Origin of the sequence: Acinetobacter sp. YH12137 (assembly GCF_013418535.1) — a bacterium.
In the GTDB taxonomy this organism is placed as follows: domain Bacteria; phylum Pseudomonadota; class Gammaproteobacteria; order Pseudomonadales; family Moraxellaceae; genus Acinetobacter.
Window position 1 is genome coordinate 57672 of record NZ_VPBW01000003.1, and the last position, 57671, is coordinate 115342.

53 protein-coding genes, 2 tRNA genes and 1 pseudogene (2 of these 56 cut by a window edge) are annotated in these 57671 nt (G+C 42.4%); 40 read left to right on the plus strand and 16 right to left on the minus strand.

Going from position 1 to position 57671, the window contains the following annotated elements:
• On the plus strand, positions 1–358 hold the 3' portion of the coding sequence (ettA, locus tag FTU72_RS02470; protein WP_005233568.1) for an energy-dependent translational throttle protein EttA. The gene continues 1304 nt to the left of window position 1, outside the view; the window shows 358 of its 1662 coding nt (coding positions 1305–1662); the start codon falls outside the window, past its left edge; it ends in the stop codon at positions 356–358.
• A gap of 43 nt (positions 359–401) precedes the next feature.
• Here ettA and FTU72_RS02475 read toward each other — a convergent pair whose 3' ends face one another.
• The 7 genes from FTU72_RS02475 to tnpA all read right to left on the minus strand — a co-directional run bounded on the left by FTU72_RS02475 (position 402) and on the right by tnpA (position 4686).
• On the minus strand, positions 402–812 hold the full coding sequence (locus tag FTU72_RS02475; protein ID WP_159122703.1) for an SEL1-like repeat protein: 411 nt from the start codon (positions 810–812) through the stop codon (positions 402–404).
• Positions 813–1130: 318 nt separating this feature from the next.
• Positions 1131–1472, minus strand: a complete 342-nt coding sequence (locus tag FTU72_RS02480) for a hypothetical protein (RefSeq protein WP_004787163.1) — start codon at positions 1470–1472, stop codon at positions 1131–1133.
• Between the two features lie 143 nt (positions 1473–1615).
• A tRNA-Glu gene (locus FTU72_RS02485) sits at positions 1616–1691 on the minus strand.
• A 36-nt stretch (positions 1692–1727) separates the two neighbouring features.
• Positions 1728–1803, minus strand: a tRNA-Ala gene (locus tag FTU72_RS02490).
• Positions 1804–1860: 57 nt separating this feature from the next.
• On the minus strand, positions 1861–3369 hold the full coding sequence (gene gltX, locus FTU72_RS02495; protein WP_159122702.1) for a glutamate--tRNA ligase: 1509 nt from the start codon (positions 3367–3369) through the stop codon (positions 1861–1863).
• 139 nt (positions 3370–3508) lie between these two features.
• A complete protein-coding gene (locus FTU72_RS02500) occupies positions 3509–3814 on the minus strand; it encodes a hypothetical protein (protein WP_159122701.1) in 306 nt (101 codons plus the stop codon).
• Positions 3815–4287: 473 nt separating this feature from the next.
• Entirely contained in the window at positions 4288–4686 is a 399-nt protein-coding gene (gene tnpA / locus FTU72_RS02505; protein ID WP_004970281.1) for an IS200/IS605 family transposase, read from the minus strand.
• Between the two features lie 59 nt (positions 4687–4745).
• Here tnpA and FTU72_RS02510 point away from each other — a divergent pair, with 59 nt between their 5' ends.
• The 10 genes and pseudogenes from FTU72_RS02510 to FTU72_RS02555 all read left to right on the plus strand — a co-directional run bounded on the left by FTU72_RS02510 (position 4746) and on the right by FTU72_RS02555 (position 15766).
• On the plus strand, positions 4746–6053 hold the full coding sequence (locus FTU72_RS02510) for an RNA-guided endonuclease TnpB family protein (RefSeq protein WP_131260640.1): 1308 nt from the start codon (positions 4746–4748) through the stop codon (positions 6051–6053).
• 59 nt (positions 6054–6112) lie between these two features.
• Positions 6113–6319: pseudogene (locus tag FTU72_RS02515) on the plus strand (sulfate ABC transporter substrate-binding protein); the annotation flags it as partial.
• Between the two features lie 242 nt (positions 6320–6561).
• The gene (locus tag FTU72_RS02520; RefSeq protein WP_159122700.1) at positions 6562–7581 is read left to right on the plus strand and encodes a sulfate ABC transporter substrate-binding protein; all 1020 of its coding nucleotides are present in this window, start codon (positions 6562–6564) and stop codon (positions 7579–7581) included.
• Positions 7582–7771: 190 nt separating this feature from the next.
• Positions 7772–8683: a 16S rRNA (cytosine(1402)-N(4))-methyltransferase RsmH gene (gene rsmH, locus FTU72_RS02525; protein WP_034702209.1), complete on the plus strand. Its 912-nt coding sequence runs from the start codon at positions 7772–7774 to the stop codon at positions 8681–8683.
• A 10-nt stretch (positions 8684–8693) separates the two neighbouring features.
• Positions 8694–9026: a cell division protein FtsL gene (gene ftsL, locus FTU72_RS02530; RefSeq protein ID WP_159122699.1), complete on the plus strand. Its 333-nt coding sequence runs from the start codon at positions 8694–8696 to the stop codon at positions 9024–9026.
• 15 nt (positions 9027–9041) lie between these two features.
• Positions 9042–10865: a penicillin-binding protein PBP3 gene (gene ftsI / locus FTU72_RS02535; RefSeq protein WP_159122698.1), complete on the plus strand. Its 1824-nt coding sequence runs from the start codon at positions 9042–9044 to the stop codon at positions 10863–10865.
• 11 nt (positions 10866–10876) lie between these two features.
• Positions 10877–12373, plus strand: a complete 1497-nt coding sequence (locus tag FTU72_RS02540) for a UDP-N-acetylmuramoyl-L-alanyl-D-glutamate--2,6-diaminopimelate ligase (RefSeq protein WP_180052421.1) — start codon at positions 10877–10879, stop codon at positions 12371–12373.
• Between the two features lie 8 nt (positions 12374–12381).
• Positions 12382–13785: a UDP-N-acetylmuramoyl-tripeptide--D-alanyl-D-alanine ligase gene (gene murF / locus FTU72_RS02545; protein ID WP_180052420.1), complete on the plus strand. Its 1404-nt coding sequence runs from the start codon at positions 12382–12384 to the stop codon at positions 13783–13785.
• On the plus strand, positions 13786–14904 hold the full coding sequence (mraY, locus tag FTU72_RS02550; RefSeq protein ID WP_175966246.1) for a phospho-N-acetylmuramoyl-pentapeptide-transferase: 1119 nt from the start codon (positions 13786–13788) through the stop codon (positions 14902–14904).
• A gap of 58 nt (positions 14905–14962) precedes the next feature.
• Positions 14963–15766, plus strand: coding sequence for a putative RNA methyltransferase (locus FTU72_RS02555; RefSeq protein WP_034702194.1), 804 nt, complete (start codon positions 14963–14965; stop codon positions 15764–15766).
• 58 nt (positions 15767–15824) lie between these two features.
• Here FTU72_RS02555 and ponA read toward each other — a convergent pair whose 3' ends face one another.
• On the minus strand, positions 15825–18353 hold the full coding sequence (gene ponA / locus FTU72_RS02560; protein ID WP_180052419.1) for a penicillin-binding protein PBP1a: 2529 nt from the start codon (positions 18351–18353) through the stop codon (positions 15825–15827).
• 166 nt (positions 18354–18519) lie between these two features.
• Between ponA and FTU72_RS02565 the strand changes: the two genes are divergently transcribed.
• The 16 genes from FTU72_RS02565 (at position 18520) to FTU72_RS02640 (ending at position 38342) form a co-directional block, all read left to right on the plus strand.
• Positions 18520–19578, plus strand: a complete 1059-nt coding sequence (locus tag FTU72_RS02565; RefSeq protein WP_004787132.1) for a pilus assembly protein PilM — start codon at positions 18520–18522, stop codon at positions 19576–19578.
• Positions 19578–20216 carry a PilN domain-containing protein gene (locus FTU72_RS02570; protein ID WP_005233586.1) on the plus strand — a complete coding sequence of 213 codons (639 nt, stop codon included), beginning with the start codon at positions 19578–19580 and terminating at the stop codon, positions 20214–20216. Before FTU72_RS02565 ends, FTU72_RS02570 begins: the two co-directional genes overlap by 1 nt.
• On the plus strand, positions 20213–20929 hold the full coding sequence (locus FTU72_RS02575; protein WP_180002740.1) for a type 4a pilus biogenesis protein PilO: 717 nt from the start codon (positions 20213–20215) through the stop codon (positions 20927–20929). Before FTU72_RS02570 ends, FTU72_RS02575 begins: the two co-directional genes overlap by 4 nt.
• Positions 20929–21456 (plus strand): pilus assembly protein PilP, encoded by a 528-nt coding sequence (locus tag FTU72_RS02580; RefSeq protein ID WP_034169727.1) that lies wholly within the window; start codon positions 20929–20931, stop codon positions 21454–21456. The genes FTU72_RS02575 and FTU72_RS02580 overlap by 1 nt, the downstream gene beginning before the upstream one ends.
• A 61-nt stretch (positions 21457–21517) precedes the next feature.
• Positions 21518–23641 (plus strand): type IV pilus secretin PilQ family protein, encoded by a 2124-nt coding sequence (gene pilQ / locus FTU72_RS02585; protein ID WP_180052418.1) that lies wholly within the window; start codon positions 21518–21520, stop codon positions 23639–23641.
• A 36-nt stretch (positions 23642–23677) separates the two neighbouring features.
• Positions 23678–24214, plus strand: coding sequence for a shikimate kinase AroK (aroK, locus tag FTU72_RS02590; protein ID WP_180031266.1), 537 nt, complete (start codon positions 23678–23680; stop codon positions 24212–24214).
• Positions 24215–24242: 28 nt separating this feature from the next.
• The gene (aroB, locus tag FTU72_RS02595; RefSeq protein WP_180052417.1) at positions 24243–25322 is read left to right on the plus strand and encodes a 3-dehydroquinate synthase; all 1080 of its coding nucleotides are present in this window, start codon (positions 24243–24245) and stop codon (positions 25320–25322) included.
• Between the two features lie 12 nt (positions 25323–25334).
• The gene (locus FTU72_RS02600) at positions 25335–26186 is read left to right on the plus strand and encodes a hypothetical protein (protein ID WP_179992175.1); all 852 of its coding nucleotides are present in this window, start codon (positions 25335–25337) and stop codon (positions 26184–26186) included.
• A 450-nt stretch (positions 26187–26636) separates the two neighbouring features.
• The gene (gltB, locus tag FTU72_RS02605; RefSeq protein ID WP_180052434.1) at positions 26637–31112 is read left to right on the plus strand and encodes a glutamate synthase large subunit; all 4476 of its coding nucleotides are present in this window, start codon (positions 26637–26639) and stop codon (positions 31110–31112) included.
• 72 nt (positions 31113–31184) lie between these two features.
• Entirely contained in the window at positions 31185–32606 is a 1422-nt protein-coding gene (locus FTU72_RS02610) for an FAD-dependent oxidoreductase (protein WP_180025542.1), read from the plus strand.
• Positions 32607–32876: 270 nt separating this feature from the next.
• Positions 32877–33470 carry a LemA family protein gene (locus FTU72_RS02615; RefSeq protein ID WP_004787108.1) on the plus strand — a complete coding sequence of 198 codons (594 nt, stop codon included), beginning with the start codon at positions 32877–32879 and terminating at the stop codon, positions 33468–33470.
• 37 nt (positions 33471–33507) lie between these two features.
• Positions 33508–34551: a TPM domain-containing protein gene (locus tag FTU72_RS02620; protein ID WP_180052416.1), complete on the plus strand. Its 1044-nt coding sequence runs from the start codon at positions 33508–33510 to the stop codon at positions 34549–34551.
• Entirely contained in the window at positions 34545–35105 is a 561-nt protein-coding gene (locus FTU72_RS02625) for a TPM domain-containing protein (RefSeq protein WP_180052415.1), read from the plus strand. The genes FTU72_RS02620 and FTU72_RS02625 overlap by 7 nt, the downstream gene beginning before the upstream one ends.
• 219 nt (positions 35106–35324) lie before the next feature.
• Positions 35325–35813 carry a pilin gene (locus FTU72_RS02630; protein ID WP_373685604.1) on the plus strand — a complete coding sequence of 163 codons (489 nt, stop codon included), beginning with the start codon at positions 35325–35327 and terminating at the stop codon, positions 35811–35813.
• A gap of 68 nt (positions 35814–35881) precedes the next feature.
• Positions 35882–36616 (plus strand): TfpX/TfpZ family type IV pilin accessory protein, encoded by a 735-nt coding sequence (gene tfpZ, locus FTU72_RS02635; protein ID WP_180052413.1) that lies wholly within the window; start codon positions 35882–35884, stop codon positions 36614–36616.
• Between the two features lie 91 nt (positions 36617–36707).
• On the plus strand, positions 36708–38342 hold the full coding sequence (locus tag FTU72_RS02640; protein ID WP_180052412.1) for a PglL family O-oligosaccharyltransferase: 1635 nt from the start codon (positions 36708–36710) through the stop codon (positions 38340–38342).
• A gap of 54 nt (positions 38343–38396) precedes the next feature.
• Here the strand turns inward: FTU72_RS02640 and bfr are convergent, their stop codons facing one another.
• The 3 genes from bfr to FTU72_RS02655 form a co-directional block, all read right to left on the minus strand.
• A complete protein-coding gene (gene bfr / locus FTU72_RS02645; RefSeq protein ID WP_180052411.1) occupies positions 38397–38861 on the minus strand; it encodes a bacterioferritin in 465 nt (154 codons plus the stop codon).
• Positions 38862–39087: 226 nt separating this feature from the next.
• On the minus strand, positions 39088–39282 hold the full coding sequence (locus FTU72_RS02650) for a bacterioferritin-associated ferredoxin (RefSeq protein WP_159122679.1): 195 nt from the start codon (positions 39280–39282) through the stop codon (positions 39088–39090).
• Between the two features lie 218 nt (positions 39283–39500).
• Complete coding sequence (locus tag FTU72_RS02655) at positions 39501–39884, minus strand: RidA family protein (RefSeq protein ID WP_004787096.1); 384 nt, start codon at positions 39882–39884, stop codon at positions 39501–39503.
• Between the two features lie 131 nt (positions 39885–40015).
• On the opposite strand from FTU72_RS02655, the gene FTU72_RS02660 reads away from it, so the two are divergent.
• The gene (locus tag FTU72_RS02660; protein ID WP_180052410.1) at positions 40016–41074 is read left to right on the plus strand and encodes an RNA-guided endonuclease TnpB family protein; all 1059 of its coding nucleotides are present in this window, start codon (positions 40016–40018) and stop codon (positions 41072–41074) included.
• A gap of 73 nt (positions 41075–41147) precedes the next feature.
• On the opposite strand, the gene FTU72_RS02665 is transcribed toward FTU72_RS02660, so the two are convergent.
• The 3 genes from FTU72_RS02665 to gmk form a co-directional block, all read right to left on the minus strand.
• Positions 41148–43253 carry a bifunctional (p)ppGpp synthetase/guanosine-3',5'-bis(diphosphate) 3'-pyrophosphohydrolase gene (locus tag FTU72_RS02665; RefSeq protein ID WP_180052409.1) on the minus strand — a complete coding sequence of 702 codons (2106 nt, stop codon included), beginning with the start codon at positions 43251–43253 and terminating at the stop codon, positions 41148–41150.
• 217 nt (positions 43254–43470) lie between these two features.
• Positions 43471–43752 (minus strand): DNA-directed RNA polymerase subunit omega, encoded by a 282-nt coding sequence (rpoZ, locus tag FTU72_RS02670; RefSeq protein WP_180052408.1) that lies wholly within the window; start codon positions 43750–43752, stop codon positions 43471–43473.
• A gap of 77 nt (positions 43753–43829) precedes the next feature.
• Positions 43830–44453: a guanylate kinase gene (gmk, locus tag FTU72_RS02675; RefSeq protein ID WP_004787090.1), complete on the minus strand. Its 624-nt coding sequence runs from the start codon at positions 44451–44453 to the stop codon at positions 43830–43832.
• Positions 44454–44588: 135 nt separating this feature from the next.
• On the opposite strand from gmk, the gene ispH reads away from it, so the two are divergent.
• From ispH to rplS, 12 genes are all read left to right on the plus strand, one after another.
• Positions 44589–45539, plus strand: a complete 951-nt coding sequence (ispH, locus tag FTU72_RS02680) for a 4-hydroxy-3-methylbut-2-enyl diphosphate reductase (RefSeq protein WP_111884160.1) — start codon at positions 44589–44591, stop codon at positions 45537–45539.
• A 164-nt stretch (positions 45540–45703) separates the two neighbouring features.
• Entirely contained in the window at positions 45704–46135 is a 432-nt protein-coding gene (locus FTU72_RS02685; RefSeq protein ID WP_180052407.1) for a Tfp pilus assembly protein FimT/FimU, read from the plus strand.
• Between the two features lie 18 nt (positions 46136–46153).
• Positions 46154–46639 carry a type IV pilus modification protein PilV gene (gene pilV / locus FTU72_RS02690; RefSeq protein ID WP_004644979.1) on the plus strand — a complete coding sequence of 162 codons (486 nt, stop codon included), beginning with the start codon at positions 46154–46156 and terminating at the stop codon, positions 46637–46639.
• Complete coding sequence (locus tag FTU72_RS02695; protein WP_180052406.1) at positions 46629–47579, plus strand: PilW family protein; 951 nt, start codon at positions 46629–46631, stop codon at positions 47577–47579. Before pilV ends, FTU72_RS02695 begins: the two co-directional genes overlap by 11 nt.
• Positions 47576–48262 (plus strand): pilus assembly protein PilX, encoded by a 687-nt coding sequence (locus FTU72_RS02700; protein WP_180052405.1) that lies wholly within the window; start codon positions 47576–47578, stop codon positions 48260–48262. The genes FTU72_RS02695 and FTU72_RS02700 overlap by 4 nt, the downstream gene beginning before the upstream one ends.
• Positions 48263–48280: 18 nt before the next feature.
• Positions 48281–52345, plus strand: coding sequence for a pilus assembly protein (locus tag FTU72_RS02705; protein WP_257220233.1), 4065 nt, complete (start codon positions 48281–48283; stop codon positions 52343–52345).
• A gap of 10 nt (positions 52346–52355) precedes the next feature.
• Positions 52356–53048, plus strand: a complete 693-nt coding sequence (locus FTU72_RS02710) for a type IV pilin protein (protein ID WP_180052404.1) — start codon at positions 52356–52358, stop codon at positions 53046–53048.
• Positions 53048–53473, plus strand: a complete 426-nt coding sequence (locus tag FTU72_RS02715; RefSeq protein WP_004644984.1) for a type IV pilin protein — start codon at positions 53048–53050, stop codon at positions 53471–53473. Before FTU72_RS02710 ends, FTU72_RS02715 begins: the two co-directional genes overlap by 1 nt.
• Positions 53474–53675: 202 nt before the next feature.
• Complete coding sequence (gene rpsP / locus FTU72_RS02720; protein WP_078189354.1) at positions 53676–53933, plus strand: 30S ribosomal protein S16; 258 nt, start codon at positions 53676–53678, stop codon at positions 53931–53933.
• Positions 53934–53950: 17 nt separating this feature from the next.
• Positions 53951–54499 (plus strand): ribosome maturation factor RimM, encoded by a 549-nt coding sequence (gene rimM, locus FTU72_RS02725; RefSeq protein ID WP_078189353.1) that lies wholly within the window; start codon positions 53951–53953, stop codon positions 54497–54499.
• A 42-nt stretch (positions 54500–54541) separates the two neighbouring features.
• The gene (gene trmD, locus FTU72_RS02730) at positions 54542–55291 is read left to right on the plus strand and encodes a tRNA (guanosine(37)-N1)-methyltransferase TrmD (protein ID WP_180052403.1); all 750 of its coding nucleotides are present in this window, start codon (positions 54542–54544) and stop codon (positions 55289–55291) included.
• Between the two features lie 171 nt (positions 55292–55462).
• Entirely contained in the window at positions 55463–55834 is a 372-nt protein-coding gene (rplS, locus tag FTU72_RS02735) for a 50S ribosomal protein L19 (RefSeq protein WP_004787066.1), read from the plus strand.
• Between the two features lie 520 nt (positions 55835–56354).
• Here rplS and FTU72_RS02740 read toward each other — a convergent pair.
• Positions 56355–57335, minus strand: coding sequence for a triacylglycerol lipase (locus tag FTU72_RS02740; RefSeq protein WP_180052432.1), 981 nt, complete (start codon positions 57333–57335; stop codon positions 56355–56357).
• A 169-nt stretch (positions 57336–57504) separates the two neighbouring features.
• A protein-coding gene (locus FTU72_RS02745; protein ID WP_180052402.1) for a triacylglycerol lipase crosses the window boundary here: on the minus strand, positions 57505–57671 show its final stretch. The gene runs 844 nt beyond the window's last position; only the last 167 of its 1011 coding nucleotides appear in the window; the start codon falls outside the window, past its right edge; it ends in the stop codon at positions 57505–57507.

Sequence of the window (57671 nt, forward strand, 5' to 3'; positions counted from 1 at the left end):
CCAAGATCAGCAAAAACGTGTAGGTGAATTGTCAGGTGGTGAGCGTAACCGTTTACAACTTGCGAAAATCCTGCAACAAGGTGCGAACGTAATCCTGCTCGATGAACCATCAAACGACTTGGACGTAGAAACTTTACGTGCGTTAGAAGATGCGATTTTGGTCTTCCCGGGCTGTGTGATGGTGGTATCGCATGACCGTTGGTTCCTGGACCGTATTGCGACTCACATCTTGTCATTTGAAGATGAGACTCCAGAATTCTTCACCGGTAACTATACCGAGTTTGAAGAGTATCGCCGTAAGAAATATGGCGATGATCTGGCAGCGAAGCGTCAGAAATATCGCAAAATTGGTGCTTAATCAAAGCGCATAAAAAAACCAGCTTTCGGGCTGGTTTTTTTCTTTAATATTGGACACTCATTTGGCTATAAGTATTTGATAACAGTTGTGCAGCTTTTAAATGACCTTGCTGTTTAGCCTTATTCAGCCATTCCTCAGCATGAAAATAATTCTGATCTAAACCTAGACTACCTTTAAGAAAGTGTTTACCCAGTCTATATTGCGCTTCGGCGTGACCACGTGTTGCTGCACTTAAGTAGTTCCAGAAAGCATTGCGTTGATAATTTTCTTGCTGCTCTAGCTGCGTAATTTGAAATTGTTCAGCTTGGCGTTGCTTTAAAATATGGCAAAGCTTTTCAAACTGTACAGCTTCCAGATAATAGGTGTCTGCTTCAGAAATATAATTTTCCATTTCTGAACCTGTTGGCTCATCATGAGAAAACAGAAAATGTATGACTTTTTTAAGTTTAAGCATTTTTATTCCTCACCTTTGCCATTATTAACAATTAATTAAACTATCCACTAAAGACTACAATATAAAGCGGTTTTATTTCGGTAATGAATTACATGCTTTTAGTCTCATGTTGATATTTTTGTGTATTTAATGAGCAAAAACAAGCAGTAGAAATAAAAAAACTTCATTTTAAAAGTGAAGCAAATTGGAAGAAATATGAATTTGTTGTTCTAGTCGACATTTTGATATTAGGGGTTAGAAGATTTAGTTTTACTAATAAAAAAATCTTGCATAAACATGCAAGATTTTTCGGCTTTGAAAATGAGTGAACTCTAGAAATCAGATTTCCCACTCATGATTGCATTCACGGCATTTCCATTTCTTTTGGCTTTGCATGAAAGCCTGCATGGAAATTTTAAAATCAGGCAAATCTTTATAGAACATGAAGCCTGCGATCAGACAGATAATAAACACGATCACAGTAGCGGTCTGTAAAGTCGTACCTGCACCATCTCCAAAAATCCACATCGCGATGCTAATGATGACCAGCAGCAATAATACAAACAGGGCAGGCACCAGCATGATCAGGCTTTTAGGCACGACTGGGCGCGCCGCCGGTTGACCTGGCTGAGCAACGGGCATGATTTTTGGGCTTTGACATTTAGGGCAACGATATTGCATTACTACTCCAAAATTCTAAATTACTGATTATTTTATCGGAAGATACGCAAAAACCGAAATACCGCCAATATAAAACAGACAGACAATAAAAAACCCAAGTCACAATGCTTGGGTTTTTTATTAAGATGTTGCCATCTTGAATATGGCGTCCCTACGGGGATTCGAACCCCGGTTACCGCCGTGAAAGGGCGATGTCCTAGGCCTCTAGACGATAGGGACAAATGAGGCAAATACACAGGTAAAGCAAGACTTATTTGGTGGAGTCAAGGAGGATCGAACTCCTGACCTCTACAATGCCATTGTAGCGCTCTACCAACTGAGCTATGACCCCAGTCTGTGTGAGCGCTATATTATGGATATAACGCTTAGACGTCAACTAAAAAATAAATTAAGCTTGATCAACTGCTTCATTTTTCGGCAGTTTCAGACTCTCATTCAGTTTTTCCCAAGCTTTTACTTCTTTCTTGCTAGGAGCACCGACCACTTCCAGCGCGTGGCGCAGACGGGCAAAAGTTAGATCCGGACCAATAGTGACCATGGTCTGCATGACTGGGGTAGAAGCGGTTGAACCGGCAATCGCAATAAAGAACGCTGGCATAAAGTCACGTAATTTAATGCTCATCTGATTCGCCAGATCCATCAACGTTTGGCTAACAGTGTCATTGTTCCAGGTGAACAGGCTTTCTAGACGCCAGATCGCAAATTGCAGGCTTTGACGCACTTGTTCTTCAGAAAGTTTTTTGCTTTCGAACTGTTCTTTAGTCAAAGTCGGGAAATGGTTGAAATAGTGCGCTGACCAGTTCACTGCTTCAGACAGCAGATTGATCCGTGGTTGAATTGCAGCAGCGATTTCTTCCAGTTTGGCACGGTCTGCTTTCCAAGCCAGTAAGGTATCTAACAGTTCAGCAGGAGAGAGAGCTTTAATCCATTGGCCATTTAACCAGTTGAGTTTCTCAATATCGAAGATAGGACCACCCAGAGAGACACGGTTAATGTCAAAGTGTTCAATCATTTCAGCCAAAGTGAATTTTTCACGCTCATCTGGCATTGACCAGCCCATACGGCCTAGATAGTTCAGCAATGCTTCTGGCAATACGCCGATATCTTTGTAGTAGTTAATTGAGGTCGGGTTCTTACGTTTAGACAGTTTTGATTTGTCTGGGTTACGCAGTAGAGGCATGTGGCACAGGACTGGCATGTCCCAACCAAAGTATTTGTACAGCAACTGATGTTTCGGTGCAGATGGAATCCATTCTTCACCACGAATCACATGCGTAATTTGCATCAGGTGATCATCAACCACGTTTGCCAAATGGTAAGTTGGCAGACCATCCGTTTTTAGCAGAATTTGCATGTCGACTTGCGCCCATGGAATTTCTACTTCACCACGGAGCATGTCATTAAAGGTACATACCCCTTCAGTCGGCACTTTCATACGGATCACGTGCGGTTCACCAGCTGCCAGACGACGTGCCACTTCTTCTTTAGACAGTTTTAGACCGCGGCCATCATAGCGTGGAGTTTCGCCACGAGCCTGCTGTTCAGCACGCATTTCATCCAGTTCTTGCGCTGTTGCGAAGCAGTAGAAGGCATGACCTTTATCTACCAGTTCTTCTGCGTATTTTTTATAGATGCTCATGCGTTCTGACTGACGGTACGGTGCATGTGGACCACTGACATCTGGACCTTCTGACCAGTTCAGGCCTAACCAGCGTAGGGAGTCCAGAATCATTTTTTCAGATTCAGGAGTAGAACGCAGCTGATCCGTATCTTCAATACGAAGAATGAATTCGCCACCGTGCTGTTTGGCAAAACACAGGTTGAACAGGGCAATATAGGCAGTTCCCACATGCGGGAAACCGGTAGGAGAAGGTGCAATACGAGTACGAACAGTCATAACCGGATCTAATCTTAAATATAAAATTGCAGCTATTATAACGAAAAAGCCACATCACTTAATGCTTTATTCAACATTGAATGATGCGGCTTTTCAGGATGAGCAAAATATAACGAATGTGGAGAACTAAAACTAAGTCTTATGAATTGCTCGGAGAAAAGATACTTTGCACAAAGCGGGTAAAGCGCAAGTTTTGAGCTGCAAAAAAGCTTTGAGTCGGATTTGATTTGAACGCAGTCAGCGCTTTAAGTTCATCCTCAGTATGAAAAGCATTTTTATCAGCTTTATGTTGCTGAATTGCTTTTTCAATTGGTGAGGTTTTCACTTCAATTGCACTTACAGAGGCTTTAGGTAGCTCTGTTTTCACAACTACGGCATGGCCAAGTTGAATCGAGAACAGCGTGATAAGACTTAGGATGCTGGCTGTAAATATTTTAAATTTCATATCCAAACTTCCTCCTTGGCTTTGGTTAATCTTGTTTTGTTAAAAATGTTGTTATAATACTGGCTACAATCTAATCACATTCAGATATGAAAAAGTAGAACCAAGTCACATTTTTTACAAAAAACTAATATTTCTCTGTGGAAAATTACTAAATCTCAGGATTTCCACATTTAAGTTGCCTATTTGTAACAGATAACTGTGTAGAGATCGTGAAGAACTGTCTTATATTGTAGCAGGATATTAAATTTTTAGGGGAAAATGTATCCGAAATGAATTGTGAGCATATATATCAAAAATAGAATATGATTGGATAAAATATTATAAACACATGATTGTTAAGTAATTTTTTTGTTTATATAGTGCTGAGTAAATTAGCAATGAGTGCCCATCATGAAAAAGATAATAACTTCTACTATCTCCAAGTGAAAGAGGACTCCACCCGTCAGTCAGGGTGGAGGTGAATTTCACAAATTTCAACCTTGTTGATTCTGAATATATTGTTTGATTATTTCCAAAGGCGCACCACCACAAGACCCTGCAAAATATGATCTTGACCATAAAACAGGTTTTGTATAATTCCCTCTCAAGTCTAAAAACTCATTTCGCATTCTTCTACTTGTTACAGACTTTAAATTATTAACCAATTTGCTTAACTGTACCGTTGGTGGATACTGAATAAGCATGTGAACATGGTCGGATTCACCATTACATTCCTTTAATTCAGCATCAAAATCTTTACATATTTCAGTTGCACACTCATTGAAATATTTATGATGCAACTCACCTAGTATTTTTTTTCGATATTTCGTTATAAAAACTAAATGAACATGAAGATTAAAGGCTGAATGTCGGTTTTTATATATCTCACTCATTGAAAAAATATACCTAAAATGTTAGAATCAGCACCATATTACCAGATACACACTCATTAATGAAAATCAATAAAGCGTATAAATTTAGGCTTGAGCCTAATGTCGAGCAAGAGGTTATTTTAAATAATCTCGTTGGCTCTGCACGCTTTGTTTGGAATCAAATATTAGCAATTTCATTTGAAATGTTTGCTCAAAATAAACACATTAATGCGGTGAATCTAGTAAAAAAGATAACAGCACTGAAAAAGAATCCTCAGTTTAGCTTTTTAGATGGAAATTCAAATGCTGTGTCACTTCAACAAAAAGTTCGTGATCTTGCATCAGCATGGGGGAAGTTTTTCAACCCTAAAGAACATGCTCGACTAAAAGAAAAAAAGCGCAAACCTAAGAAACCTAAATTTTTTAAATTGGCTGATGGTACTGAGGTTCAGTTGCGCCCACTTATGCCTAGATTTAAGAAAAAATCAGACGGTTATGATTCCATTCGCCTTGTACAATTCGATAAATACTGTTGGGTTAAAGGAAATAAACTCAAACTCCCTAATGGCGTAGGTGTTATTAAATTCAGGAAGTCGCAAGAGATTCTAGGCACAATAAAAAATGTGACGATCAGTAAGGTGTCAGGACGTTGGTACGTTTCATTCTGTACTGAAACAGAACTTACTGAAATGCCGATCCACCCATCAAAATCAGCGATTGGTGTTGATCTTGGTGTTAAGAAATTAATCACTACCTCAAATGGTCAGGTCTTTGACCCGATCAATAGCTTTAAAACCAATCAGATTAAATTAGCTAGACTTCAACGGAAGCAGAGAAAGAAAGTTAAATTTAGTCAAAATTGGAAAAAACTGAATTTTAAAATCAATAAACTACATCATCACATTGCCAATATTCGTCATGACTACTTGCAAAAAATCACTACAACGCTCAGCAAAAACCACGCAATGATTGCTGTTGAGGATTTAAAAGTAGCAAATATGTCGAAGTCAGCAAGTGGCACAATCGAAAATCAAGGAAAGAATGTAAAAGCTAAGTCAGGCTTAAACAAATCAATCCTAGATCAAGGTTGGGGCATGCTCGTTAGTATGTTGGAATATAAGCAACAATGGCGAGGTGGATTACTTGTAAAAGTTGATCCGAAGTACACAAGTCAAACCTGCTGTGAATGTGGTCATGTAGCAAAAGAAAACCGACAAACTCAAGCTAAATTTGAGTGTGTCGGATGCGGTTATGTTGCGAATGCGGATTTAAACGCATCTCGTAATATATTGTCGGCAGGACATGCCGTTTTGTCTGTGGAGGGTGGATGCGGTAAAGGTCGCCCTAAGAAGCAGAAAGCAAGCGAAATCCGTGAGGAAGTCGCCTAAGAGCTTTGCTTTTAGAATCCCCCACTTGAGTGAAAACGAAAGTGGTGGGAGTATGTCAATTATATTCACCAAAAGGGCAGGAGCTGGCAGCGAAATATTACTTCCGTCCACGTGATGCTAAAGCAGCAGCAAAATATGCGGCGCAATTCCCAAAAATCCAGACTTTTACCATTGATAAAGTCTTTGGCGGCTGGGCAAAAGCGCAGAAAACCCATTTTGTGAATGGAGCCATCTACGATCAAATCTCTGCGGAAAACCGTAAATAATTCTAATTACTGAACCATAAGTAGAAAGCGGATAATTTATTATCCGTTTTTTTTATATCTAAAGCATAAAATGCTATAAAAATAGAATAAGCCTTTAATTTAGATATTTTTATTATATAAAACATGAAATTAAAACAAAAAATAACTAAATATTACCCTGTATGCACTTTGTTTGCTCAATTGCGAAAAATAATTTTATTTCATATAGTTATATCTAATGAAGATAATCTCCCGATGCTCTTATGAAAACTCAATTAAAATCACTGGTTAGTGCTGCCTTATTGGCAACAGGTCTGACATTTACTGCAACTGCGAGCCAAGCCGCGGATCGTGAATTCCTGAACGTTTCTTATGATGCGACCCGTGAATTCTATGACGAATTCAACAAATCTTTTGGTGCCTACTGGAAAAAACGAACCGGTATTGATGTGAACTTTAAACAGTCTCACGGCGGTTCAGGTAAACAGGCCCGTTCTGTGGTTGACGGTTTAAAAGGTGATGTGGTGACCTTGGCATTGGCAAACGATATTGAAGAGATCGTAAGATCTGGTCAGATCCAGCCAGGCTGGCAAAAAGAGTTCCCGCACAATTCTGCACCTTATACTTCAACGATTGTCTTCATGGTACGTAAGGATAACCCCAAAGGAATTAAAGACTGGAAAGATCTGACTAAACCGGGTGTAGAAATTATTACACCAAATCCGAAAACTGGTGGCTTGCCACGTTGGGTTTATCTGTCAGCTTGGGGTTATGCAGAGAAACAGCCGGGTGGTAGCAAAGCCAAAGCCCAAGAATTTGTCGGCAAGCTTTATAAAAACGTCAAAGTGATGGACTCTGCTGCACGTGCATCGATGACCACATTTGCTGAACGTAATATTGGTGATGTGTTGTTAACTTGGGAAAATGAAGCCCTAGTAACACAAAAAACTCTCGGTAAAAATAAGTTTGATATCGTTTATCCATCTTTGACCATTCTGACTGAACCCTCTGTAGCCATCGTAGATCGTACCGTAGATAAAAATGGCAATAAATGGTTAGCTAAAGGTTATATCAACTATCTTTACTCTCCACTTGGTCAGGACATGGCAGCACGACATTTCTACCGTCCACGTAATGAGAAAGTATTAGCCAAATATTCATCACAGTTCCCAAAAATTAAAACCTTTACCATTGATGAAGTATTCGGTGGCTGGGCCAATGCACAGAAAACTCACTTTGTGAATGGCGCAATCTTCGACCAGATCTATAACTCGAAGCGTTAATCTGTTGATTAGAAAATAAATTTAAAATATAAAAAAGCTTCCTCGATGGAGGCTTTTTTATCGGCTGTCGAAAAATAAAAACGGTTTTCTCTATAGAAATTAATATTTATCTACAAAAAGTCGTTTGGAGCTTTAGCTAAACAGAGTGATAATGTGCAGTTAAATTTTTCGCCCTATTGATTGAGTTTTTATGTCACATATTTCTGTATTACTTCACGAAACGATTGATGCCTTACTGGCTGGTCGCAATACGGGAATTTATGTGGATGGAACCTTTGGTCGCGGTGGGCATACACGTTTATTACTTTCCAAATTAGATGAAAATGCACGCGTCTATGCTTTCGATAAAGACCCGCAAGCATTGGCTGTTGCCGCAGAACTGGAACAGGGAGATTCACGTTTTAAAATTATCCATGCCAGCTTCGCTGATTTAAAACAGGCATTAGCTGAGCAGGGTATTGAAAGTGTAGATGGTGTGATGGCTGACTTAGGGGTGTCTTCACCGCAGCTGGATCAGGCAGAACGCGGTTTCAGCTTTATGAAAGATGGCCCGCTGGATATGCGTATGGACAACTCGCAAGGTCCGACTGCAGCAGAATGGCTGGTGGATATTGAAGAAGAAGCACTGGCCAATGTGATTTTTCAGTATGGGGAAGAGCGTTATAGTCGTCGTATAGCCAAAGCGATCAAGGCTGCCGGATATATTGATACCACAGCCAAACTGGCGGAAATTGTGAAAGTTGCCCATCCAAAATGGGAAAAAAATAAACATGCTGCCACCCGAACTTTCCAGGCAATTCGTATTGCTATTAATAAAGAATTAGAAGATATTGAAACTTTCCTCCCTCAAGCGGTTGAAATTTTAAAACCAGAGGGACGTTTGGCTGTGATCAGCTTTCATTCATTAGAAGACCGGTTGATTAAACAGTTTATTCAAAAAGAATCAACGCTTGAAGAAGATTCAGGCTGGGGAATGCCGCAACAACAAAAGGATACGCGACGTTTAAAGAAAATCGCCCGGGTCAAGGCAAGTGATGAGGAAGTTAAAGCCAATCCTCGTTCACGTAGCGCATGGCTGCGCGTGGCAGAACGTTTAGCTTAATAGGCACATCATGAAAACTGAAGTGGTTGATAAAAAAACAGAAAAGTTATGGCTGAAAAAAGTCATTATTTACCTCATATTGATATTGATGGTCTTCATCAGTGCGGTATTTGTCGTCTTCCAAGTCTTTGAATACCGTCAGGATAACCGCAAACTAAGTACCTATCTGCGCGAACGGGATGACCTGAATGCAGAGTGGGGACGTTTGCTGATTGAACAGCAGACCTTTGGTGCGACCGCGCAGATTGGTACCCGTGCAGTGACCCAGTTAAGGATGTATTCACCTCCGATTTCACAGAGTGTCGTGATTTCCTTACCACAACCTTCAGATGAGAAAAAATAAGGCTAGCGCTCGAACATGGTAGACAAGAGAAAGAAGCAACCGGTACGTAAAAAGCAGTCCGTCACCGAGAAAAATGCCTTAAATGTTTATATCAACCGTTTTTACATCATGTGGGCTGTGGTGCTGCTGTGTTTTGTGACACTGATCGGCCGAGCTTTCTATGTGCAGATTATCAATAAAGACTTTCTGCAAAATAAAGCCAATGCCAATATTTTACGAACCAATACCATCAAGGCCATGCGTGGCGTAATTTATGATCGTAATGGTATTCCGCTGGCGATCAGTACGCCGATTATGAAAATCGTGATTGACCCACGTGACTATTTTGATAATAAAAAACTCTATGATGAAACCATGCTGGCACTACAGAAAGAGCCGAATAGCCGTAAACTGAAACGCCAGCTCCCAGATAAAAACCTGAATCTGGATGAGCTGGCTGATGCAGTGGGCATGGATCGTGCTGAATTGCGCAAAAAGATGGAAGAGCGTCCACGTTCACGTTATCTGATCCTGAAAAAAGAAGTGCCGCCACAACAGGCGGAACTGATCATGAAGCGTAATTTCCAAGGTGTGTATACCGAGAAAAACTATAAGCGCTATTATCCTCAGCCCCAGCCAAACTCCCAGATTATTGGTCTGACCAATAGTGAGGGAATTGGGATCGAAGGTCTGGAGATGCAGCTGAATACCCGTCTTGCCGGTCAGGATGGTGAACAGCAGATTATCCGTGATAAAAAAGGCAACCGCGTTAAAGAACCGGAAGTGATTAAAGAAGTGGAGCCGGGTGAAAATATTACCCTGAGTATCGACTCACGTTTACAGTACATTATGTATCGTGAACTCACTGCAGCAGGCGTCGCCAATAATGCCCGCTCCGCAACAGCGATTGCAGTCGATGTCAAAACCGGTGAAATTCTGGCAATGTCTTCTTGGCCATCTTATAACCCGAATGACAAGAATGGCTTATTAAATAAAGACGCAATGCGTAATCGTGGCGCTGTCGATTCCTTCGAGCCGGGTTCAACCATGAAGCCGCTAACTGTGGCGATGGCTCTAGAGAGCGGGAAATATACGGCCAATTCGGTCATCAATACGAGTCCAGGTAGTATGCGGGTCGGAAACCACACTATTCGTGATACGCATAACTATGGTCAGTTGACGTTGGGTGGGATTATCCAGAAATCATCAAACGTCGGAGTAGCTAAATTAGCTCTGTCACTGCCGTATGAAACTTTACCGACTTTCTATAAACGTCTTGGTTTTGGTCAGCGTTCCGCAGTGAAATTTCCGGGTGAAAGTTCCGGTCTGATTCTGCCGCCAAGTAAATGGAATGTGTCTGAAGTAGCAACCATGGCCTATGGTTATGGTCTGAATGCGACTGTGCTGCAACTGGCTGATGCCTATGCCATGCTGGCGAACAAAGGTGTGAAAGTGCCTTTAAGCCTGTATAAATTAGAAGAACAGCCACAAGGCGAGCAGATGATTGATCCACAAATCGCAGAACAGGTTCTGCTGATGATGGAAACAGCAACTTTGCCTGGTGGTACAGCAACCCGTGCAACCGTACCTGGTTATCGTGTTGCAGGTAAAACGGGTACTGCGCATAAATTGCGTGCCGACCGTAAAGGTTATTCAACCAGTGAATACCGTGCCTTATTTGCCGGTGTAGCACCCGTGAGTGATCCGCGTATTGCTATGGTGGTGGTCGTGGAAAATCCGCAAGGGTCTTATTATGGTGGTACGGTATCTGCACCTGTCTTTGCCCGTGTGATGCAGGAATCTTTACGCCTGCTAAATGTCCCGTTGGACAAACCTTTAGAATCTCCCAAAGTCCAGTAAATAGGTGATCAATGTCCATTACATTTCAAGATCTCTACGCCGTTCAAGAACCTGCTGAATGGATGCGACAATCCTTTCAGGGTTTCGAACTGGACAGTCGCAAAGTTAAACTGGGGCAAATTTTTATTGCTCTGACCAGCTTGTCTCAACCTGAAAAAACCGCAGAATATGCCAAGAAAGCCCTGTCATTAGGCGCGTTAGCAGTGATTTCAGAACAAGAGCTAGGTGTTACTCCAGCTTTGGTAGTACCCAATGTCCGTCACTTGATGGGCGAGTGGCAAAAGCGCTATCTGCAAGCGACTCAGCCAGTCAAGGCTGCCCGTATTCTGGCCGTAACTGGTACCAATGGTAAAACCACAATTTCCCGTCTGGTTGCTGAGTTGCTGATGCTGCAAGGCAAAGCTTGTGCAGTTATGGGGACTACAGGGAATGGTGTTTTGCCGAATCTGGAAGCCTCTTCTCATACCACACTGGATGCCCTGCAATTGCAAAATGCCTTGCATGCCTATGCACAGGCAGGCGCGGAATTTGCTTCAATTGAAGCGAGTTCGCATGGTCTGGAGCAGGGCCGTCTGAATGGTTGTGCGATTGAAATTGCGGCTTATAGCAATTTAAGTCGTGACCATCTCGACTATCACGGTACGCTGGAAGCTTATGCAGAAGCAAAATCGCGTTTATTCAGCTTTGAATCTCTGAAAGTTGCAGTCATCAATATTGATGACGCACATGCAGAGGTGATGCTGAATACTGCAAAAGCCAATCCGAATCAGCCGAAAATTCTGACTTATTCTTTGTCGCAAGCAGCTGATTATCAGGTTCAGGATATCCAGTACAGTATTTCCGGTGCTGAATTCAAACTGATCACTGCACAAGATACATTTACTGTGCATAGTCCTTTGCTGGGTCATTTTAATATCGAAAATCTGGTTGCCAGCCTGGTTGTGGCAGAGCAAGCCGGTTTTGCATTAGCCGATTTAATCGCAACTGTGCCCGAGCTGAAAGGTGCCCCAGGCCGTATGCAGGTCATTCGTGATGATGAGCGTTTATTTGTTGTGGATTATGCACATACTCCAGATGCCCTCACTCAGGTCTTGCTTACGCTGAAGCGCCATGTCAGTCAAAAACTCTGGGTTGCTTTTGGTTGTGGCGGTGACCGTGATCGTGGCAAACGCCCGTTGATGACTCAAGCAGCCCTCGAAGGTGCTGATATTGCAGTGCTGACTTCGGACAATCCACGTACTGAAGATCCAAACCAGATTTTCGCTGACATGAAGCAGGGTATCGATTTTTCAGACAAAAGCTATCATGAAATTCATGACCGTCGTGAAGCAATCCGCTTTGTAGTCGACCAGGCGCAGCCAGGTGACATTATGGTGATTGCCGGTAAGGGACACGAAAATTATCAGGAGATTGATGGGGTGCGACATTGGTTTGATGATGTGGTCGAGGTACAGGCCGCAATTGATGCCCAGCATCACAACCGTGATTTAGCATTTCCAGCGCATTAGGATTTCACATGCATACTTCAACAACAAGTACCGTGCCTCTAGAGCCATGGACAATTGAACAGTTACAGCAAGCCACTCAGGGTTATTGGCTGAATGATAAAAAACCTGAAAGTCAGATTAAGCGGATTTTAACTGATTCCCGTTATGCCGAAGCAGGTGACGCTTTTCTGGCACTCAAAGGTGAGCGTTTTGATGCGCATGACTTTATTGCTCAAGTGGCTGAGAAGGGCTGTGGAATCGCGATTGTCAGCCAACCTGTTGACGCAGATATTTGCCAGCTAGTAGTTGAAGACACTCGTCTGGCACTGGGTCATCTTGGCGCTTATCGTCGTCAGCTAAATCCACAGCTCAAGGTCATTGCTTTGACAGGTAGTAGCGGTAAAACCACGACCAAGGAAATGCTGGGCAGTATCCTGTCGCGTCTAGCTCCTACTTTGGTCACTCGAGGCAACCTGAATAATGATTTGGGTGTCCCAATGATGTTGCTGGAACTGCGTGCTGAACATCAGTATGCGGTGATGGAACTGGGTGCGAGCCATCAGGGTGAAATTGATTACACTTCCAATCTGGTACAGCCACATGTGGCCGGCATCATTAATATTGGTACCGCACATTTGGGTGAGTTTTGTGGTCGTGATGGAATTTGTCGCGCCAAGTCTGAAATCTATTCACATATTTCTGAAACTTCGATTGTGCCTGCAGCGGATGATTATGCCGAGCAGATCCGTGCAGCCGTCAAAACCGAGAAAACTTTGAGTTTTGGTCAGGGCGGTGACATCTATGCAACTGACGTAGAATTACATCCGCAATCTGCGACTTTCACGCTAAATACACCACAAGGCAGTAAAACCGTAAATCTGCCATTTGCTGGTGAACACAATGTGCAAAACGCAACTGCAGCAGTGGCTTTCTCTTTGGCGATTGGTATCAGTCTGGATGATATCGTGGCTGGCCTTGAGCAGGCCGTTGGTGCCAAAGGTCGTTTGAACTTTATACCGCATAAAGATTTTTTATTTATTGATGATACCTACAATGCCAATCCAAGCTCGATGCGTGCAGCGGCTGAAGTTTTAGCGCAGCAGCAGGGTATTCGAGTGATGGTGACCGGTGATATCGGTGAACTAGGTTCATCTGCCGCGATCGAGCATTATAAACTTGGTCGGGATCTAGTATCGGTCAAAGGCATTAATTTTGTGGTGGCTGTGGGTGAATTTGCTCCAGCTGTACAAGAAGGTGCACGTAGTACGCAATATGGTAAGAAAATGCAAGCTTTCCTGAATCAGGAGCAGGCTTTACCGTTTTTAATTGATTTGATTGAAACACATCATCCCCAGCCAATGTCTTTCCTGTTCAAGGGGTCACGTTTTACCCATATGGAAACATTGATGGCTGCATTGATGGAGAAACTCTAAATGCTGTTATGGCTATTTGATCATCTGGCGGGCTTTGATAGCACGTTTCAGGTGGTTCGTTATCTAACTTTACGTGCTTTGCTCAGCGTCTTGACCGCTATGACTATCGGTTTGGTCTTGGGTCCGATCATGATCCGTAAATTGCAGGCACTAAAATATGGTCAGGCAGTAAGTTCGTTTGCTCCTGAGAATCATGCCAAGAAAATGGGTACACCGACTATGGGTGGGGTGTTAATCCTGCTCTCGATCGGGATCTCCACCTTACTGTGGGCAGACCTGACGAATCCTTATGTCTGGATTGTGCTCTCGGTGATGGTGATTTTCGGCGCCGTGGGCTGGGCGGATGACTGGATTAAAATCCGTTATAAGGACAATGCCGGCCTACCTGCACGCAAGAAATTCTTCTGGACATCAGTGGGTTCTTTGGGTGCTGGTATTGCACTGTATGTGATCGCACAGCAGCAACCGAATCCGGTTGTGACTGCCAATATGCTGGATGTGCTGATTCCATTCTTTAAGGATCACACCATTCCATTGTCCGTGATTCCGCTGGGAATTGGCTTCATTATTTTCACTTACTTCGTGATTAATGGTGCATCCAATGCCGTAAATCTGACCGATGGCCTGGATGGTCTGGCGATCATGCCAATTGTTCTGGTTGCAGCAGGTTTAGGGGTATTTGCTTATCTGGCAGGCGATGTACGTTTCGCTAACTACTTACATATTCCTTATGTGAAATATTCTTCCGAACTGGTAGTCATCTGTGCTGCGATGATCGGTGCCGGTCTGGCATTCCTCTGGTATAACGCTCATCCAGCTCAAGTGTTTATGGGTGATGTGGGTGCGTTATCTTTAGGTGCAATGCTGGGTACGATTGCCGTGATGGTACGTCAGGAAATCGTGTTTGCGATTATGGCAGGTGTATTCTTGGTGGAAGCAATTTCAGTCTTCCTGCAAATCGGTTCATTAAGAATGCGTAATAAACGCGTATTCCTGATGGCACCTTTGCATCATCATTATGAAAAGAAAGGTTGGCGTGAAACTCAAGTCGTCATTCGTTTCTGGATTATTACGATTATGCTGGTAGTTTTGGGCCTAATGACCTTAAAATTACGCTAAGAAATGCATTTGAAAAAGTCGGCGCATGCCGGCTTTTTTGTTTTGGAGAAATTAAAAAATGAACCTACTGATGTGTCCTGTTTGTCGTGAGCAGTTACGCTTAAATGAACGTACATGGCGCTGTGACAATCAGCATAGCTATGATGTGGCCAAGCAGGGTTATGTGAACCTGCATGTGGTGCAGCATAAACATAGTAAAAATCCGGGCGATACGCCTGAATCTGTGCAGGCACGCCGTGCATTTCTGAGTGCAGGTCACTATGCACCTCTGCAACAGGCTGTGGTTAAGAAAATCCGTGAGCTGCGGATTGAAAATCTGCTCGATATTGGTTGTGGCGAAGGCTATTACACCAATGCCATGCAGGCTGAAGTCATGCAATGTGTCGGCGTAGATATTGCCAAAAATGCAGTTCAGGTTGCAGCTAAACTGAATAAAGAAATTACCTGGGTGGTAGGGACAGGGGCAACCTTGCCGGTATTGGATCAATTCATTGATCTGTGTACCAGCTTATTTAGCCCGATTCCGAAACAGGAAATCTTGCGGGTATTAAAGCCAAAATCTTATTTGATGGTAGTGACGCCTGCACCACAACATTTGTACGCGATGCGTGAAGCCTTATTTGAGGAAGTGAAAGCACACGAGCCACAGAAATTTGTTGAGCAGTTGCAGGATGTATTTAATCTGGTAAGTGAACAGGTGATTGATGCGCCAATGACTTTGCCTCAAGCGGATTTAAAAAACCTGATTGCTATGACTCCCTATGCTTATAAAGCCAAACCTGAACGCCGTTTGGCACTTGAGCAGCAGGATCAATTCAATTTAATGGCCCAATTCCAGATTTATGTATTTCAGAAGAAGTAAATCGGTTATTTAGAAATAAAAAATCCCTCATTATTGAGGGATTTTTTATTGGTTCAGATTATTCAAGTTCTTCAATCAAGTTTTCCAAAGGATCCACCACCCGATTTGGTTGTAGTGGCTGGTCTCTTGGCGCCACTCTTTCATCATCCGGTATGCGGATTTCCTGATCAGGCAAATCTTCAAAATCATTGCTTTGTCGCTTAGGTGCTACAACGGGGGCAGGGCGATACAGAGGCGTCGCTAAAGGTGGAGAAGACGGATCATGCTGTTCCTGCTCACCTTGCACTACTTTATTACGGTTAATAGGTGCTTTAGCATTACGATCCAGGCGAACCCAAGCTTCTGGTGTACCTTTTAAGGCATTACCCATAAAGTCGGTCCAGATTGGTAAGGCTGCCACGCCACCGTATTCACGGCGACCTAAAGTTTTTGGCTGGTCGAAACCGACCCAGGCAACGGTGACCAGCTTGCCATTAAAACCTGCAAACCAGGCATCTTTGGCATCATTGGTGGTACCGGTTTTACCCCCAATATCGCTACGACCAATTCTTAAAGCAGCACGTCCCGTACCATGCTGAATCACATCACGCAGGATATTGGCCATATCATAAGCAGAACTAGATTTTAAAATACGTTCTGCCTGACGGTAATTACTGTCTTCAGCCGAGATTTTTGGTGTCTCTGGTTTTTGCGCTAGGGTCTTGTTATTGATTTCAATTGCTTCATCATCAGGAGTGAGTGCGCCTGTTGGTTGAGGACTTTCTTCCTGAGCATTAATACACGAGATGCAGGCATATTCAGGCTTAGCCTCAAAAATAGTCTTGCCATAGGCATCTTCGATCCGCGTAATAAAATGTGGCTGAATCCGATAACCGCCATTGGCGAACGTAGCATAACCAGTAGCCATTTGGATTGGTAAAACCTGAGGTGTACCTAGAGCAATGGTATAGTTCCGTGGAATCTGGTTATCCTGCAAGCCAAAATCCATAAATAACTGACGGGTACGTTCAATACCGACGGTTTGTAATAGACGAACTGAAACCGTGTTACGTGACAGATATAAAGCACGACGTAAAGGAATCATCCCTAAATAACGGCCATCCGAATTACGCGGACTCCATTTACCAATAGTAATCGGTACATCATTGACCATAGTGTGTGGAGTCATACCACGTTCTAAAGCCAGAGCATAAACAAAAGGCTTAATGGTTGAACCCGGTTGACGCCAGCCTTGAGTCGCGCGGTTAAATTTGGATTGATAAAAATTATAACCACCGACAATGGCTTCAATCGCACCATTATTCGGGTTCAAGGCAATTAATTGGCCCTGTACCTGAGGCGTTTGTACCAGTGCCCAGGAACTTTTATTCTCATTAGGCCTTAAACGAACAATATCTTTAACTTTGACAATCTGTGATGCTCTGCTTGGTGCAGCACCTACACTATCTGCACTACGATAAGGACGGGCCCAGGACATGCCTGACCAAGGCACAGTTACGGTTGTACCATCCTGCATCAACGCTTCAAAGCTATTATTATTGACCTTGGTCACTTCAGCAGGGTAAGTGTTGGCATAGACACGGAAATTTTGCAGGGGCTGATCATGAGCCTCAGCACCTCGCCAGCCATGACGACGATCATAAGCTTCTAAACCGTCCTGTACCGCCTGTTCAGCATAAGCCTGACGTTCACTATGGATCGTCGTGTAGACTTTATAACCTGAATCTATGGCCTGTTCACCAAAATTTTCTACTAGTTCGGAGCGAACCATTTCACCGACGTAGGGAAATTTGTTACGCGTACTGCGGTCAGGCATATCTAGGTTAATCGGTTCAGCAATGGCTTCCTGATATTGGCTTTGATTCAGATACCCCAATTGCAGCATGCGACCTAAAATCCAGTTACGGCGTTCTAATGCACGTTTAGGGTTGGCCACCGGATTATAACGAGAAGGTGCTTTAGGTAGGCCAGCAATCATTGCCATTTGCGCAATCGAAAGCTCATCTAAACTTTTGTTGTAATAGATTTTCGCTGCTGCCGCAATGCCGTAAGCATTTTTCCCCAAGAAAATTTTATTGACATATAAAGTCAGAATTTCTTCTTTACTTAAATTCTGTTCTATTTTACGTGCCAGGAAAATTTCAGTCAGCTTACGCTTTAAAGTACGTTCGGGACTTAAATAGTAGTTTTTGGCGACCTGCATGGTAATGGTCGAACCACCAGTCTGTACATCAGAGCCGGTAATAGTTTCACTGACTGCACGTCCTAAGCCTTTAAAGCTGATTCCGCTGTGTTCGAAGAAACTGGAATCTTCTGCAGCGAGGAAGGCGTGAATAAATTCTTTCGGAATCTGTTCATAATTCACAGGAACAGAAAGCTTGCCACCATACTCTGCAATGAGCTCATTATCTGAGCTAAAAACTTGTAAAGGCTTTAATAAAGGTGCCTTTTTAAGCGTAGACATTTCAGGCAAAGATGGGGCAATATAGAGATACATGCCATAGAAACCCATCGGAATTGAGATCAAAATAATGATAATGATCAAAAAAAATGGATGAACAAGGCCTGAACAAGATAGCTTTTTCATAACAAGTAAGTTTTAATAAGAGCTAATGGCAAACTAATTACCGGTCAGTATATCCTTTAGATATACATATTGTTAGATGAGTTATTGTATCTCTATAAAATTATAGGCCGGCACAGATTGGTGAGTTTGTTTTTATTGGGGATAAAAAAATAATAGGAATTGTATTGTGCGCAGGTTATATCGTAAGCCAAATAAGGGGTTAATAGGAGTCGATATTAGTTCGACTTCTGTTAAAGTTTTAGAGCTCTCTGTAAAGAACGGTCGGTACTGGGTAGAAAGTTATGCTTTAGTCCCATTACCAGAAAGTAGTGTCGTTGAAAAAAATATTTTAAATCCAGAAGCGGTGGGTGATGCGTTGGGGCGTGCGATTAATTTGGCCAATACCCAGTCCAGTCAGTCAGCCTTTGCGATTCCAACTTCTATGGTCATCACCAAGATCATCGAAATGGATGCCGATATGTCGGATGATGAACGTGAAGTTCAGATTCGTGAAGATGCCGAACAATATATTCCTTTCCCACTTGATGAAGCCAGTCTGGACTTTGAAGTTCTGCCAGACCGTTTAACCAATCCGAACCGGGTTAATGTCCTGTTGGTAGCGACCCGAATCGAAAATGTTGAAGCGCGTTCTGAAGTACTGCAAATTGCCAATCTCAATCCAAAAATTGCAGATGTCGAAAGTTTTGCATTAGAAAATGCATTCAAGGTGTTTTCGGATACCTTGCCGATGGGGGTAAATACTGTCGGGATCCTGGATATTGGTCATAGTATGACGACCTTATCCGTCATGCAGAATAACAAGATCATTTATACTCGTGAGCAGGTTTTTGGTGGTAAGCAGCTGACTCAGGAAATCCAGAACCGTTATGGATTGTCTTTTGAGGAAGCAGGGCGTGCTAAAAAAACCCGTGCCTTACCGGATGATTATGACATCGAAGTGCTGGAGCCTTTCCTAGATGCAGTCGTGCAGCAGGCAGCGCGTTCATTACAGTTCTTCTTCTCTTCATCTCAGTTTAACGAGATTGACCATATTTTATTGGCAGGGGGGAATGCCAATATTCCAGGTCTGGCAAAACTATTACAGCAAAAACTCGGCTACCGGGTCACGATTGCCAATCCATTCCTGCAAATGGGCTTTTCTCCTCAAATTGATATTAAAAAAATTGAAAATGACGCGTCCTCACTCATGGTTGCATGTGGTTTGGCATTGAGGAGTTTTGATTAATGGCAAAGATTAACTTACTCCCTTGGCGCGATGAGCTAAGAATTAAAAGAAATAATGAATTTGTAGCGATTTGCGCAGGGGCACTTTTTCTAGGATTGGCAGCAGCAGGTTCAACCTGGTTCTATTACGATCAAAAACTTCAGGATCAGGAACAGGCCAATCAGCTGGTGGTCAGTACTAACCAGAATCTGGATGTACAGCTGAAAGCATTGGATGGTTTACAAGACCAGCGTAATGCAATTGTTGAACGTATGAAGCTGATTCAGGGTTTACAGACTCAACGGCCGATCGCAGTTCACCTGATTGATGAAATTGTACGGGTCACACCAAGCAATATGTATATTACCAAATTCCAGCGTACCGGCGATAAATTCACCATTGAAGGTAAGGCGGAAAGTCCAAATACAGTGGCTGAATTGCTACGTAATCTGGAAGCTTCTACTTGGTATCGTAATGCATTTATGAATGCTTTCCTGGTTGCTGAAGAGCCAAAAGATAAAGCGCCATCCTCGGTGATTCCACGAGTGGAAGAATCTTATGGTAGCTTTACGGTCACAGTTGATCTGGATCAAATTGCTGAGCCAACACTTAAAGAAGGACAAACACCAGCCACAACTACAGCGGAGGCATCATCATGAGTAATGACGGATTCGATGAATTAAGCCAAGACGTAGTGGCTGTTCCTAGAAAAAAAATGACAGTTGAAAAATTCTTTCAACAATTCAATACACTAGATCCAAATAATTATGGTAGCTGGCCATTATCAGTCAAAATTACCTGCTGGATCTTTATTGTTATTCTGGTTTTTATGCTGGGGTATTTCGGGTTTATTCGCGGCAAGATAGAAGCAATTTCACAAGCCAGTGCTCAAGAACAAAACCTGTTAAATGAATTCCGGGAAAAGGAATCCAAGCTGCGTAATTTACAGCAGTATCAGATTCAGTTGCAGGAGATGGAAGCACGTTTTAATCAGCAATTGGAACAATTGCCGAAAGAAACTGAAATTCCAGGTCTGGTGGAAGATATTAACCTGAGTGGAGTGAACTCTGGACTGAAATTTAAGAATATTCGTCTTGAACCTGAAATCAAGCAGGAATTCTTTATTGAACAGCCAATCGCGATTGAAGCCACTGGGGATTATCATGCCTTTGGTTCTTTTGTGAGCAGTATTGCAGGGCTTTCGCGCATCGTTACACTGCATGACTTCATCATTACAGGAACTGAAAATAAAGAAAAGAAATCTGAAATTCCTGTCATTGATTATGTGGTAAAAGCAAAAACCTATCGGTATGTAGGTAATGCAGATGCTTCATCTACTCCGGCTACAACTGATATGCAGGGAGCTCAGTAATGAATATCATTAAAATTACTTCAGCTTTAACGCTCGGATTTTTATTGGTGGGCTGCGAATCAAGAATTGATGCAGTCAATCAGGAAATGGCCAATATTCGCAATCAACCGCCATTACCGATTGAGCCGGCACCAGATTTTATTCCGACAGAAATGTTTAATTATGCAGCTCATCAGCTGAAAAGTCCTTTTCTGCCGAGCTCTTTAGCGGCTGAATTGAAAATTATGGCAGGTAAGCGAGTTTATCCGAACTTGTCACGCCAATTACAGCCTTTAGAGAGTTATCCACTAGAGACCTTAAGCATGAAAGGCAGTATGCGGAATCAGGCGGGGCAGATTCTGGCTCTAATTCAAACGCCTGATGGGGAAATTGAACGGATACAACGTGGCAGCTATATGGGACTTAATCATGGTCGTGTAACGAGAATTACGCCGACACAGATTGACTTGATTGAGATTATTCCAGATGGCCGTGAGGGATATGTGGAACGACCACGAAGTCTGGTTTTGATTGGGCCAGCGCCATAAGTTTTAAGGAATAAAAATGAATAAGAGTATTAAAGAATTTATTTTTGGGGATGCTAATACAATGAATCATGTGTTTCGTCAGTTTTCTATGGGGGCTGTCGCGATTGCTGTGATGCAAGCAGCGAGTGCGCAAGTTTCAATGACCAATGTAGTGCCAATGCAAATTCCTGGACAGGGAACTGAAATCCGAGTGATGTTTAATGGCTTGCCACCTCAGCCTCAAGCTTATCAGCTTGAATCTCCATCACGCCTGATTCTGGATTTTAATGAGGCCCAACAAAATCTAAAACAGTCTAGTATTCCAGTCGCAACTGCTGAAGCCAGTTCAGTGGATGTTAGCTCAGATGCACAGCGTTCTCGACTGACGGTGAATCTCGCTAATGCAGGTGCATTTACGACGCGTGTGGAAGGCAATACCTTTATTTTAAAAATTAATTCTGCTACTCCAGTCGCTATTGCTCAGCCTGTACAACAACAGGTCGCTCAGGGGATTACCAATATTGGTTTCCAGCGGGGTGCACAAGGTGAAGGGTTGGTGGTAATTGATCTGGCAGGTCAGAACACACCAGTCGATGTACAGCAGCAGGGAACTAAAGTGATTGTGCGGACTCTGGGCTCCAAGATTCCGACACATTTGACCCGTCGCTTAAATGTGAATGATTTTGCTACACCAGTTTCGAGTGTAGACGCAGTCAATCAGAATGGCTCAGGTGTAATTACTATTCAATCTGCGGAAAGCTATGAATATATGGCTTTTCAAACTGATAATAAGCTGACGATTAGTTTGAAGCGGCCAGAAGTTAAAGGGCCCTTACGTCCTAAATCAGTCGCTTATACAGGTAAGAAAATTTCCCTCGATTTCCAAGATATTGAAGTCCGTCGAGTTCTACAGTTATTAGCCGATTTTACCGATATCAATATGGTTGCTGCAGATAGCGTACAAGGTAATATTACTTTGCGCCTCAAAGAAGTGCCTTGGGATCAGGCTTTAGATATTGTGTTAAAAACTAAAAATCTGGATAAACGCCGTAATGGTAATGTGATCTGGATTGCACCGGTGGCAGAACTAATTAAGGCCGAAGAAGAAGAAGCGAAAGCACTAGCACAAAGTGTCAAGCTTGCACCAATTCAAACTGAATATATGCAGCTCAGTTATGCAAAAGCAGCAGATATTGAAAAACTGATTACTCAAAATAAGAGTGCATCAGGATCAGGGAGCTCGAATAGCACAAGTAACGGTGATGATAGAGAAAGTTTACTAAGTTCACGTGGTTCTATCTCTATTGATGCTCGTACCAATACCATTATTGTGAATGATACCCAGCCTTTCATTGATAAAATTCGTAATATGGTTGATCTGCTTGATGTCCAAGTGAAGCAGGTCATGGTTGAGGCGCGTATCGTTCGTGCAACCACTGACTTTACCAAAGAAATGGGAGTGAAGTGGGGAATCCTATCTCAAGGGATTACCAATAATAATCACCTTCTTGTTGGTGGTAGTGATACGACTCTTTGGGATTTGAGGGAGCCTGAGTTTGATAGTGAGAGAGGGGGATGGAGTTATGAAATTCAAAGACCAGATAACCTGAATGTGGATTTAGGTGTCACTAGTCAAGGTGCAAGCCGTATTGCTTTTGGCTTAATTAGCCTTTCTGATTTTATGCTGGATCTTGAACTTTCTGCGCTACAGGCAGATGGTTATGGTGAAGTGATTTCTACGCCAAAAGTGCTCACTGCTGACAAACAAAAAGCAACCGTTGCCTCCGGTTCGCAAATTCCATATCAGTCTGCAGAAGGTGGTGGTGCTAATGCAGTGTCGACTACATCATTTATTGATGCAACTTTAAGTTTAGATGTAACACCAAGTATTACTCCAGATGGTAAGGTGCAGATGGAATTGAATATTACCAGTGACTCACCAGGAAACCCGACCCCAACTGGACAGTTAACCATTAATAAAAATCAGATTAACACTAATGTACTGGTTGATAATGGTGAAACAGTAGTACTTGGTGGTATTTTTGAGCAAGAAACTCGAAATGCACAAACTAAAGTTCCTTTCTTGGGCGATCTACCTTATTTAGGCCGTTTGTTCCGTAAAGATGTAAAAGCGGACAACAAACGTGAGTTACTGATTTTTGTTACACCTCGAATTGTTAATGACAGTGTTTCAAGAAATCATTAATATATTTTGAATTTAACAAAATGAATAGGTGACTCCTTGCCAAGCAAAGAGTTTGAAACCCTGCCAAATATCTATTTGGTAGGGCCGATGGGGGCCGGTAAAACAACAGTAGGACGACATTTAGCAGAACTGTTAGGACGAGAATTTCTGGACAGCGATCATGAAATTGAGCGGAAAACAGGAGCTACAATTCCCTGGATCTTCGAAAAAGAGGGTGAAAAGGGTTTTCGCCATCGTGAAACTGTTGTCATTGATGAGTTAACCTCACGTCCACAGCTGGTACTTGCGACTGGTGGTGGTGCAATTACTCAGGCTCCTAATCGGGATTATTTAAAGCAGCGAGGCATCGTTGTTTATCTTTACACTCCAGTTGAAATTCAGCTTCAGCGAACCTATCGCGACAAAAACCGTCCCTTGTTACAAGTCGAAAATCCTGAACAGAAACTCAAAGATTTGCTTGCAGTGCGGGACCCGTTATACCGGGAAGTCGCACATTACATCATTGAGACCAATCAGGGAGCTGCACGAGATCTGGCGCAGCGTATTCTGAATCTCATCCTTCCGAAAAAATAAGTTCAGTTGAAAAAGTGGTTATCCCCTCATGAAAACCTTATATGTCGAACTCGGTGAACGTCGTTACCCCATTTTTATTGGCAGTAACTTGAATCCTCAGGAATTGCTTGAGCCTTATATTCATGGCAAACAGGTGATGGTTGTCAGTAATGATACGGTGGCACCACTCTATCTGGATCGCTATAAGGCTGCATTGGAAAATTTGGGTAAAACTGTGGCGACCTGTATTTTGCCGGATGGTGAGAAATACAAAAATATTGAGCATCTAAACCTAATTTTTGATGCATTGCTTGAGGCGGGTTTTAACCGCGATTGTACAGTTCTGGCACTCGGTGGTGGTGTTATTGGAGATATGGCCGGCTTTGCTTCTGCCTGTTTCCAGCGTGGAGTATATTTTATTCAGGTGCCAACGACGTTGCTGTCTCAAGTAGATTCCAGTGTTGGGGGTAAAACCGGCATTAATCATCCACTGGGTAAAAACATGATTGGTGCTTTCCAGCAGCCACAAGTGGTGCTGGCAGATATGTCGCAGCTATCTACGCTGCCAGATCGTGAGCTATCTGCCGGTTTGGCTGAAGTGATTAAATATGCCTTACTCGGAGATGAAGATTTTCTGGTCTGGTTAGAAGCCAATATGGAAGGTCTTATTGCTCGTGATGAGCAATTGCTGGCCGAAGCGGTTTATCGTTCTTGTGCGCATAAAGCTCGTATTGTAGCCAATGATGAAAAAGAGCAGGGTGAGCGTGCTTTACTTAATCTCGGTCATACTTTTGGTCATGCGATCGAGTCTTATCTGGGTTATGGTGAATGGCTGCACGGAGAAGCGGTAGCAACCGGTATGGTGATGGCAGCAGATTTATCCCATCGCATGGGCTGGATTTCATTAGAAGACCTTGAGCGTACAAAAAAAATCATTTCTCGTGCGCAATTACCTATTGTTTGTCCTAAAATCCCACTTGACGATTTCTTGGCTTATATGGCTCACGACAAGAAAGTTTTAAATGGGCAGCTTCGTCTTGTATTATTGCAGCAACTTGGAAAAGCGGTCATTACTCGAGACTTTGATGTCGAGTTGATGCAACAGGCGATTTTAGCTCATCAGGCATAGGTTTAAATTTTTATGACAGCATTACGTACCCCTTGGCAAAAGATTCAGCATTATTTCTGGCTGGTCTGTGGCGTATGCTGTCTATTTGCTGCCTTGGTTTTTTGGGCTATTACCGATACAGATGAAGTGGTAGAAGTAGAGAAGAAGCCGGAAACGGAAGTTGAATTACAGATTCAACCAGAAAAAGTGGCCTCAATGACCCATCTTGGTGCACTTTCTGATGAGGTTAAGCCTCTTGCTCTCAATACTCGGATTGTTGTCAATGTTAGTCATGAGCCTGAATTCCGCGGAACCAAATATATTGGTGAAGTAAAGAAACAGCATGCGATTGAGCTATTTCGTGTAGGTAATGAAGCCATTCTAAAAACCTTCCTGAAAAAGCAGCAGGATCGTAAGCCTTTTGTTTATTTAAGGCTTTCGGGTGAGAACCAGCCTGAACAATATGTATTGTTATATGGTCTGTATAAAACCGCAGCAGAAGCTCAACAGGCTTTATCAGTGCTCAATCTGAATCTGCCTAAATCCGTCCAGCCTAAAGTTGTGGCCATGCAACAATATGCCAGTCTAGTCAACAGTATGGGTTCGGAAGAACTGGCAAGTAATCAAAAACTTTATGAAATTCAGTTGAAAAATGTACCTTTACCGAAAGTCGATGAATCCGTACAGATCAGACCGAAAGCTCAACCTTCAGCACCTGTGGTCACCCCTAAAGAAAGCACCACGAGTACCACGATTGTTCGACGTGATCAGGAAGGTAATGTAGTAGATGTACAGAAATCTCAAAGTCATGTCGAAGGAAGTCCGCGCTCATCAAATGGCAATTCTCGACCTCAAGAAAACGAGATTAGTGATCCATTTAACTAGGCCGGTCTAAAATAGCGCACGGACACTTTATCTTTATTATAAATGTGCGCTTTTGGTGCAAAAAATACGCACCATAAATAATCATAATTTTCCTTTTGTAGGCTAAATCTTTGTCATTTGTGTTGTTTTGATTTTTGCTCCTTAAGTTGGCATGAAATTTGCTTTATTGGTGCATGAATTGAATTAATCTCCCTGTTTTGGCGCGAAAATGATTCGATGAATAGGCGTAATTGTCATCTTTGTTGCTTATTTTTATCTTATCCATCAGCAAAATGAATGTTATTTTTCATGCATTCCGTCTGAAAAAGGATTATGTTGAAAAGATACTCAATGATATTTTGCTCTATAAAGCTGCTTAGCTTGCGGAGTAAATCAGACAGTCACGCACAGCAGAATTTAGATTGTTTAATAGCCTATCGGGCTTAGTGAAAAGAAGGGTACGCTATGCACATGCCATCGCCTAATAATGTAGCTCCCGCTCAAGGTTTATACCAACCGGATGAGTTTAAAGATAACTGTGGTTTCGGTTTGATCGCCCATATGCAGGGTGATGCCAGTCATGATCTGGTCAAGACCGCAATTCATAGTCTAAGTTGTATGACCCACCGTGGCGGTATTGCTGCTGATGGCAAGACCGGTGATGGTTGTGGTCTATTGCTGGCAATGCCTAAAGAATTCTTCCGTGAAGAGGCCAAACGCTTAAGTGACATTACCTTAAGTGAGATTTTTGCTGTGGGTACAGTATTCCTGAATCTGGATCCAGCATTAGCCGCACATGCAAAACAAGTCCTGACGAAAGAAATTGAAGAAGAAGGCTGTCGCGTTATCGCATGGCGTGTTGTACCGACGAATAATGATGCGCTCGGTGAGATTGCAATGCAGTCTCTGCCAGCTTTTGAACAGGTGATTGTTAACTGCTCAATCGGTGTGACTGAAGTTGAATTCAACCGTAAATTGTTCCTTGCGCGTCGTCGTGCTGAACAGCAGTTAACCAGTGATCCATATTTCTATGTGACGACCTTATGCTCAACTGTAATCAGCTATAAAGGTCTGATGATGCCAGCAGCTATTGCTGACTTCTATACTGACCTGGCTGATGAGCGTCTGGCATCACATATCGTGGTCTTCCATCAACGTTTCTCTACCAATACATTGCCACGCTGGCCACTAGCTCAGCCATTCCGTTACCTGGCGCACAATGGTGAGATCAACACTATTACGGCTAACCGTAACTGGGCAATGGCGCGTACGCCTAAATTTGAAAACCCGTTACTGCCAGGTCTGACTGAGCTGAATCCAATCGTAAACCGTACTGGTTCAGATTCATCTAGTCTGGATAACATGCTGGAAATCCTCGTGGGTGGTGGTATGGATCTGTTCCGTGCGCTACGTATGCTGGTTCCACCTGCTTGGCAGAACGTTGAAACTTTAGATGCTGACTTACGTGCATTCTATGAGTTCAACTCTAAACATATGGAAGCATGGGATGGCCCTGCTGGTTTAGTTATCCAAGACGGTCGTCATGCGATCTGTATGCTGGATCGTAACGGCTTGCGTCCGGCACGTTGGGTCATCACTAAAAATGGCTACATCACACTGGCTTCAGAAATCGGTGTATGGGGTTATGAACCTGAAGATGTCATTTCTAAAGGACGTGTGGGTCCTGGCCAAATGCTGGTGATCGATACTTATACCGGTAAAGTATTAGATACTCAGGATGTGAATAATCACCTGAAACGTATGCGTCCGTACCGTGAATGGTTACGTGAAAATGCTGTACGTCTACAAGGTAGCCCTGAGCTGGAAGAATATCTATGTGAGCGAGGCTTGAAAGGTGACAACCTGAAAGCGGCACAGAAAATGTTCATGGTGACTTTCGAGGAACGTGACCAGTTACTGCGTCCAATCGCTGAAAGCGGTCAGGAAGCTGTGGGTTCTATGGGTGATGATACCCCGATGGCGGTTCTGTCACGTCAGGTACGTCATGTATCAGACTATTTCCGTCAGCAGTTCGCTCAGGTAACGAATCCGCCAATCGATCCATTACGTGAATCGATTGTAATGTCACTAGAAACCTGTTTAGGTCGTGAACAAAACGTTTTCGAACAGGGTCCAGAACATGCAGACCGTCTGATTATTTCAAGTCCGGTCTTGTCTAATTCAAAAATGCATCAGATCCGTACGCTAGGTCGTACAGGTTATGAGATTGCGGATATTGATCTGAACTATGCTGAAACTGAAGGCTTAGAAGCTGCAATTGCTCGTATTTGTGAAGAATCAGCGCAAGCGATTCGTGACGGCAAAACTTTATTGGTACTTTCAGACAAGAAAATCCGTGAAGGTTACTTGCCAGCCAATGCTGTGATGGTCACTGGTGCAGTACATCATCATCTGATCAATACTGGTCTGCGTACTGATGCGAACCTGATTGTTGAAACCGGTTTTGCACGTGATCCACATCAATTTGCCGTTCTGCTTGGCTTTGGTGCGACAGCAATTTATCCATACTTAGCATATGACGTGATCAATGATCTGGTTGCTAAAGGTGAATTGCTGGGTGATCCAGTATATGCCCAAAACAATTTCCGTAAGGGGATTGAAAAAGGCCTGCTGAAAGTCCTGTCTAAGATGGGTATTTCAACTGTGGCTTCTTACCGTGGCGGTCAGCTGTTTGAAGCAGTCGGTTTATCCAATGAAGTTGTGAATAAATGCTTCGTAGGTGTTCCGAGCCGTATTCAGGGTGCAACTTTTGCTGATCTTGAGAATGACCAGAAACAACTGGCAGATTTGGCATGGAAAAACCGTAAGCCAATCGATCAGGGCGGTATGCTGAAATTCGTCTTCGGCAAGGAATACCATGCGTTTAACCCGGACGTGATTAACTCACTGCATAAAGCAGTACGTTCTGGTAATTATGCTGACTTTAAAGAATATGCAGAACTGGTAAATAACCGTCCGATTGCAACCATCCGTGATTTATTCAAGCTGAAAACTGACAACTCAATTCCAGTGGATCAGGTTGAGTCTGTAGAAGATATCCTGCCTCGTTTTGACTCCGCGGGTATGTCTTTGGGTGCACTATCTCCTGAAGCACATGAAGCGATTGCGATTGCTATGAACACTATCGGTGGTCGTTCTAACTCTGGTGAGGGCGGTGAAGATCCAGCGCGTTATGGCACCATCCGTAACTCGAAAATCAAACAGATTGCATCCGGACGTTTTGGTGTAACTCCAGCGTACTTAACATCAGCAGAAGTACTGCAAATTAAGGTAGCTCAAGGTGCAAAACCAGGTGAAGGTGGTCAGTTGCCAGGTGGTAAAGTGAATGGCTTGATTGCCCGTTTACGTTATTCAGTTCCGGGTGTTACTCTGATTTCACCACCACCACATCATGATATCTATTCAATCGAAGATTTATCTCAGTTGATCTTTGACTTGAAACAGGTCAATCCGCAAGCGATGGTATCGGTGAAACTGGTATCTGAACCGGGTGTGGGTACGATTGCAGCAGGTGTGGCAAAAGCTTATGCCGATTTCATTACCATTTCTGGTTATGACGGTGGTACAGCAGCATCTCCATTATCCTCGATTCACCATGCGGGTTCTCCATGGGAATTAGGTTTAAGTGAAGCGCATCAAGCACTTCGTGTAAACGACTTACGTGGCAAAGTACGCGTTCAAACTGATGGTGGTTTAAAAACTGGTCTTGACGTCGTAAAAGCCGCAATCTTGGGTGCAGAAAGCTTCGGCTTCGGTTCAACACCAATGATTGCCTTAGGTTGTAAATACCTGCGTATTTGTCACTTGAATAACTGTGCGACCGGTGTTGCAACTCAGCAGGATCATCTGCGCCAAGAGCACTACATCGGCGAACCTCAAATGCTGATCAATTTCTTCACTTTCATTGCTGAAGAAACTCGCGAATGGTTGGCGGCACTTGGCGTATCTAGCCTGAAAGACCTGATTGGTCGTACCGACTTGCTGGAAATCCTGCCAGGTGAAACTGACAAACATGCTCACCTTGACCTGAGCAAACTGCTAGAGTCACATCCAGCAGCAGAAGGTAAAGCACAGTACTGTGAAGTACAAGGTAATGAACCATTCGATAAAGGTATTCTGGCTGAGAAAATGGTAGAAGAAATTCTGCCAGCGATCGAAGCAGGTACAGGTGGTGAATACAGCTTCACAGTAGGTAACTGTGACCGTTCGATTGGTGCACGTCTGTCAGGTGAAATTGCCAAACGTTATGGCAACCTGAGTATGGAAGCACATCCAGTTAAAGTAAATCTGACTGGTACAGCGGGTCAGTCACTCGGTGTCTGGAATGCCGGTGGTCTGCATCTGAAACTGGAAGGTGATGCGAACGACTACGTGGGTAAAGGTATGGCAGGTGGTCGTATCTCGATCTTCCCACCGAAAGGTTCGCCATTCCAGACTCAAAATACTGCGATCATTGGTAATACCTGTCTGTATGGTGCGACTGGTGGTAAATTGTTTGCTGCGGGTACTGCGGGTGAACGTTTTGCAGTTCGTAACTCTGGTGCCTTTGCTGTGATTGAGGGTGCAGGCGATCACTGCTGTGAATATATGACTGGCGGTATTGTGACTGTCCTAGGTAAAGTAGGTCATAACTTCGGTGCAGGTATGACCGGTGGTTTTGCTTATGTATTGGACCTGGACAATGATTTTGTAGATCATTACAACCATGAGTTGATTGAACTGAACCGTATCTCAACTGAAGCGATGGAAGAACATCAGACCTTTTTGCTTCGCATTTTAGATGAACATATTGCAGAAACAGGTAGTGCTTGGGCGTACAAGATCCGCCATGAGTTTGATTTCTATAGTCGTAAGTTCTGGCTGGTAAAACCAAAAGCAGCTAACTTATTGACCTTGTTGAAAACAACTCAAGCTGATCCACAATAATTCCACTACTGCAGATATAGGCAGACCTAAGGTAATGCGAATTAAGCTTTGGGTCTACCCACGGAGAGAGAGATGGCAGAGCGCCTAAATAATGACTTTCAATTCCTGGATGTCGCACGCCAAGATCCAGAGAAAAAAGAGATTGACGTCCGCAAAGCAGAATTTGTGGAAATTTATAAACCTTTCACAACAGAAGTGGCTGCAAATCAGTCACATCGTTGTCTAGGTTGTGGTAACCCGTACTGTGAATGGAAATGTCCGGTTCATAACTACATCCCAAACTGGTTGAAGTTACTTGCAGAAGGCCGTATTTTCCAGGCAGCAGAACTGTGTCACCAGACCAATACTTTGCCAGAAGTTTGTGGTCGTGTTTGTCCTCAAGACCGCCTGTGTGAAGGTGCTTGTACCCTCAATGATGGTTTTGGTGCAGTCACCATTGGTAATGCTGAAAAATATATCAATGACACCGCTTTCGCTTTAGGCTGGCGTCCAGACATGTCTCATGTGAAATGGACTGATAAAAAAGTGGCTATTATTGGGGCAGGTCCTGCCGGTCTAGGTTGTGCTGATATTCTGGTACGTAATGGTGTGAAGCCAGTTGTATTTGATAAACGTCCTGAAATTGGTGGTCTGCTGACTTTCGGTATTCCAGAATTCAAGATGGAAAAAGACGTGATGAAACGACGTCGTGAAATTTTCACAGGCATGGGTGTTGAATTCCGTCTGAATACTGAAATTGGTACCGATGTCACTATCGACCAGTTACTCGCTGACTATGATGCTGTCTTTATGGGTATGGGAACATACACTTATATGAAAGGTGGCTTTGCTGGTGAAGATCTGGATGGTGTATATGATGCACTGGATTTCCTGATTGCTAACGTGAACCGTTGCCAGGGGTGGGAAAAAGATCCATCCGAATACATCAGCGTTGAAGGCAAAAAAGTGATTGTCTTGGGTGGTGGTGATACTGCGATGGACTGTAACCGTACTTCAATCCGTCAAGGTGCTGAGTCAGTGGTTTGTGCTTATCGTCGTGATGAAGCGAATATGCCGGGTTCACGTCGTGAAGTAAAAAATGCGCGTGAAGAAGGTGTGGAATTCCAGTTCAACCGTCAACCTATCGAAATCGTGGGTGAAAATGGTAAAGTGACTGGCGTAAAAGTGGTAACGACTCAACTGGGTCAACCAGACAGCCGTGGCCGCCGTAGTCCGGAACCAATTCCAGGTTCAGAAGAAATTCTGCCTGCAGATGCGGTATTGCTGGCATTTGGTTTCCGTACCAGCCCAGCAGACTGGTTTACTGATGTAGAAATCAATCTGGATGGTTCTGGTCGCGTACTTGCAGCTGAACAACAGCAATACAAATTCCAGACTTCAAATCCAAAAATCTTTGCTGGTGGCGACATGGTCCGTGGTTCTGACCTGGTGGTGACTGCGATCTGGGAAGGTCGTCAGGCTGCAGAAGGTATTCTCGATTATCTTGATATTTAATCTAATTTAATCATCTATTTAAAAAAACCCGCTACGGCGGGTTTTTTTATTTTTCTTTGTTTTGAATATTTGGTTAGCTTAATCCTATGAGCTTATAAAATATGAATTTGAACTTATAGATATATCCAATATTAATTCGTAGCTCTGAAGCAGAACAGAAGAAATAAAAACGATAAAAGTAAAAAATTATAAAAATTAACAAAAAATGAGAAAAATATGTTTAAAATCAAATTAATTAAATAAATATCAATAAAGAATTGAGGATAAAAGATGATCCCTGTATTAAAAAAATCTTTCATTGCTCTGATGTTAGCCAGTACCCTGACGCTTACAGGTTGTGGCTATAACACCTTACAAGTCAAGGATGAGGCAGTAACTGCGGCATGGTCTGAAGTGCAGAACCAGTATCAGCGCCGTGCTGACTTGGTGCCGAATCTGGTGAATGTGGTAAAAGGCTATGCAGCGCATGAAGAGCAGGTATTGACTGAGGTGACTCAGGCACGCGCCAATGTGGCAGGTTTGAAAGTTGATCGTGAAGTGCTGGAAGATCCTGAATTGTTCCAGCGTTATCAGGAGGCACAGGCACAAATGACCAGTGCCTTGTCACGTCTACTGGCAGTAACTGAAAATTATCCTGATCTGAAAGCCAACGAGCAGTTCCGCGATCTGCAGGTACAACTTGAAGGTACTGAAAACCGTATTGCAGTAGCACGTAACCGCTATATTACCACTGTACAAGATTTCAACTCTTATGCACGTCAGTTCCCGCAGGTGATGACGGCTAAAGTGATTGGAATGGATACCAAGCCAAACTTTAGTGCAGAGCAGAGTGCGCAACAGGCACCTAAGGTTTCATTTGACTAAGCTTGATCTTGGGTAATCTGCTAATAAGGTGGCTGCAATGATGCATACGAGCGCTGTAAAACTTTGTACAGGTATATTTCTCAGTCTCATTATGAGCCTGATGAATCCTGCCTGGAGTGAAACAGCAACGGCAACTGATACAGAAGAAGTCATTGTTGCACGTGAAATTTTGCAGCCTAAAAAGAATACTACGGATCAAAATGTAGAATCAGCCGCTACAGCTCCGCAGCCACAAATTGCCAATGATATGGCAGAAGGTCAGGTTCAGCGTGACTTGCCCAGCATGAATGAGCCGGTGATTGATCAGGCAAATTTATTAACGGCAGCAGAAAAACAGCAACTTAGTCAAAGAATTATCAATCTTTATCAGGCAGGTAAGGCTCAGATCGGGGTGGTAATTGTACCTACTACAGGCCAGGAAGATATTTTTGACTATTCCATGCGTGTGGCGGATCGCTGGCAATTGGGCTCAAAAGAACATGATAATGGTTTGTTAATGACCATTGCGGTAAATGACCATCGTATCCAGATTTTAACTGGATATGGGTTAGAAGGTGTTTTGCCAGATATTGTGGCTGGACGGATTATTAATAACAAAATTACACCTTTGTTTAAGCAGGGTCAGTATGCACAAGGGATAGATGCTGGGCTGGCAGAAATAGAGCGTATTCTAAATCTGGATCCAGAAATTGCAGCTCAAGCAGCGGCTGAGCTTAAAGAGCGTCAGGAGCAGGCTTATAAAGCGCAGCAAGCATCTCAAGCGACTTTTGGTTCGGTTATTTTTATTATCGTTGCTGGCGTCATTGGTTCCATGATCTTTGGCAGAAAGCTGAGTGCAGCCACTGCTGCAGTGGCTGGAACTGCAGCTGGATTGGTCAATGGCATGGGATTGGTCGCTAGCCTATTAATAGGTGCTGGAGTTTTCTTTTTGCTCGTGACCTCACTTGCTCAGTTGATCCTGCATGCCTTTATGGCAGGTGGAGGTCGTGGCGGTGGTAGTGGACGTGGTGGTTTTGGAGGCGGCGGCTTCGGTGGAGGCGGTGGCGGCTTTGGGGGGGGAGGAGCATCAGGCTCATGGTAACAACTACAGATACAACAGAAATTGTCACGCGGCCGAAGTTGGAAGAACATGCGCAGCCGAGTATTAAGCGCTGGCTCAAGCATTTCTTTTATATGCCGGCAACCAAGCGGTTTTTCTCCAAGCAGGATCAGCATGCGATTGCATTAGCTGTAGAAGAAGCAGAGCATGGGCATGTAGGAGAAATTCAGGTGGTGATTGAAGGATCTCTACCTTCTCGTTCTGCTTATTACCAGGATACGCTTTGTCGAGCCCGACAACTTTTTGCTGAACTCGGGGTCTGGGATACAGAGCATAATAGTGGTGTGCTTGTATATTTAAACCTCTGTGATCATAAAGTAGAAATTGTGATTGATCGGGGAATTAAACAGGCAACAACTCAGGAAGTCTGGGATCAGATTTGCCAAAATATTATTCAATATTTAAAGCAACATAAATTTAAACAAGGCGTGATTGAGGGGGTAAAACAGATTGGACAGGTTTTAGATCAATATTATGATCGGAAAATAGATGATTTGGAAAATGAATTAGGAAATAAACCGATAATATTGGGGTGAACTATGTCAACTTACTGACAATTTTTGTCAGTTAGTTACACAAAATTAAACACAATAATTACAAAAATAAAAATATTTTTTTAAACTGCTGTTTTTTCTGACAAAATTATTATAATAAGACTTGGCACACTTAGTGCTAAATATAAAATAAGCTAAATGAGCTATTTTCTTTAAGCTTATAAATAAACAAAAACATTTGTGGAGAATGTTATGAAAACTATGCAAAAGGGTTTTACCCTTATTGAATTAATGATTGTTGTAGCAATTATCGGTATTCTTGCAGCGGTTGCACTTCCTGCTTATCAAGACTATACAGCACGTGCAAAAATGTCCGAAGTTGTGTTAGCTGGAACTACTTGTAAAAATACTATTTCTGAAGCCGCAGATTCTGGATTAAAAGCGGCACCAACTGCTAATAGCTGGGGTTGTGGTGAAGTAGGTTCTAGTACACCTGTAGCTAGTAAATATGTTAAAGAATTGAAGACAACACCGCTTGGTGAAATTCAAGTGACGGTACAAAATATTAAAGCAACTGATCCAAATGGCAAAATTTTGACTCTTACTCCATATGCTGCAATTGATGCTACTGGTAAAGGTACAACGAAAATGACTGCTGCTAATTATGTGACTGGTACTAATGTACCAATTAAAACTTGGGAATGTACTTTCTCTGGTGATAAAAAATATGTTCCAGCATCTTGCCGTTAATAATTAATAGCTTGCTTCTAAAAAAACAGTCTTCGGACTGTTTTTTTATATGTGTTTAAGGAGATTTTATGCTTAACCCCATACTAAATGATAAATGGCGAGCCAGTGTGATTCATTTTGTACTAAGTGGCATTTTGGCATTACTGTGCTTTATATTGGTTTTTTTTCTACTATATCCCGCACCACTTGCGCAGGCTACAGGTGTAGAAAATTTATTCATCCTAATGTTAGCTATCGATGTAGTACTAGGACCTGCACTAACTTTTATTGTTTATAAAAAATATAAGAAAACTTTAAAAATGGATCTGCTAATTATTGTCATTATTCAGCTGAGTGCTTTGATTTATGGTATATATGCCATGTATCAAGGTCGTCCTGTATGGATTGCTTATACAGCAGATCGCTTCGAGCTTATTCGTGCTAATGATATGATAGAGGAAAGCCTAGATTATCCTTTGCCTGTTATTAGACCGAAATATATTTTTGTTGAAACTAAACCTCAAGATCCTAAAGAGCAATTAAAGATAATGTTGGAAGAAGTACAATCTAACATTAGTATTGCTCAACAACCTCAATACTATCGCCCAATTTCCCAAGCTAAACACCAAATCCAACAACAAGCATTGTCGCTTGCAGAACTGCAACAATACAACTCAAAAGTAGACGTTGAAAAAACTTTAGCAAAATATCCAAATGCAGATACTTGGCTACCCCTCAAAGCCAATGCAGTAGATATGGTGGTTTTAATTAATAAAGAAAAAGCTGAGGTGATTAAAATTGTCGATCTTCGCCCCTGGAACTAGTCTGTATTTGAAAGGTCAAAGCAAAAAGCAGGTTACCCTTTAATCTGCTTTTTGTTTATCATACGTCCAACATCTACCGCCTAATATTTCCATGAAATTTACGCTTGCCTTCATTGCAGCAATCCTCATCTCCCTTGCATGGCTCATGCCCGTACATTACCGTCCATGGGTCACCTATACAGGTGAACTCTATGCTTTTTTTGCGCTTTTTGCATTAGCTGCAATCTGCTTAAAAGAAAAATTAAAAATACCAGCCGTAAGCTTACCTTTATTACTACTTGCTTGTGTACCGCTTATACATTTACTAACAGGACAAGTATTTTTCTTTAGCACCGCCATGATGGGCTTTATTTTTGTGTTTAGCTTTTGGCTGGCAAGTGTACTTGGCTATAACTTTTCTACAGGAAACTATAACCGGGAAGAAACTTTCACTAATCTGAGCTATGTGTTTTTGGCTTCAGGAACGATTACGGGTCTAATTGCGCTGTGTCAGTGGTCTAATCTGGATTCAATATTGCCAGGCATGGTCAATATTAGTGGCAACCAGCGACCTTATGCCAACTTTGCCCAGCCGAACAATATGGCGACTTTTTTGGTCATGGCATTGATGAGCTGTCTTTATCTGTATGAGAAGAAAAAAATCCCGACCCAATGGCTCATGGCTTGTGCTTTACCTATTGTTATGGGAGTTGCTTTAAGTCAGTCTCGTACAGCCTGGGTGGCTTCCATTGTAATCATGCTTTATCTGGCATTCTATCAATATAAAGGTGTTATTCGCCTGAAATGGTATTACAGCAGTCTGTGGTTTGGCTTCTTTGTTATTTATATTATCGCTTTTCCATTACTCGGTCAGTTGGCTGCTCAAGCGATAGATGCAGATGTGGTACAAAGCCGCGATGTAGTAGCACGTGCTACAGGAGATATGTCTCGTTTAGCGATTTGGCAGCAAATGCTAGCGGCCATTCAGGCACAGCCATGGTTTGGTTATGGCTGGTATCAGACCAGTGTTGCCTTTGTCTCGATCAGTGATACAGTGCAAGGTCCAGTCTGGATTCGCAGTGCACATAACTTTATTATTGATTTCTTACTATGGAATGGGCTGATTGTTGGTCTGCCTTTTTTAGCCTATTTCGGCTATCTAGGTTATCAGCTACAAAGATGGGTAAAAAACCCTGAGTCGGTCATTGGTATATTGATAATTGGAGCTTTTCTTACCCATGCCATGTTTGAGTTTCCTCAGCATTACGCCTATTTCCTTTTACCGGTTGGGTTTATTATTGGTACGGTTCTAGCCCAAAATCCAAATATCAAAACCGTGACTTTGCCCGCTATAGCAATGAAACTTATTTTCAGATTGGGGCTGCTGTTATTGATTGTGATCTATCGGGATTATGATATCGCTGTACCAAAACTTGGGCAAAGTATTCGTTATGAGCAACAGCCCGAAAAAATCACCAATCAACAGCCAATTTATTTATTAACAGAATTTAATCATCGTATTGACTGGATTCGTCTTAACCCTTATAGCAAAACATCCTCTGAACAGATTCAAGCAGGTGAGCAGATGGTATTAAGTTATCCAACTAAATATAATCTGATTAAATACGCCAAACTGCTAGCTTTTAATGGCTATAAAGATGAAGCCAGGCATCAGCTGCAACGTCTGAAGGTCATTCAAAAAACCGAACTCAGTTATGAGGAATTGATTCAGGATATGCCAAGATAAATTTCATATAAAAAAGCCAGCAATTGCTGGCTTTTTTATTGATTTATTCTAAGTTTAGAGCTGGCTTTGAATATAGTTTTCGATACCAATACTTTCAATCAGATCAAGCTGAGTTGTGGTCCAGTCCAGATATTCCTCTTCCTTTTCCAGAATTTCTCGCACCAAGTCACGAGTCACATAATCCATCTGTGTTTCTGCCAAAGCCACAGCCTGCTGAATGACTTCAATATTTTCTTTTACTTTACGTACATCACAATGCAGTACTTCTTGAGTATGCTGGCCAATATACAATTTGCCAAGATGTTGTAGGTTTGGTAAGCCTTCTAGAAATAAAATACGTTCAATGATTTTATCGGCATGCTTCATCTGGCGGATGGACTCTTTATATTCTGCTGAACCCAGTTTTTCAATGCCCCAGTCATTAAACATGCGTGAATGCAGGAAATACTGGTTAATCGCTATAAGGTGGTGATACAACACCTGGTTCAGCTGATTAATTACATCACGATTGCCTTTCATCGTATCACTCCATATAGCCTGTTAACCCATTCATCGCTATGGGTTTTTGATTAACTTATCTTAAATCAATCGAGCGAGCAATGGCGAGTAATTTATTGAACTGCAAATGAAAATCGCAATCAAAAAGCTTCAGGTGAAATATAAAGCAATAAAAACCCGCCAGAGTCAGAGGCGGGGGAGGAGTAATGATACGAGACCATTGATTTTATAATTATCGTTATCCGCTTTAGGCAGCAACCGCAAGCCGTGCAGCAATCTGGGAAATTTCATCACTGATGATCATACGGGCTTCAGGAGCACAACGACCACAACATGTACCTAGGTCAAGCATTTCACGTACATCACGGTAATTTTCAGCGCCATTTGCAATAGCATCTTTAATGTCTTGATCTGTAATGCCACGGCATAAACAAACGTACATAGGACACAACCACAGTGTTTAAATAAGATAAGTAATATTATTGATAATTGTTATCGTTTGTCAATAAAAATCATTTGAAATAGCTTTTATTGTGATTGGTGATTTAGATAAAAAAATATCACTCAAGCAAAAATCCGATTATTGCTCGGGTTTTTGCTTGAGTGATTCATGATTGCAAACGAAATATAGAAGCTTAGGTGTTACATAAATTTTAAAAATTATTGCTGAATGATGACTACGCCATCCATCTCGACCAGAGCATCTTTCGGTAGGCTGGCAACACCGAGTGCTGCACGTGCTGGATAAGGCTGGGCAAAATATTCACCCATAATCTGATTCACCAGCTGGAAGTGCGATAAATCAGTCAGATAAATATTCAGTTTGGCGATGTCTGCCAGAGAGCCACCGGCCGCTTCGCAGACGGCTTTTAAATTATCGAATACACGGCGAATCTGTGCTTCAATGCCTTCAACCAGTTCCATGCTGTATGGATCTAAACCTATTTGACCAGATAGATACAGGGTATCGCCCACAAGAATGGCTTGCGAATAGGTGCCAATGGCAGCAGGGGCATTTTCAGTATGGATTACTTGGCGGAACATTAATTTCTCCTTTTATCAAATGGAGCGTAAAACTCTGTCCTTCAGGGCAGAGATATAAGCGATACGACATAAAATGTCGTTGAATTTTTTAAGATCAACACCTTTAATTTAACATGATCTAAAATAAGCTCATGAAAACACTTAAATTACGCATAAAAGACAAACATTGCAAGGTGCTAGACCAATTAGCATCTGAGGTGAACTTTGTTTGGAATTATGTGAATGATTTGAGTTTCAAACACCTGAAAAGAACAGGTGACTTTTTCTCAGCATTTGATATGACTCAATACACAAAAGGAACTTCAAAATTGTGTGGTTTGCATAGTCAAACAGTGCAAGGGATAACAGAAGAATATGTTGATAAAAGAAGACAACACAAGAAAGCAAAGCTGAAATGGCGTGTGAGTAACAAGAAGTCAGCAAGACGTTCGCTTGGTTGGATACCATTTAAAAAAGTAGCGATTAAATATGCTGATGGATATGTGCAATACGGCAAGCAGAAATTTAAGCTATGGGATAGCTACGGCATAAGTAAATACAGCGTGAGAACAGGCTCATGCGTTGAGGATAGTCGTGGGCACTGGTATGTGTGTCTTGTTGTAGACTCACCTAAACAAGACAAACCAACGGCAACTAAAGTGATTGGTATTGATCTTGGTCTAAAAGACGTTGCCACCTGCTCAGATGGTACTGTAATTTCAAATCCTAAGTTTTACCGTAATTACGAGCAGAAATTAGGGATTGCTCAAAGAGCAAGAAATAAAAAACGTGTACGTGCATTACACGCTAAAATTGCCAATTGTCGTAAAGACCATTTGCATAAAGCAAGCACTCTGCTTGTGAAAGAAAATGCACTGATTGTTGTAGGTGACTTAAGTGCGAGCAAACTTGTAAAAACCAAGATGGCGAAATCTGTTTTGGACACAGGATTTTCAGCACTGAAAACAATGCTCAAGTATAAATGCGAGAACGCAGGGGTATTGTTTGAGGAAGTCAGTGAGAAATTCACAACCCAAATCTGTTCGTGCTGCGGTGAAATCACCTCTAGCAGTCCCAAAGGTAGAACAGATTTGCGAATAAGAGTATGGGAATGTGAGTGTGGAAGTATAAATCATCGTGATTTAAATTCCGCTAAGAACATACTTGCGCTTGGGCATGAGCGTCTAGCAGTAGGAATCCGCTTGCTTTAGCTGGAGGATGTCAACATCAACATACATCATATTAGATCAATTCAACTGACAAAAGCATTATCGTTTTAAATGATTAACTGGCTTTAGAGGTTTCAGCAATATTGAGCGGTTGTTCTAAGCGGGTAATACGTGGAAAACCAAAATGCATGCGTAAATCACGAATAATCTTGGCAATCTGTTTACGGTTATGCACCACAATATTTACATAAGTTTTGCCATCATAATTACGCACCATCTCTACACCTGTATGGCCTTTACGACATTGATAAATCAGATCGGAAATCTGTTCATCGTCCATGGCCTGATCAATACAGAGATAGGCAGTAAAGCTGACATCATCCAAATCTTCAGTCGTCCATTGTAGAGGCATAATATTTTCAGGATGCATATGTTGTTCCTGCAATAAATTATGGCAACGGGCACGATGTACAATTAGGCCACGACGAGTCAGATGACCTTGAATTGGATCACCAAGTACCGGGTTGCAGCAATGTGCGTATTTAACATCTACACCTTCTGTACCCTGAATAAGACGACCTGAACTATTCGCATTTTGATGCTGGTCATGTGCAAATAAATGGTTAGCAACCAGTTGTGGTAATAAGTCACCTACAGCAATCTGTTCAAATAGTTGCTCTTTAGTGGGAACATGACGCCATTCCAGTACATTTTTCCAGTCAGCGTCGGTCAGATCGAGAATAGAACACTGGAAAAGTTTTAAGGCACGGTTGAGGGCCTGTTGACCCACAAGGCGCTGTTCATCAATGTCTTGATCGCGCAGGATATTCTGAATCGCGCGACGGGCTTTTTGGGTATTAATAAAGCTGAGCCAGTCCGGGTTTGGGGTTGCAAGAACATCAGTGATAACTTCAACGACCTGACCACTCAATAATGGCGTAGAAAGCGGTTTGGTTTCACCATTAATTTTAGCGCCAATAGCGTGGTTACCCAGGAACAGGCTGGCGGCATAGGCAAAATCAACAGCAGTCGCACCTTGCGGCAATTCATGCAGATGACCGTGAGGGGTATAAACCCAAATTTTTTCCTGATGCAGATAATCCAGTAATTCGCTGAACGTGGTTTTGGCACATTCACCATCAACCAGTACGTTCAGATTTTGCATGGATGCCTGAATGGCAGAGCGACAGGCTTGAGGGGCATTTTCACCAAGTACGACGCCAAAGCGTGCAGCTTTACGCATCAGTTCAGTTTGAATAGTCAGTGACAGGGTGGTCTTTTCGCCTTTTAATCGCATGGTTAATGACTGGTTGCCGCCTGGAAGGGGGCGGCGAATATTGTCCTGATAATTTTGAACCGTAAAACTTTCAGTCAGAATATCTGCGAGATGGTCACAATCGGCAATACTCTGTAAGATAATTTCAAATGCGTGGCTATGTGTAAGTTCCTGCAGATCAATATCATTTTTTACAAAATGGCGTAATAGCTCGATATTATTGTTTTTCTTTTTAACCCGGCCTTCAATGGCATATTGCTGTAGTAATTCGTTAAGTTTCTGTTCCCACTTGGCCTGATATTCACAGCGTTTAGGCTTGGTTTCTAAAAGGGCAGCCTGGACATCATTATACATATCCAGATCCAGATTCTGATAACAGAGATGTTCCAGATTATCTGCCATTTCGTTCATGCCGACCAAGCGTGCCATTGGAACGAAAATTTCAAAGGTTTCACGGGCAATACGAGCACGTTTATCCGGGCGTAATGCTTCCAACGTAGTCATGTTGTGATAGCGATCTGCCAGTTTCACAATAATGACACGTGGATCCTGTAAAGTAGCTTGCAGGATTTTTCGGAAAGAGGCCGCTTTATTATATTCCTTATCACTGGAATGGCTGAGCTTGGTGACACCATCAACCAGCTCTGCAACCGTGCTGCCAAATTTTTCAGTAATGTCATTTTTATTGAAGTCGGTATCTTCAATGACATCATGCAGCAGCGCTGCCATTAAGGTTTCAGTATCCAGACGCATATGGGCCAGAATACAGCTCACCGCGATAGGGTGCAGAATATAAGGTTCACCACTTTTACGGGTAATGCCATCATGGGCAATATCGGCATAATCACAGGCCGCAAGCACACGTTCGACATCGCTTTCACTTAAGTACGCGTCGATGATGATTTTTAACTGTTGCTTAGCTTCACTGACCTGTGGGCCTGGCATAAAACACCTTTAAAACTGGATTTTTTAACAAATAAAACAGAAAAAGCTCGTATGAAATGTATAACATAAAGTGGGTCAGTTTTTTCATATCAACAAGTGAAAAATTTATACTGACTTTAGAGCTAACCCTTATGTTATAACCGTTCTGCGCAAAATATAAAAGTCACAGAACAAAAAAAGCCTAGTTTAAAACTAGGCTTTTCGGAATGGTTTATTCTTATTGGAAAGAAAAACCATCTAAATTTAGATTATTTGCAGAAAGAGCAAGGTCTAAACTTGAAGTTGGATAATCTTGATCACGTTGTTTCAAAATATCTTTTGATACATGACCTGCAGCGATTTCACGTAAAGCAACTACAGTCGGTTTGTCATTGTCCCATTCTACAGTTGGTTCAATGCCTTGACGTGCCAATTGACGCGCGCGTTTGCTTGCCACTAGTACAAGCTCAAAGCGGTTGTCTACATGGTCTAAACAATCTTCAACGGTTACGCGTGCCATAAGAATTCTCGTTTTGAATAGTAAATTTCAACAGACTGCACAGTATAAAATGCTTTGTCTGGAGACTCAAGTTTTAATCACTGTTCGCTTGGAGTAATTAGAGCCTGGATTAATTTTTCATGGCGGGTCGCTTGCTGGGAAAGGACCAGTCGATTGGCAATAATCACAGATTCAAGATCATGCAATGCCTTATTAAAGTCATCATTGATAATGACATAATCAAAGTTGACGTACTGCTGCATGTCTTCGACTGCACAGCTAAGACGGTGTTCAATCACTTCAACAGAGTCTGTACCACGGTTGGAAAGACGCTGACGCAAATCAAACTGGCTTGGTGGAAGAATAAAAATCTGTTTAGATTCAGGAAAAAGTCGACGAACTTGTTGTGCACCTTGCCAGTCAATTTCAAGTAGTACATCATGACCTTTAGCAAGTTGTTCTTTTACAGTCGCTTGCGCTGTGCCGTAATAATTACCAAAGACTTCGGCGTATTCAATAAAACCACCTTCTTCGACCAGGTTTAAAAAGTCTTCTTTAGTCGAGAAATGATAATGTACACCATCGAGTTCGCCAGGTCGTTGACCGCGTGTCGTATGAGAAACAGAAACATGAAGATTGTTGACGCGTTCAAGTAATGCTTTAACGAGGGATGTTTTGCCCGTTCCAGACGCTGCAGAAACGACAAACAAGAGACCCGACATGATATTTTTCCTGATATGATAAAATATCTTCTCTATTTTAGAGTAGACCGGCTTTAAACTAAATAGTTGTACGTCGATTGTTTTACATTTATTTCAATTGTAGCGCCATAAATTGAGTGAGTATTGAGGATTTCTATGGAAATTGTTTTAGCTAACCCGCGTGGTTTCTGTGCCGGTGTGGATCGTGCCATTGCGATCGTGAACCGTGCCCTAGAATGCTTTAATCCACCTATTTATGTGCGTCATGAAGTGGTCCATAACAAGTTTGTTGTAGATGACTTACGTCAACGTGGTGCAATCTTTGTCGATGAGCTAGATGAAGTGCCAGATGACAATATCGTGATTTTTAGTGCACATGGTGTGTCTAAGGCTGTACAGCAGGAAGCTGAACGCCGTGGCTTAAAAGTCTTTGATGCGACCTGTCCTCTAGTCACTAAAGTACATATTGAGGTGACCAAATATGCACGTGAGGGAGTGGAAGCGATTTTGATTGGTCATGAAGGTCACCCTGAGGTTGAAGGGACAATGGGCCAATATGACACCAAAAATGGTGGTTCGATTTATTTGGTTGAAGATGAACAAGATGTTGCTGATCTAAAAGTGGTGCATCCTGAAAAAGTAGCGTTTGTAACTCAGACAACGCTTTCTATAGATGACACAGCAAAAGTCATTGATGCCTTACGTCAGAAGTTTCCTGAAATTCAGGGGCCGCGTAAAGATGATATTTGTTATGCTACTCAAAACCGCCAAGATGCCGTACGTGATCTGGCTGAGCAATGTGATGTTGTTTTGGTTGTGGGTTCACCGAACTCTTCGAACTCGAACCGATTACGTGAATTGGCTGAACGGATGGGTAAGTATGCGTATTTGGTGGACAATGCAGATCAGTTGCAGCAAGAATGGTTTAATGAACACACTAAAATTGGCGTAACTGCTGGAGCATCTGCACCTGAAATTTTAATTAAACAGGTAATTCAGCGCCTACAAGATTGGGGGGCGAAAGCACCGCAAGAGTTAGATGGTCGTGAAGAAAATATTACATTTAGTTTGCCAAAAGAGTTACGTATTCCTGTAACTCAGGCATAAAGTGTTAATGACTTAACATTCTGAATTTTTTTAAGAATTGACAGATAATTGCTTTTTGGCAATTATCTGTTTTTTTATGCCTTTTATCCTTATTTGTGTTTGTTTTGTAATTTAATTAGATATTATTTTTAATAGGGTAAAGTTTGGCGCGCCTTGGGGGGAGTATGCAGAAAAATAAAGCATTTACATTAATTGAATTGATGGTGACGATTGCTGTGATGGCGATTATCGCGATGATGGCGGCTCCGTCTTTTATCCAAATGGTTCGGAGTAATCAATTGCGAAGCGATACCCGTGATTTTGTGGATTTATTGAGCGAAACGAGATCAGAAGCGATTTTTAAACAGAGTGATCGGGTCGTAGCATTAGATAGTAGTGTGGCAACATCTTTTAAAACTTGGGTGCCAACGCATGTCACAAAAACGAGTGGGGATAGCAGTGTGACTTTTAATCGTTTGGGGCAGACCAGTGTTTCCACAAACGGACAGTGCTTTATTTTTGAACACAGTAGTGATGCTGCGTTAAAAGCATATGTGTATGTACAAAAGGGTGGAACGGTTGTTTACAATAAAGCGGCAACAAGTTGTCCGACTTGAGGGGAAGGAATAATAAAAATGATGAAACGTCAAACGGGAGTTGGGTTGGTGGAGGTGCTTGTGGCTTTAGTACTTCTAAGTATTGCTGTATTGGGGTTTGTGGCATTACAAATTAGAGCCATCACGGCTAGCAACGAAGCGACGATGAATGTTCAGGCGACCAATATTGCCCGAGATTTGGCGGAGCGGATGCGTATGAATCGGGATGGGTTGGTGGGATATGTTGCGAATACCGATACCACGAATTGCGCAACTGCATTTTGCTCCCCTGAAGATATGGCTAAATACGATTTTAGACTAGTAAGCAGCCGTGCAACTGGCTTGGGTATGAGCATGAATGTGCTTAATTGTCAAGGATCTACCTTAGTGCGTAAATGTGTTTATGTGGCGTGGGAAGAAACAACTGCGACCAATGGTACAAGTAGTTCTGATTGCACCAATGGTGCAGCCTATGTGCCAAATGCGAAATGCATCATCATGGAGGTATATAACTATGGCTCATAAGCGATATACCTCAGGTTTCACCCTCATGGAGTTGATGATTGCTTTAGCATTAGGATTGTTAATTGTTGCCGCAGGTTTGGCTGTGTTTTTGAGTAGTCAGCGTTCTTTGGGTTTACAGTCTGGCATGAGTGAGTTGCAGCAAAATGCTAACTTTGGAATGTCGCTCGTTACACATGATTTGAGACATACCAATTTAAATACTGCCTCTTCACATAGGGTGAATAATTATAACAATGGTTCGGGGATTATTTTTAAAAAAGAAAATCTACCAACCGCATTGCAAGCAACACCTAATTTAGAAGCTGAATTTGTTACTTTGCAAAATAAGGATACTGACAACACTACTGGGACAAGTGATCGGTTAACTATACAATATGTCCCTGCAAGCAGTGAGATTTTTAATTGTGAAGGCGTACAGGTGACGAATGCGTCCTCGAAAACCATTGTGCAACGTTATTATGTGGCAGAAAGTCCACAACAAGTACCGGGTGAGCCGACCTCGTACTCGCTGTATTGTGATGCTGCTTCTTATGATGGTGCAGGGCTAGTCGGTTTAAATACCAATGCACAACAAATTATGCAGCGGGTCGATGCGTTTAAAGTACGCTTAGGGGTAAAAAATCCTGCGGGTCAGTTACGCTATATGACAATTGATCAATATATTGCAGCGATGGAGACAATCCGTGCAGCTTGTGCCACCCCAATAGTTGAAGATACCTGTTCAAAAACCTATTTGAATGTTGTTTCTATGGATATTGGAATTTTGTCTCGTTCCACGGGAACAATTGGTGCAGATGCAAATTTAAATACTCAAACCAGCTTTAATGTTGCGGGAACTCCAGTCACGCTTTCAGGGGATGTAGCAGTAAATAAGCGATATTTGCGTCAGGCGGTAAATCAAGTGGTCGCCATTCGTAATACCTTGGGAGCATCATCATGAAACAACAAAAAGGCGCAACACTCATTACGGTATTGGTCATTTTGATCGTTATCACATTACTGGGGACTATAGCGGTAAAAATGGGGATTGTGGGCTTAAAAATTGCAACTAATAGTCAGGTGAATGCGTTGTTGTTAGAAAACTCCGATTCCGCGTTGTTTAATATTGAAAACCCTGCTGAGGTTGAAAGACAACTGGCCTTGGATGGTATGTTTGCTTATTTTAACTCGTCTGCCAATGCAAATGACGAATTGGTATTTTGCTATCGCGCATCGGAAAATTCTTTCTTTAAATTATCTAAAGCTAGCGCGATTACAGAGGATGGATCAACGACCAAGATTGGTGTTGATGGCTTTTGTAAAGCCAACCAGTTTGCAATGGGGCGTTCTGCGGTTTTGTCGCAAGTATATTTAACCAAAAGCTCCACGGCTTCTGCGCCTTTTAGTTCAGTTCCCAAAGGGACTAGTTTGGGGCAAAGTAATGTTCCTGCAACCACAAATAATATTGGTGCAACGGTTATTTCAGTCTTACCAAGTTTTGCAGGTGCGACTACTACGCAAATAGAGAACTGTTTTAAGCAGCGGGCTTCGGCCGTGGGGGCATGTTTTGATGGGTTAGGTATTCCCTATAACATGCAGCATTCGGACTACGTGGTTGGTGGTCAGCCGAAGTTGATATCGTAAAGAAAGAGGATTAAAAAAATGAAAACATTGAATTCAAGAAATGTGCTTTCTACGGCGGTTTCGGCGCTGATGACGATGATGGTCTGTAGTGGCGTATCTCAGGCGAGTGATATTGAGATCTATACAACAGGCTTTACACCGAAACCTGTGGTGATGTTCGCATTGGATAATTCAGGGTCAATGTCGTGTTGTGGTCGTCGTAGAGCTTTTGATTTGAAGGACTCTATGCAAGCCGTCTTGCTTGGCGAAGGTGCTGGCACAAGTCGGATTGCTCCAGTGCGGAATGTACGAGCTGGTTTGTCCACATTTGAAAGTCCACCATGGTATCCGATTAAGAGTGGTACTACTGAGTTGTATAAAACAACAGTACATCCAGCAACAGCGGAAGTTGACTCTGATACATCAATTAAGGTGCCACGTCGTGATGCTGGCTATATTGCGAGTCCAGCAAAACTTTTGGATGATCGGATTATCTACCCAGATGGTCGTAAAGATTTGTTTCCGACTAACGGCGATGTGATTTTCAAAGCTGGTAATGATCAACCGACAAAAACTGCGTCGAATGTAACGATAGATAGTAATAATAAAAAAGCATACATTCGCTTTCAAGTCGATGTGCCACGAGGAGCAACCATCAATAAAGCATATTTAGAGTTGCGCTCTAATACAGATAATGGTTCAAATAAATTGAATATTCGAGTTGCAAAACATAATGATTTGTATGCGGCAAATCCAACGATTACGAATTTGCAAACTTTTACGGTCGCTGCAACTGCTAAGGCACTTGTCAGCGGGGTGGATAATACATATCTAAACAAAATTTTCACCAATGGAACATCGAGAAGAGCGATAACTACAACCAAGAACTCATACAAAAATGACAATATTGCTAGTCCAATGTATGTTTATTCGATGGATGTAAAAGACGAAATAGAGGATTTAATCAAGAATAATGCCAACTGGTGCGGAATGGGGGATATTGTGTTGGAAGTCTCCCGAGAAAATAATAACTACACATTTTATACAGACAATGAAGATCGGGTCAATCCGCACCTTTATGTGGACTGGACTTTAACGGATAACAGCAAACGTGCCAACAACTGTATGTTCACTGATACAAAGCGATCAGCAGCACAAAAAATAACAAATTTAGGTGCTAGCGGAGTTGTTGGGGATATGTTGTCTCGTCAATCGATGAATTTGCAAATCCAACGTATTATTACAGATACAGCTACTCCGTCTGCAGCTATGTATGCTGAAACCATTGCATATATGTTGGGGAATAGTACAAAACCGCTGTCGAATACAACAGTCGAAAATACATCGATTGACTACGCATTGAGCGGACTGACCTCAGGAACAGGCAGTAACATTAAATATATAAGTCCAATCGAAAATGTGGCGAATTATGTTTCTAATTCCAGTAATCCGTCTTATAGTCGCGCCTATACTGCTGAGCAACAATGTGGGCAACATGGAATCTATTTTTTGACTGATGGTGATGCAGAGTTTAGTGTTAGAGGTGCGAACAACACGAATGATAAGTTGTATGCTTCTGCGATGGGTTGGTCTAGTATCACGTGTAATAGTTTTGATTCCTGTGCTCGAAATATGGCAAAAGGGCTATTAAAAACAACAGGACACACATTTAATAATAGAAAGGTGAAGATTAAGACTTCCACTGTAGGTTTTGACTTTTCGGGGACGTCATTGCCTAACTGGGCTGCGGATGGTGGTGGGCAATATACGGCTGTTAGTGCAAGTGGGGCTGGTGGCGCAAAAACGGGTGTTGTATCAAGTATTAACGCATTCTTAGATGATGTATTTGATACTGAGATTCCTGAGGTTGCAACAGGTTCGCCAACCCTTCCACAAGATGCCTTAAATCCATTGCGGATTCAGCCTTATGGTTACTATGCGTCATTTACACCTAAGCCACAAGACCCATATCGGCTATGGCTAGGGAATATGAATAAGTATCATCTTTATAATGGTGAGCTTTACAATAGTGCTAAGACTTTAAGATTGATCAAAGCCGATGGGTCGTTAGATACGACGGCAAATGGATTGTGGACAGGTGGTATGCTCGGACAGTTACCGCTTGGACTTGCGACCAATGAGAGTGGTGATCAATATACCAAACGGACTATTTATACCAACCGTGAGATTTCTGATACTGCGCCATATCCAGCATCAGCAAGTGATGAGTTGAAAAAAGTCAATGTCACTAGCTTATTTGGCACAGGGACAAGTGCTTTATTTGTCAATGATCCTGATAAGAACTATTGGCTGAACTTGCTTGGTTATAATGTGGGGGCAAATGAAACAGGTGTTACCCTTGCCAATCTCAGCGCAAAACCTGAATTACGCCAACTTGGTGCAGTCATGCACTCTACGCCGATCTTATTAACACAGTCAGGAAAGATCACTGTCGATACAAATGGTATTAATACGACAAATCGTGATGATTATTTGCTTTTTGGTACGACACAAGGCTTGTTGCATGTGGTGAAAGCAGGGAAAAGCAGTACCGATGCTGATCGTGGTAAGGAAGTATTTACTTTTGTACCTCACGAAATGATGGAGAAACAAAGAACGGCATTCCTGACAGAAGATAGTACCACTGGTGGTTCGGCGAATCTGTTTTATGGTATTGATGCGCCATGGGTTGCTCATACTCAATATGTGGCAAAAAGCGATGGGACATTAACTGTTAATTTATCTGGACGTACTGTCAAAGAAAGTGATGATGCAGATGAAATCGCATTAAAAGGTTTGCAATGGGTGTATGGTGGGTTGCGTATGGGAGGTAGAAGCTACTACTCTCTCGATTTGTCCGACATTGATGATCCAAGCTTAAAGTTTCATATCAATCCTGATGCTGCGGATAATGCTGACGGAACTATTAATACGAATAATGCGCTCAGCTATATGGGGCAAAGTTGGTCTAAGCCAACGATTGCTTATGTCAACTTTGGTGGTGTGCGGAAATTAGTCATGTTTGTAGGTGGTGGATATGATATGGGCTATGAAAACCCAACTTACAATCAGAGTAATGGTAAAGGCGCTGGTGTCTATATGTTTGATGCCATGGATGGTAGTCTGCTTTGGTGGGCGAGCTCTAATGCAAGCTCTTCGGATAATAAAGGGGCAGAAGCCTCAACGCCAAAAGCTGAGTTGCAATATAGTGTAGTCAGCCAGATCAATGCGATTGATCGGGATAGTGATGGCTTGGTCGATCATCTGTATTTTGGTGATCTCGGTGGGCAAGCATTCCGTGTCGATCTGAATAATGGTGCCAGTGCAAAAAGTAATTTTGCCACTCGTGTACAGCGTTTATATAACGGTCATGTTAATACAGGTCTAAGTCCTCGCTTCTATGAAATGCCAAGCTTTTCTGTGCATGATGGTGTAAATGGTGCATTTGGAGTCCTTGCACTAAGCTCAGGTAATCGTAGCTCTCCTCTAGCAGGGACTACAGGGACAAATGCTTCGGGTGTGGGGAGTGCTGAAGATGCTGTATTTGTGATTTATGACAATGATGTTGCTCGTAATGATCTATACACTACAACGAGTTTAAATACAGGTAATGTTACTTTAGACAATTGGTCTGTAGCAGGTGTTGCGCAAACTAATGGTACAGGCGCATCGACTGCATACAATGGAGGCTGGAAGTATGCTTATAGCACTACAGCAGGGCGCTATAAAGGACTCAATGAGCTCTACGCCTTGGATAATATGCTGTACGTCAACGTCTTTGATCGTGATGGTACGGGGATTGGTGGTGGAACATGTTCAGGCGGTGTAAAAGGGGATAGTTATGTTTATCAATTCTGTTTGCCTACAGGTAAGTGCCCTGAAAACTTTTATGCGAGTGGTCAGACAGCGCCGAATAGTGTGAAACTGGGTGCTGGTATTTTGGGGACTGGTTTAGGGCAAGGACGTACTAATGCAAACAATACTGGGTTAATTGTAAGACGCCCAACCACGCTCAATTGTACCACTAGCCCAAATTTACCTGAATGTCAGGAGTTTACCACCACAGCGAAACTTAGACAGTTACGTTGGTATGAAACTCGTTAAGGGGTAAAGCATGAAAAAATACTTCGCTAGGGTGGTTTTTTTGCACAGGTCGAATATAGTTGCGAACTCTGCTTGTGAGTTAAAAACTTGCAAGCAGGGATTCGCCCGCCTCAACCGCAATGCTGGATTTACACTTATTGAACTGATGATTGTTATCGTGATTATGGCAGTTCTTGCTGCCATCGCTTATCCTAATTATACGCAATACATGGAAAGACGAGATTTGGCAATCGCGAGACAAGAAGCATTACGCATTGCTGCTGAGCTGGAGCGGTTTAAAGCAAAAAACTTTAGTTACAAAGGTTTTGATGCCAGTTATTTGTATAGTTATACAGGAGCTGATGCTGATGGAAATCCTACAACTGCCAGTTATTATAATAAAACGACGGGTCAATTGTTGTTGCCACTAGGCTCAACGAGTTCCACTGCAAAATATACGTTGACATTGGCGAATGGAGGAACAGGACATAAGCCCTTAACGATTGTTAAAGGATCTGATGGTCAAGAAACAGCAGATTCGGCGAGTGTGAACGGTTTGAGCTGGGTAATGTCGCTAGAGCGGGCTAAGGATAGTGATGGTGAGCCAAAACAGCCACGTAATTACGATCTGCTTTTAAGCAATACAGGTATACGTTGTATGACAAAAGTCAAAGATGTAGTGACAGGTTATGCAAATTGCGGCAGTTATAGCGAGTCATGGTAATGAAAAAATACTCTTTAGCATTTACTTTAATTGAATTAATGATTGTTGTCGCAATTATTGGCATCTTGGCAGCAATTGCTTATCCATCTTACACACAGTACAAAATCCGCACCAATCGGGCAGATGTGCAAAGTGAAATGATGCAAATAGCCCAACGGTTACAGAGTTATTATGTCATCAATCATAATTATACCAACGCAAGATTGGACAATGGCACAGTGAGTAAAGCCTATCCTGCTTCAGGAAGTGTATATACCATCACCCTTGCGCCACTCGATCAAACTTGGACGCTTACGGCAGTCCCAACCCCGAATACAGTTCAAGATGGTAATGGAGCAGTGGTGCTAAATAGCCAAGGACAAAAATGTTGGGAGAAAGGAACGACATGCAGTGTTTCTACTTCTTCAAATTGGGAAAGTCGTTAATTCTCGTTTGATGAAGTCTCTTAAAAGAGCATTCCTAGATGCTCTTTTTTGTAAAAAAATCCAAATTCAAAACTGTGGATAAATCTAAATTATTCTTTCTTTCAGCATAAAATTAACGTAAAATACCGCCCTCTATGAAAGGGGTTTGAAATGTATCGATGGTCGGTACAGGGATAATCCGTAAAAACTATAAGGTTCTATCATGGTTGTTATTCGTCTTGCACGCGGTGGTGCTAAAAAACGTCCGTTCTATCAAATCATTGTGACTGATAGCCGTAATGCACGTGACGGTCGTTTCATCGAACGTATCGGTTTCTTCAACCCTACAGCTCAAGGTAAAGCAGAAAAACTTCGTTTAGATGCTGACCGTTTTGCTCACTGGGTTTCACAAGGTGCTCAACCTTCAGAACGTGTTGCTTCTTTAGCTGCTGAAGCTAAGAAAGCTGCAGCTACTGCTTAATTAGTAGTAGGTTACCCATGACACCAACACAGAATGTTCCCGAAGATCGTATTCAGATTGGACAGCTACGTTCAGCATATGGATTAAATGGGTGGCTCTGGGTCTATTCCAATACAGAACCTATGAGCAATATTTTTGACTACCTCCCTTGGTACATTGAGACCAAAGCAGGTTGGCAAACAGTAGATGTAAAACGTTGGAAACCACATGGCAAAGGCTTGGTTGTTTCGCTAAAAGGTGTGAGTGATCGTACCGCGGCAGATAACTTGGTTGGCGCAAATATCTGGATCTCTAAATCTCAACTGCCTCAAGCAGGCGTGGACGAGTATTACTGGTCAGATTTGAAGGGCTTAACAGTGTTAGGACTCGGTGAAGATGAACAAGAAGTCAACCTCGGTCAAATCCACGAATTGTTTGAAACAGGTGCTAACGACGTGATGGTAGTTCGCGCTACTGCTGACAGCGTCGATAGCGAAGAGCGAATGATTCCATGGCATAAAGATGTGGTACAGCGTGTTGATCTCGAAGCTGGTCGTATCTACGTAAATTGGGGCGTAGATTATTAATCCTTTAAGGATTGACGCAGCAGGAAAATAGAGGAGTCTGCGATGTTTTTTGCAGTCATTACGCTTTTTCCTGAAATGTTTGAAGCGATTACAGCCTACGGTATTAGCGGGCGCGCAGCAAAACGTGACATTGTGCAAGTTCATTGTATCAATCCACGCGAATTTGCTGAAGGGAACTATAAACGGGTGGATGAACGTCCATTTGGTGGTGGTCCCGGTATGGTGATGATGGCTGAGCCATTAGCGAAAGCAATTCATCGTGCCAAAGAGCTTGCAGCGCAAGCGGGTGCAGTTCATGTTCCAGTGGTGTATATGTCACCGCAAGGAAAAACCTTAAATGAACCTGCGGTACAGGACTTCGTTAAATATGACGGACTGATTGTACTGTGTGGTCGTTATGAAGGTGTCGATGAACGTTTGATCCAGAAATATGTTGATCAGGAATGGTCGATTGGAGATTACGTGTTATCGGGTGGTGAACTTCCTGCGATGGTTTTGTTGGACAGTATTATTCGGAGACTTCCGGGTGCAATGTCAGATGAACAATCACACGTGCAAGACTCATTTGTGGATGGCCTTCTAGACTGCCCACAATATACCAAGCCAGACCATTTTGAAGGTATGGATGTGCCAGACATTTTGAAATCGGGACATCATGCCAATATTGAGAAATGGCGGTTTTTGAAGCGATATCAGCGTACTTTGGAACGCCGGCCTGAGTTGGTGGAAAAAGTTGAACTGACCAAGCAGCAAAAGAAATGGCTAAAAGATTTAAAAAGTGGCAACAACTAATCTTGTTGTCCAAATTTGTATTTAAGCAATGTTGTTTAAATACTTAAAATAGGCTCTTTATGCATTGAAGCGGTCAAGCATAAAGGGAAAGTCAATCGGGTCTATGCGATTTAGCCTCTATACCCAGCGATGATCAGACCTCTTCTGACTCGCACAAATTGGAGATACCCCATGAGCGGTAAGCATCCTTTAGTACAAGCTGTTGAAAATGCTCAGCTTAAACAAGACATCCCAGCTTTTGCACCAGGTGACACAGTAGTTGTCCAAGTAAAAGTAAAAGAAGGCGACCGTGAACGTCTACAAGCGTTCGAAGGCGTTGTCATTGCTAAGAAAAACCGTGGTCTGAACTCTGCGTTCACAGTACGTAAAATTTCTAGCGGTGTTGGCGTTGAGCGTGTATTCCAAACTCACTCTCCAATCGTTGCTAAAATCGAAGTGAAACGTCGTGGTGACGTTCGTCGTGCTAAACTTTACTACCTACGCGAATTGTCTGGTAAAGCTGCACGTATTCGTGAAAAATTGCCAGCTCGTAAACAAGGTTAATTTTAGCCTTGCTTTTAAGCAAAAAAATGCGCCTTTGGGCGCATTTTTTTATGTTTGCTTTTATCTGGATTTATTCGAAATGTTCCTGCAAAGGCAAGATCATGGCATCCAAAATATCCAAGAAAATTTTATGAATAAACATCAGGAATAATACAAAATATCCCCAAGACTGGAATCCTGCATTAAAAAGTTGAATGCAAATAAAACATTGTGTGATAGCCAGTAAAATACTGATCCATACATTTGCGATAATATGTCGATGACAAGAGGGACAATAATAAGGCTCATATTTTTTAAATTGAAAAGGATTAATCACTTTTCGTTTGCAACAGGGGCAGGTTCTTTTAAATTTATTTGTAATTGCTAAAGAATATAGCTGCGTTGGCCTATTTTCACTGTTCTTATTTTTGTGATGAATCAATATTTTATAGTGAGTTTTAGTATTTTTAATAATTGATTTTTCTGGAAAAAATTATAGAACAGTAAGAAAAAGCCTCCCTCTCAAGAGGCTTTTTGGATTTTATAAGCCTTGTAGTTTTAAACGATTAGCATGTTGACGATAAACATCTACAGGGTCTGGAGCGAATATACTCTTTAATCCGAGGACCTGGTTCACTTCATCCAGATGGTTCCAGTTGTAGTTATCACGAATCGTCTTGCCAAACTTGGCACTACAACGGGCTACTAAACCGTCATTTTCTTTACCACCATCAATTAAGAGGCTCGTGACTTTGAGTGCAGAGTCAAGATCCAGAAGATTGGTCACTGTTCCTACGCCAGTAAAGGAATAGTTATAGATCTCTTTATTACCATATTTCCATTTATATTCACCTTCACCACAGGCTGTGGTGGGCATACCAATTGGATATCTCTGATTAAAGTTCGCAGAGCCCAATGCCGTTAAACTGCTGCCACCCGCAAGTGAATCATGCGGATAAGAGTTTGGGTCCAGGCCTTGAGCCCAGGTAATGGCTTTAGAAACCAGATTTATTGTGCCGACCAGTGGCGCTTCAATAGCAGTCCCTTCAGCTTTTAGAATCAGGTCTGCAACCGGTGAACCTTTGTGCGGTGCACCTACTGTGGTTAATGAAGCCACCAGTTTAGGTTCTGAACCGGCCACATAACGAATTGTTGGGCCACCATGTGAGTGTCCGATCAGATTAACTTTATCTGCTCCGGTAATTGCGGCAATTTCCTTGACCTGCTCCAAAAGTTGTTCACCGCGAATTTCAGATGAGTTAAAAGGGGAGACTCGCGTTGCCCAAACATTCGCACCATTACGGGCCAGATCAGGTAAAATCTGATACCAATAGTCCAGTCCAAACTGGTCAGTGCCAACCCGAATGAAACCCGCCATGCCGTGTGAAAATACAATCGGATATTTGGTTTTGGCATATTGTGAACTGGCTTTCGCCGTCACCTGACTGGCCTGGGTAGAGGCATGAGCCGTAAAGCAGGCCGCTGCCATGAGCAGACCTGTCGTTAATACTCCATATTTCATCATTATTTCCTCATTCTTGTTGTTGTGTTAAGGCGATCCTCGCCATAATGTGGGGAATAGCCAGCTGAAAAGCTGACCCATTAAGCGTTTTGAGTGTTTTATCTCCCTATTTTTTTAAGTGAAAATAACGAAAAAGCCCTTATATCCGTAGATATAAGGGCGATGAAAATTATAGATTCTGAAGTTTTAAACGATTGGCATGTTGACGGTACATCGCCACCGGATCCGGAGCAAGCAGGCCTTTAAGACCAAACATCATATTGGCCAGATCGGTATGGTTCAGCTTGTACTGGTCATTAATCACCTTACCAATGAATGCACTACAACGGGCAACCA

What these genes read in the sequence shown, in the direction of transcription:
- gltB (WP_180052434.1), top strand. Translation starts at nt 26,637, where the DNA reads ATGCCATCGCCTAATAATGTAGCTCCCGCTCAAGGTTTATACCAACCG.
- FTU72_RS02615 (WP_004787108.1), top strand. Translation starts at nt 32,877, where the DNA reads ATGATCCCTGTATTAAAAAAATCTTTCATTGCTCTGATGTTAGCCAGT.
- trmD (WP_180052403.1), top strand. Translation starts at nt 54,542, where the DNA reads ATGTTTTTTGCAGTCATTACGCTTTTTCCTGAAATGTTTGAAGCGATT.
- FTU72_RS02520 (WP_159122700.1), top strand. Translation starts at nt 6,562, where the DNA reads ATGAAAACTCAATTAAAATCACTGGTTAGTGCTGCCTTATTGGCAACA.
- rimM (WP_078189353.1), top strand. Translation starts at nt 53,951, where the DNA reads ATGACACCAACACAGAATGTTCCCGAAGATCGTATTCAGATTGGACAG.
- FTU72_RS02610 (WP_180025542.1), top strand. Translation starts at nt 31,185, where the DNA reads ATGGCAGAGCGCCTAAATAATGACTTTCAATTCCTGGATGTCGCACGC.
- tfpZ (WP_180052413.1), top strand. Translation starts at nt 35,882, where the DNA reads ATGCTTAACCCCATACTAAATGATAAATGGCGAGCCAGTGTGATTCAT.
- FTU72_RS02655 (WP_004787096.1), bottom strand. Translation starts at nt 39,884, where the DNA reads ATGTTCCGCCAAGTAATCCATACTGAAAATGCCCCTGCTGCCATTGGC.
- FTU72_RS02475 (WP_159122703.1), bottom strand. Translation starts at nt 812, where the DNA reads ATGCTTAAACTTAAAAAAGTCATACATTTTCTGTTTTCTCATGATGAG.
- rpsP (WP_078189354.1), top strand. Translation starts at nt 53,676, where the DNA reads ATGGTTGTTATTCGTCTTGCACGCGGTGGTGCTAAAAAACGTCCGTTC.
- rsmH (WP_034702209.1), top strand. Translation starts at nt 7,772, where the DNA reads ATGTCACATATTTCTGTATTACTTCACGAAACGATTGATGCCTTACTG.
- FTU72_RS02600 (WP_179992175.1), top strand. Translation starts at nt 25,335, where the DNA reads ATGACAGCATTACGTACCCCTTGGCAAAAGATTCAGCATTATTTCTGG.
- FTU72_RS02685 (WP_180052407.1), top strand. Translation starts at nt 45,704, where the DNA reads ATGCAGAAAAATAAAGCATTTACATTAATTGAATTGATGGTGACGATT.
- FTU72_RS02570 (WP_005233586.1), top strand. Translation starts at nt 19,578, where the DNA reads ATGGCAAAGATTAACTTACTCCCTTGGCGCGATGAGCTAAGAATTAAA.
- FTU72_RS02620 (WP_180052416.1), top strand. Translation starts at nt 33,508, where the DNA reads ATGATGCATACGAGCGCTGTAAAACTTTGTACAGGTATATTTCTCAGT.
- FTU72_RS02625 (WP_180052415.1), top strand. Translation starts at nt 34,545, where the DNA reads ATGGTAACAACTACAGATACAACAGAAATTGTCACGCGGCCGAAGTTG.
- gltX (WP_159122702.1), bottom strand. Translation starts at nt 3,369, where the DNA reads ATGACTGTTCGTACTCGTATTGCACCTTCTCCTACCGGTTTCCCGCAT.
- ftsL (WP_159122699.1), top strand. Translation starts at nt 8,694, where the DNA reads ATGAAAACTGAAGTGGTTGATAAAAAAACAGAAAAGTTATGGCTGAAA.
- FTU72_RS02740 (WP_180052432.1), bottom strand. Translation starts at nt 57,335, where the DNA reads ATGAAATATGGAGTATTAACGACAGGTCTGCTCATGGCAGCGGCCTGC.
- gmk (WP_004787090.1), bottom strand. Translation starts at nt 44,453, where the DNA reads ATGTCGGGTCTCTTGTTTGTCGTTTCTGCAGCGTCTGGAACGGGCAAA.
- FTU72_RS02660 (WP_180052410.1), top strand. Translation starts at nt 40,016, where the DNA reads ATGAAAACACTTAAATTACGCATAAAAGACAAACATTGCAAGGTGCTA.
- FTU72_RS02650 (WP_159122679.1), bottom strand. Translation starts at nt 39,282, where the DNA reads ATGTACGTTTGTTTATGCCGTGGCATTACAGATCAAGACATTAAAGAT.
- FTU72_RS02640 (WP_180052412.1), top strand. Translation starts at nt 36,708, where the DNA reads ATGAAATTTACGCTTGCCTTCATTGCAGCAATCCTCATCTCCCTTGCA.
- FTU72_RS02700 (WP_180052405.1), top strand. Translation starts at nt 47,576, where the DNA reads ATGAAACAACAAAAAGGCGCAACACTCATTACGGTATTGGTCATTTTG.
- FTU72_RS02665 (WP_180052409.1), bottom strand. Translation starts at nt 43,253, where the DNA reads ATGCCAGGCCCACAGGTCAGTGAAGCTAAGCAACAGTTAAAAATCATC.
- pilV (WP_004644979.1), top strand. Translation starts at nt 46,154, where the DNA reads ATGATGAAACGTCAAACGGGAGTTGGGTTGGTGGAGGTGCTTGTGGCT.
- bfr (WP_180052411.1), bottom strand. Translation starts at nt 38,861, where the DNA reads ATGAAAGGCAATCGTGATGTAATTAATCAGCTGAACCAGGTGTTGTAT.
- FTU72_RS02710 (WP_180052404.1), top strand. Translation starts at nt 52,356, where the DNA reads ATGAAAAAATACTTCGCTAGGGTGGTTTTTTTGCACAGGTCGAATATA.
- rpoZ (WP_180052408.1), bottom strand. Translation starts at nt 43,752, where the DNA reads ATGGCACGCGTAACCGTTGAAGATTGTTTAGACCATGTAGACAACCGC.
- FTU72_RS02630 (WP_373685604.1), top strand. Translation starts at nt 35,325, where the DNA reads ATGCAAAAGGGTTTTACCCTTATTGAATTAATGATTGTTGTAGCAATT.
- FTU72_RS02540 (WP_180052421.1), top strand. Translation starts at nt 10,877, where the DNA reads ATGTCCATTACATTTCAAGATCTCTACGCCGTTCAAGAACCTGCTGAA.
- pilQ (WP_180052418.1), top strand. Translation starts at nt 21,518, where the DNA reads ATGAATCATGTGTTTCGTCAGTTTTCTATGGGGGCTGTCGCGATTGCT.
- ftsI (WP_159122698.1), top strand. Translation starts at nt 9,042, where the DNA reads ATGGTAGACAAGAGAAAGAAGCAACCGGTACGTAAAAAGCAGTCCGTC.
- FTU72_RS02695 (WP_180052406.1), top strand. Translation starts at nt 46,629, where the DNA reads ATGGCTCATAAGCGATATACCTCAGGTTTCACCCTCATGGAGTTGATG.
- FTU72_RS02500 (WP_159122701.1), bottom strand. Translation starts at nt 3,814, where the DNA reads ATGAAATTTAAAATATTTACAGCCAGCATCCTAAGTCTTATCACGCTG.
- FTU72_RS02715 (WP_004644984.1), top strand. Translation starts at nt 53,048, where the DNA reads ATGAAAAAATACTCTTTAGCATTTACTTTAATTGAATTAATGATTGTT.
- aroB (WP_180052417.1), top strand. Translation starts at nt 24,243, where the DNA reads ATGAAAACCTTATATGTCGAACTCGGTGAACGTCGTTACCCCATTTTT.
- FTU72_RS02480 (WP_004787163.1), bottom strand. Translation starts at nt 1,472, where the DNA reads ATGCAATATCGTTGCCCTAAATGTCAAAGCCCAAAAATCATGCCCGTT.
- murF (WP_180052420.1), top strand. Translation starts at nt 12,382, where the DNA reads ATGCATACTTCAACAACAAGTACCGTGCCTCTAGAGCCATGGACAATT.
- ponA (WP_180052419.1), bottom strand. Translation starts at nt 18,353, where the DNA reads ATGAAAAAGCTATCTTGTTCAGGCCTTGTTCATCCATTTTTTTTGATC.
- tnpA (WP_004970281.1), bottom strand. Translation starts at nt 4,686, where the DNA reads ATGAGTGAGATATATAAAAACCGACATTCAGCCTTTAATCTTCATGTT.
- mraY (WP_175966246.1), top strand. Translation starts at nt 13,786, where the DNA reads ATGCTGTTATGGCTATTTGATCATCTGGCGGGCTTTGATAGCACGTTT.
- rplS (WP_004787066.1), top strand. Translation starts at nt 55,463, where the DNA reads ATGAGCGGTAAGCATCCTTTAGTACAAGCTGTTGAAAATGCTCAGCTT.
- FTU72_RS02705 (WP_257220233.1), top strand. Translation starts at nt 48,281, where the DNA reads ATGAAAACATTGAATTCAAGAAATGTGCTTTCTACGGCGGTTTCGGCG.
- FTU72_RS02575 (WP_180002740.1), top strand. Translation starts at nt 20,213, where the DNA reads ATGAGTAATGACGGATTCGATGAATTAAGCCAAGACGTAGTGGCTGTT.
- FTU72_RS02580 (WP_034169727.1), top strand. Translation starts at nt 20,929, where the DNA reads ATGAATATCATTAAAATTACTTCAGCTTTAACGCTCGGATTTTTATTG.
- FTU72_RS02555 (WP_034702194.1), top strand. Translation starts at nt 14,963, where the DNA reads ATGAACCTACTGATGTGTCCTGTTTGTCGTGAGCAGTTACGCTTAAAT.
- FTU72_RS02510 (WP_131260640.1), top strand. Translation starts at nt 4,746, where the DNA reads ATGAAAATCAATAAAGCGTATAAATTTAGGCTTGAGCCTAATGTCGAG.
- ispH (WP_111884160.1), top strand. Translation starts at nt 44,589, where the DNA reads ATGGAAATTGTTTTAGCTAACCCGCGTGGTTTCTGTGCCGGTGTGGAT.